This is a genomic window from Dubosiella muris, assembly GCF_004793885.1.
Classification (GTDB): Bacteria; Bacillota_I; Bacilli_A; order Erysipelotrichales; family Erysipelotrichaceae; genus Dubosiella; species Dubosiella muris.
The window spans coordinates 1-57,671 of sequence record NZ_SRYG01000008.1 but is presented as its reverse complement, the minus strand read 5'-3'; the positions used below and the strand labels follow the sequence as shown (position 1 = coordinate 57,671).

Genomic DNA, 57,671 nt, shown 5'->3' with positions numbered 1-57,671 from the left:
TACATCACATAGTCCAGTCCGTGGTCGGCTACCGAGCAGCCGTTGGCCGCGAAGTAGTCCATGCGTTTGGCCAGCGCCGCTTTCAAATCGGCAAACGAGTCGATCTTCATATCGGCCGCCGCTTCCAGCTTTGCCACATACGCCATGAAATCCGGCTTGTTGATGTTGACCGCCTTGTCCGGACGCCATGCCGGCAGCACTTGCACGTCAAAGCTTTCGTCTTCCTTGATGAGCTTGTGCCATTTCAAATCGTCGATTGGATCGTCCGTCGTGCAAATGAGTGTGACGTTCGCCTTTTTAATCAGGCTGCGCACGCGCATATCGTCCTGCTGGAGCATCGCGTTAGCTTTGTCCCAGATTTCCTTGGCCGTCTTCGTGCTCAGCGGCGTGTCGATGCCAAAGAAGCGCTGCAGCTCCAAATGCGACCAGTGGTACAGCGGGTTGCCAATCGCTTTTTCCAGCGTCAGCGCGTATTTCTCGAACTTTTCCCAGTCCGACGCCTCGCCGGTAATGTAGTATTCGTCAATGCCGTTCGAGCGCATCTGGCGCCACTTGTAGTGGTCGCCCCCCAGCCATACCTGGGCAATGTTTTCAAACTGGCGGTTTTCGTAAATTTCCTGCGGGTCGATGTGGCAGTGGTAGTCGAGCACCGGCACGACAGCCGCGTAATCGTGAAACAGTTCCTTCGCCGTTTCGGTTTCGAGAAGGAAGTCCTTGTCCATAAACTTTTTCATAATGGTTCTCCTGTCTTTTATTTTATAATCATTTTTATTGTACAAATCGACTGAATCCGCTTCCATGGCGAAACCAGTCGATTACATTGCGTTTGTTGTTGGGTTTTCTACATGACGCCCAGCACAGTCGGCAGCCACAAGCTGATTTGCGGAATGTACGTGACGAGCATGAGCACGACGAAGATCGCGCCAAAGTACAGCAGCAGCTGCTTGATGACCGACTCGATCGTGACCCCGCCGACCTTGACGCCAACAAAGAGCGTCGTGCCCACCGGCGGCGTGATCGTGCCGATACACAAGTTGAAGATGAGCATGATCCCGAAGTGGATGACATCCATACCCAGCGCCGTGCAAACCGGCAGGAAGATCGGCGTGAAGATCAGGCACGCCGGCGTCATATCCATAAACGTGCCAACAACGAGCAAAATCACGTTGATCAGCAGCAGGATGATGACTTTGTTGTCGGTCAAGCCAAGCAGCCCTTCACTCACCAGCTGCGGGATGCCCGTGAACGCCATGACCCACGACATGATCGAGGACACGCCAATCAAAAAGATGATGATGCCCGTCATTTGCGCGCTTTCCTTGAAGATGGCCGGCAAGTCGCTCCATTTGATCGACTTGTAGCCAAAGAGCGAAAGAACAAGCGAGTACACCACGGCCACGACCGAGCCTTCTGTCGCGGTAAAGATACCGCCGATAATACCGCCGATCACGACGACGATGAGCAGCAGGCAAGGCAGCGCCTGCAGCAGCACGTTCCACTTTTCCTTCCCGCTCATTTGCACGTTGGAGTAGAACTTGTTTTTCTTCGCCAGAAAGTACACGACGATCATGCACGCCAGACCCCACAGGATGCCCGGAATGTAGCCGGCCATAAACAAGGCGGATACGCTGGCGCCACCCGAAACGAGGGCGTACGTGATCATGACGTTGCTTGGCGGAATGAGCAATCCAGTCGGCGCGGTCGCGATGTTGACCGCCGCCGAGAAATTCGGATCGTAGCCGTCTTCCTTTTCAACCGGCCCGATAATCGAACCCATCGCGGAAGCGGCCGCCGTTCCCGACCCGGAAATCGAGCCAAACAGCATGTTGGCCAAAACGTTGGTCTGCGCCAGGGCGCCCGGCATTTTTCCCGTCAGCATTTTCGCCAGGTTGATCAAGCGGATGGCGATGCCACCGCGGTTCATGATGTTACCCGCCAAAATAAAGAACGGAATGGCCAGCAGCGAGAACACGGAAATTCCCGAGAAGATGCGCTGCGAGGCGGTGAGCACCGCGACGTCGAAAGGCATAATCGGCAAAATCGCGCACACCGAGGAAATCCCCAGGGCGATGGCGATTGGCACGCCCAAAAGCAGCATAACCACCAAAAGAACTAGAATAATCAAACCGGATAATAAAGAGATTGTCATCTTAGTACACGTCCCCTTTCTCTTCGACACCGCTGTGCATGTCTAAATTTTCGCCATGGCACATGTCGATGATGTTCAACACGCTGTATACGAGAATCGCCACGCCGGAAACGGGCAAAATCGTGTACACGTATCCCATCGGGATGCCAAGCGAAGCCGTCATTTGCTGCATGGACAACTGCATGATCGCGCTGCCGCCCCACACAAGCGCCAGCAACGCGAAGCCCAAAATCAGGATCTCGATGAAAATGTCGAGCGCCTGCTTCGCTTTTCCTTGCAGCTTGTCGGCCAGAAAGCCCATCCGCATATGGTCGCGGATGCCAAACACGTAGGCGCTGGCCAGCAGCGCCATCCAAACAAAGCTGTACGTGAGCAGCTCCTCGCTCACCGTGCTTGGCCGGTTGAAAAAGTAGCGCGTAATAATTTGATAGGAGCCGATCACGACCATGAACGCGAACAAGACGACGCAAGCGCCCATGATGATCTGATCCATCCGTTTCCGGATCGTTTTCGTAATTTTCAACATCGTTTCCTACTCCTTTTCTTCGTATTTGCGGTTGACTTCCTGGATATGCTCGTACATCTCCACGATATCCGGGTTGTTTTCGAGCATTTCCTTTTGCACGTCCGACACTTTGTCCTTGAACGCCTGGATGTCGACTTCGATGAACTCGACGCCCTGCTCGTCTTTCGCGATTTGTTTCGCTTTTTCTACCGCTTTGACCCATTCGGCCATTTCCACCTCGGTCGCCTTTTGCGCCGCTTCCATGAACACCGCGTATTCCTCGTCGCTCAGGCTTTCAAGAAATTTCGTGTTGCCAATGAGCACATCCGGCACCATCTGGTGCTGGTTGTACGAATAATACTTCGCTACTTCGCCGTGCTTGTTGTTGGTGAGGGCGAGCTCGTTGTTTTCCGCGCCGTTGATAACGCCCTGCTGGATAGCCGTGTACACCTCGCCAAACGACATCGGGCTGGCGGCCGCGCCAAACGCCTTCACCATGTTGACGGAAGCCGGCGACTGCTGCACGCGGATCTTCTGTCCTTTCAAGTCGTCCGGGGTGCGAATCGGCTTCGTGGAATAAAAGCTGCGCGTTCCCGCGTCGAACCATGTCAAAACCCGGAATCCCGACTTGTCTGTCGAATTGTACAACGCCTGCATGTAGTCGATATCGTTCATCACCTCATGGTACGCGTCGGTCGACGTGAACAAGTAAGGCATGGAAAAGATTTCGTACGATTTCGCGAACGTTTCCACGTTTGCCGTTCCGGCGACCACAAAGTCGATTGCGCCGGTCTGCGTCAGCTCGATCGCCTTCTGGGCCGAGCCAAGCAGCTCGTTGGGAAAGATTTCCACTTCGTATTTGTCGCCAAGGCGTTCCTCGATGATTTCTTTGAACGCCAGCATGCCGATATGCTCGGGATGCTCTTCGGATTGCGCGTGGGCGATCCGGATGATCCGCTTGCCGCCGGTCACGGAATCGAACGCCGCGCAACCGGCCAGGCTGCAAGTCATCGCCATCGCGGCGACACCTGCGAAAAGCCGTCTCCATAATTTCATAGATTGTTTCTCCTTCTATCGCTTCAATTTTATGTGTAAGCCTTTACAGCAAACCACTATACAGGATTGAAAAAAGAAAGGCAATCTATTATTTAAGTTTTGCTTATTCATTTGACAAAAATCTATATCTTCCCCAAATTATTGGTCTTTCTTACACGTTTCTTCCCCGATGAAAATAAAATGTCTGCCATTTTCAAGTCATTTTTTATTCCCTTCCGTTGACACCTCCCTACTTTTTATGATAAATAATATGTAAGCCTTTACACATAAACCGAAAAATGTGTATGCAAAACAGGAGGAAAATCAATGGATAAACAATGGATCCAAATCAATCCGCAAGACAACGTGGCGGTTGCCTTGACCCCCTTGAAACAAGGAGAGCGCATCGAAACGAAAAACGGTTCGTTCGAATTGATCGAAGACATCGCGCCCGGTCATAAGTTCGCCCTGCGCCCGATTGGCGAAGACGAAAACATTGTCAAGTACGGTCTGGCGATCGGCCACGCTACGACGCCGATCGAAGCCGGACAATGGGTGCACATCCACAACATCAAAACCAATTTAGGCGACGTGCTCGACTACACGTATACCCCAGACATCCCGGCGCTGGCGCCGCGGCCGGAAAAAACGTTTGCCGGCTACCGCCGTTCCAGCGGCAAGGCCGGCATCCGCAACGAAATCTGGATCATTCCGACCGTGGGCTGCGTCAACAACATCGCCCAGGCCATCGAGAAAGCGAGCGCGCATCTTGTCAAGGACGGCGTGGAAGCCGTGTGCGCCTTTCCGCATCCGTACGGCTGCTCGCAAATGGGCGGCGACCAGGACAACACCCGCCGCATTTTGGCGGATTTGATCGAGCACCCCAACGCCGGCGGCGTCCTCGTGCTCGGGCTGGGCTGCGAAAACTCGAACATCGACACGATCAAGCCATATTTGAACGACCCGGAAAGCGATCGCATCGAGTATCTCGTGTGCCAGGACGTCGAGGATGAAATCGCGGCCGGCATCGAACGCGTCGAACGCCTCGCCCGTCGCATGAAAAACGACAAGCGCGAGCCGATTGGCGCCAGCGAGCTCGTCATTGGTTTGAAGTGCGGCGGATCGGACGGGTTGTCCGGCATCACCGCCAACCCGACCGTCGGCGCGTTTTCCGACAAGCTCATCGCCCAGGGCGGCACGACGATCCTGACCGAGGTGCCGGAAATGTTCGGCGCGGAAACACTGCTCATGAACCGCTGCGAAAACGAGCGGCTGTTCGAGCAAACCGTCGATCTCATCAACGGCTTCAAGACGTATTTCCAGTCCCACAACCAGACGATTTACGAAAACCCGTCGCCCGGCAATAAAAAAGGCGGCATTTCCACGCTGGAGGACAAGTCGATGGGCTGCACGCAAAAAGCGGGCTCGGCTCCAGTCGAAGGCGTGCTTTCCTATGGGGAAAGAGTGCAGCACAAAGGATTGAACCTGCTTTCGGCCCCGGGCAACGATTTAGTCGCCAGCACGGCGCTGGCCGCCAGCGGCGCGCACATGGTGCTCTTCACGACCGGACGCGGCACGCCGTTCGCCTCCCCGGTGCCGACGATGAAGATTTCCAGCAACTCCTTGCTGGCCAAGCACAAGTCGAAATGGATCGACTTCAACTGCGGCCAGCTGCTCGAGTCCAAAAACCTCGACGAGCTCTCCGACGAGCTTTTGGACTTCGTGCTCGCCGTCGCCAGCGGCGAGCTTGTCGCCAGCGAAAAAGCGGGCTTCCACGACATGGCGATTTTCAAGCAGGGCGTCACCCTGTAAATTCGAGAGGAACAAACATATGAAAACATTAAATTACGAAACTTTGAAACAATCGAACTACGAAGGCTACCTTTTGGAAGACGCGCCGGTTCGCGTATTGCAGTTTGGCGAAGGAAACTTTATGCGCGGATTCGTCGACTACTTCATCGACCAAATGAACGAGAAAGCCGGCTTCGACACGAAAGTCACGCTCGTGCAGCCAATCAGCCAGGGCGCATTCCGCCTCAAGGACATCATCAACGAGCAGGAAGGCTTGTACACCTTGTATTTGCAAGGATTCCAGGATGGCCAGGAAGTCCGCGAAAAGCGCGTCATCTCGGCGGTCAAAAACTGCCTGAACGCCTACGAGGACTGGAACGAGGTGCTCGACATGGCGAAAAAACCGGATTTGCGCTTCATCACGTGCAACACGACCGAAGCCGGCATCGCCTACGATCCAACGTGCCAGTTCGCCGACGCGCCAGCCGCCAGCTACCCGGCCAAACTGACGCAGTTTTTGTTCGCCCGCTTCCAGCAGCAGCTGCCGGGCTTCATCATCCTGGCGTGCGAGCTCATCGACAACAACGGCAAGGAACTCGAAAAATGCGTCCTTCAGCACGCCAAAGACTGGAACCTGGGCGAAGACTTCATTCAGTGGATCCAAAAAGAAAACGTGTTCTGCTCGACGCTGGTCGACCGCATCGTCACCGGCTATCCGCGCGCGGAAGCTGACGCAATGAACGCGGAAAACGGCTACGTGGACAATACGCTGGACACCGGCGAGATTTTCGGTGTCTGGGTCATTGAAGGTCCGCAGTCGCTGCGCGACGAGCTGCCGTTTGAAAAAGCCGGTCTGCCAATCATCGTGACCGACGACCACAAGCCATACAAGGAGCAGAAAGTGCGCATTTTGAACGGCGCGCACACGTCGATGGTGCTGGGTGCCTTTCTGGCCGGCCAGACGATCGTGCGCGACTGCATGTACGATCCGACGATCAGCGCGTACATGAACGAAGCCATTTACAACGAGATCATCCCGACGCTTTCGCTTTCGAAGGAAGACTGCGAGCAATTCGCCAAAGCCGTGACGGAACGTTTCAAAAATCCGTTCATCGACCACGAGCTGCTCGCAATCTCGCTCAACTCGACGGCGAAGTGGAAGGCGCGCGTCCTCCCTTCCCTGCTTGGTTACGTGGACAAGTTCCACAAGCTCCCGAAAGCGCTCACGACGTCGCTGGCCAGCTACATCGCCTTCTACCGCGGCAAGGAACTGGACGCCGATGGATTAAAAGCCGTAAATCCGGTCACGAAACAGCCGTACACGATCAAGGACGACGCCGACGTGCTCGAATTCTTTGCCGCCAACAGCGACAAGCCAAACGCGCAGCTCGTTTCCCTCGTTCTGGGCAACACGAGCTTCTGGGGACAGGATTTGAACGCGATCGAAGGCCTTCACGACGCGGTAACAAGCGCGCTGGACACGATAGACAACGAAGGCGCCATGGCCGCCATGCAGGCGTGCCTGAACAAGGGAGAATAAGCATGAATAAAACTTTACAGCGATTCCACGAGATCGGGATCATCCCGGTCGTCGTTCTCGACCATAAGGAAGACGCCGCGCCACTGGCCAACGCCCTTTGCGAAGGCGGTCTTCCCGCCGCGGAAGTGACATTCCGCACCCGCGAAGCCGCCGCCTGCATCGAGGCGATGAAAGCCGCCCGTCCCGACATGCTCGTCGGTGCGGGTACGGTTTTGACGACAAAACAAGTCGACGAAGCCATCAACGCGGGCGCGCAGTTCATCGTTTCCCCCGGATTCGATGAGGAAGTCGTCAAATACTGCATCGAAAAAGACATTCCGGTCACACCGGGAACGTGCACGCCAACCGATGTCCAAAGAGCGTACCGCCTTGGACTCGATGTCGTGAAGTTCTTCCCGGCCGAGCCGGCAGGCGGTCTGGCGATGATCAAAGCGATCGCGGCGCCTTACAATATGATGAAATTCATGCCGACCGGCGGCATTTCCGAAAAGAACATGGATGCCTATTTGAAAGAGGACATCATTCTTTGCATCGGCGGCAGCTGGATGGTAAAGAAAGACTTGATCGAGGCGAAAGCGTTCGACCAGATCGAGGAAATGACGCGGCAGGCAGTCAAAAAATTGAATGAGGTAAGAGGATAAAATGAAAAAAGTCATTACATTCGGAGAATTGATGCTCCGGCTCGCGCCGGCAGGCTACACGCGTTTCGTGCAGGCCGACAGCTTTGGCGCGACCTACGGCGGCGGCGAAGCCAACGTCGCGGTATCGCTGGCCAACTACGGCCACGACGCGCATTTCGTCAGCAAACTGCCAGCCCATGAAATCGGGCAGGCGGCGCTGAACTCACTGCGCAAATACGGCGTGAACACAAGCGACATCGTGCGCGGCGGCGAGCGGGTCGGCATTTACTACTTGGAAAAAGGCGCCAGCCAGCGTCCAAGCAAGGTCATTTACGACCGCAAAGACAGCGCGATCGCGAAAGCGAGCCCGGAAGACTTCGACTGGGATCAGATTTTGGACGGGGCTGAGTGGTTCCATACGACGGGCATCACGCCGGCGCTCAACGACGAGGTGGCGGCCATCACGTTGGAAGCGATGAAGAAATGCCATGAAAAAGGCATTCCGGTATCGTGCGACTTGAACTACCGCAACAAGCTGTGGAGCAAGGAAAAAGCCAACAAAGTGATGAGCGAGCTGGCGAAGTACATCGACGTGTGCATCGCCAACGAAGAGGACGCCAAAGACGTGTTTGGCATCGAAGCGACGAACACGGACATCCATGGCGGCCAAATCAACCACGAAGGCTACAAAGACGTAGCTAAACAGCTAATGGACACGTTCGGCTTCCAGAAAGTGGCGATCACGCTGCGGGAAAGCATTAGCGCGAACCGCAACTTATGGAGCGCAATGCTGTATGATGGCAACGAGTACTGCTTCTCGAAAAAATACGATTTGAACATCGTGGACCGCGTAGGCGGCGGGGACTCGTTTGGCGGCGGATTGATCCACGCCTTGATGGAAGGCAAAAACAGCCACGACGCGATCGAGTTCGCGGTGGCGGCCAGCGCGCTGAAGCACTCGGTGGAAGGCGACTACAACCTGGTGTCGGTGGACGAGGTCGAAAAGCTCGCCCAGGGCGATGGTTCGGGACGCGTTCAACGATAATTTGTTCTCGTAACGAGAACCAAAACAGTTTATAGTAAAACAGTAGAATTGGAAACAGGCTGCGCGACCTTTTGCGTTTGGATGGACAAGCCAGCCTTCGAATTGAAGGAGTGAAACGATGAATATCTACGATATTTCTGAACAATCCGGCGTGTCGATCGCCACGGTGAGTCGCGTCATCAACAACTCGGGTTACGTTTCAGAAAAAACAAGAAAAAAAGTGATGGCTGTCATTGAGAAAAACAGCTACTCCCCCAACGCGTTCGCCCGCGGGATGTCGACGTCCAGCATGAAGACGATCGGCATCCTTTCGACGAACATTCGGGATTTGTATCAGGCGCAATGCGTCTACTATTTAGAGCAGGATTTAAAAAAACATGGCTATACGGCGATGCTTTGCTGTACGGGAGACGAATTGGAAGCAAAGAAAGAACACGTGGAGCTGCTCGCCTCCCGCCATGTGGACGCCCTGATTTTTATCGGCTCGCATTTTATTGAAAAAAACGAGCGCGACAACGGCTATATTTACGCCGCCAGCAACCACGTGCCCGTGTTCATCTTGAACGGCCGGCTCACCCACGACAACATTTACAGCATTTTATGCGACGACGAGGGCGGCTGCCAGGCGCTGACGGCAAGCTGCCTGGAAAGCGGCGCGACGAAGCCTTGTTTTTTGGCCACGCGCGACACGTATAGCGTGCGTCAAAAGTTCAAAGGCTTTCAAAACGCGTGCCGCGAAGCCGGCATTCCAGTGGACGAACAGACGCTTTTCATTTTGAGCGACCAGACAGAAGAGCTTGGCCGGCAAGTGTTCGACCTGCTGCAAAACGGCGCGTTCGACGCGGCCGTTTGCGCCGACGACGAGCTGGCCGCCATCGTCGAGCGGGTCGCGCAATACCGGGGTCTGGACGTGCCGGACGACATCCGCGTGACCGGCTACAACGATTCGATCTTTTCCCGGCTCGCGTCTCCGGCGATCACGTCTTTTGACAACCGGGCGGCGTACATGTGCGGCCAGGCGGTCATGGGCCTGACGCAAATTCTTGGCGGTAGCGAGTTTCCGGAACAAACCATGTATACAGGTAAGGTGGTGGCGCGCGCTTCCACCAAGTCCAGCCGCGGTGTTTGACCGCGGTTTTTCTTTTGGCGCCAAATGCGTTAAAATAGCCGTTGAAAGGATGAACTTATGCCATTAATTGAACAATTATCGAAACAGCTCGGCTTATCGTCTTCTCAAGTCGAAGCCGTGCTCGCGCTGCTTGAGGAAGGCGCGACGATTCCATTCATCGCCCGTTACCGCAAGGAAAAAACCGGAAATCTCGACGAAGACGCGATTCGCGCGATCGAGGAGCAATACGCGTATCAGGTCAATTTACGCAAGCGCAAAGACGATGTGCTGCGGCTTGTCGAAGAAAAAGGATTGCTGACGGACGCCTTGCGCGGCCAGCTTGCGCAGTGTACCCGTTTGAGCGAAGTCGAGGACTTGTACCGGCCGTATAAAGAAAAGAAAAAAACGAAGGCGTCCGCGGCGATCGCGGCCGGATTCGAGCCTTTGGCGCAGGCGATTCTCGACGCCCCTAACAAAGATCCGCGCTCGCTTGTCCAATCGGGTGACGTGGACACGGCGCTTGAGCAGGCCGGCTACATCATAGCGGAGCGTATCGCGGACGATCCCAAGGTCCGCCAAACGCTTCGCCAGCACATGCTGCGTTCGGGAACGCTGGAAACGAAAAAGAAAAAGGACGCGGTCGACGAAAAAGGCCAGTTCGAAACGTATTTTTGTTTTTGCGAGCGAATCGACCGGATCAAGCACTACCAGACGCTCGCCATCGACCGGGCCGAGGCGGAAAAAGTGATTTCGGTTTCCCTTTCGATGGACGAGGAGCCAGCCCGGCAGCGCATCGCCCGCCAGTGGATCCGTTTTTCCAACGCGAAAAACGCGCCGTTTTTACAGATGTGCATCCAGGACGCGATGAAACGGCTGCTGATGCCTGCCATCAAACGCGAGATTCGAAGCGCGCTCAAGGAAACGGCGGATCAAAAAGCCATCGCGACGTTCGCGATCAATTTGGAGCACTTGCTCATGACGCGTCCAATCAAACAAAAGCGCGTGCTCGGGTTCGATCCGGCGTTTCGGACCGGTTGCAAGCTGGCGGTGCTCGACGAAAACGGAACGATGCTGGAAACGGCTGTCATTTACCCGACCGCGCCGCACAACGATTTCAACAACGCGAGAAAAACCCTTGGTCGCCTGATCGACCAATACGGTATCGAGCTGATCGCGATTGGCAACGGAACGGCGTCGCGGGAATCGGAGCAGTTTGTCGCCCGCGTCCTGAAAGACTTTCCGCATGTGCAATACCTACTCGTCTCGGAAGCGGGCGCGAGCGTTTATTCCGCATCCAAGCTGGCGCAAGAGGAATTCCCGGATTTGACGGTCGAAAAGCGTTCCGCGATTTCCATTGGCCGCCGCGTGCAGGATCCGTTGAGCGAGCTTGTCAAAATCGACCCGAAGTCGATTGGGATTGGCGAATACCAGCACGATGTCAATCAAAAGCTGCTTTCGAATTCGCTGGATTTCACGACGGAAAAAATCGTCAATCAAGTTGGCGTGAACGTCAACACGGCTTCCAAAAGCATTTTGAAATACGTGTCCGGCTTGAATAAGCGCTCCATCGAGGCGTTGTACGAGGCCAAAACAAAACACCCGATCACCTCGCGCGCGCAAATCGCGCAAATCAAAGGAATTTCCACGAAAACGTATGAGCAATGCGTCGGCTTTCTCCGGATTCCGGAAAGCGCCGATCCGCTCGACAACACGGGAATCCACCCGGAGAGCTATCCGATTGCGCGCCATTTGCTTGAAAAGCTGCATTTGGATTTGGCGGATCTTGGCTCGCGCGCGTTCCAGCGCAAGCTGGCGGTGGCCGACACGGAAAAGCTGGCGGCCGCGTTGCGTACCGACGTCTTTACCCTCAAGGATATCGTTAAAGAGCTTTCGACGCCCGGACTCGATCCGCGGGACGCCCTGGACGCCCCGCTGCTCAAGCACGATGTTTTGACGATGAAGGATTTGCGCCGGGGAATGAAGCTGGAAGGAACGGTTCGCAATGTCGTCAGCTTTGGCGCCTTTGTCGATATCGGTTTGCATGAAGACGGTCTGGTGCACATTTCCAAGCTGTCCAGAAGCTTTGTCAAAGATCCAAACGATGTCGTCCATGTCGGGGATATCGTCACGTGTTATGTGGAGAGCGTGGATGAGAAAAAGGCCCGCATCGCGTTGTCGATGGTCGAGCTTTCTTCCTGAACATGAAAAAAAAGCCGTTTTCGCTTTCGAATTCGGCTTTTTTCGTGTTTATTTATTTTTTAATTTTGTTCAGCGTTTTGTTCAGCTCGATGATTTCCTCTTTTGTCAGCGCGCCGCTCATACGCAGGGCGGTTTCAACCGGGAACGCCATCATCATCGTGTTCATGTCCATGGCCGGGATTTCCCCTTCGTCATCGCGCTTGCCAAGCATATTTTGCAAGCCTTCCAGAACCGGGCGCAGGACTTCCATGGCTTCCGGTACGGCCATCACGTCGCCAATCGAATCCATGATGGACAAGTAGCCGTCTTTTTCCACGCCGTCGTCGAACCAGTTGTGGACGCTGCCGCCCTTGACGATGTAGTCCTCGTTTTTCTCGTCGACTTTGCGGATCGTCATCGTGTCGTTGATCGTTTCATCGCTTCCTACGACTTTGATGGCGTGCTCTTTGCTGATTTCCACGTTCCAGCGGCAAATGTGGTCCACCGCTTTTTGCGTGCCCATGTTTTGTCCGTCGACATACAACGTTGCTTCCGGCTCGTTGGTGTACACTTTCACTTCCGTCACCGGCTGCTCGCGGTCGATGTAACGTTTTTTCGTCAAATGCACGAACGGTGTTTTAGAAAGATACGCCTGGTAAATGTAGTACGAGTCTTTCTTCGTCTTCCGGTCGAACGTGACCAAACCTTTCTGGTTGCGTCCTGGCACACCGCCTTCGTCGCGGGCGTCGGCCGCGAAGTCGAATCCGTTCCATACGTGCATCGCCCAGATCCAAGGCCGGTCGGTTACCATTTTGAGCATGTGCTCGTGGTAAAGCGCCTGATAGTCCTCGGTATAGTCGCCACGTCCTGGCTTTTCCGCGTGGTATTGCGGGTTGGCGTCGGCGCCAAATTCAGAAATACCGATGGCTACGTTTGGATATTGGGCGTGGAAGTCATCGAACCATTTGTCGTTGTCTTCGATTTTTCCTACGTACCATCCAAAATACTGGTTGTAGCTTGTCGCGTCCGGCAAAGTCACGAGCGGACTTGTCGTCGGAAGCATGCTCACGTGCGCCATGACCGTCTTTCTTGTCGGGTCAAGCGTGTGCGCTAAATCGTTGAGTTTGCGGTGGTTTTCCAGCAAGTCTTCGCTTTCGCCACCAATCGTGATCTCGTTGGACAATCCCCATACGAAAATCGAAGGGTGGTTGTAGTTTTGAATGATCATTTCGCGCATTTGCTCTTGGGTGTTTTCGTTGGCCGCCTCGTTAGCCATGTGCGTGGAAATGTACGGGATTTCCGCCCACATGATCAATCCGTTTTCATCGGCCAGATCGTACCATGCCTGGTCGTGCTGGTAGTGGGCGCCGCGAATCGTTCTCGCGCCCATTTCTTTCAAGAGCGCCATGTCGATTTCGTGGTTTTCACGCGTCAGGGCGTTGCCGATGCCTTCCCAGTCCTGATGGCGCGCGGTTCCGATGAGCTGGTATGGCCGTCCGTTCAAAATAAATCCTTTTTCCGGGTCGATTTCGAATGTACGGAAACCAATCCGGATGGATTGCGCGTCGATGGCGCGGCCGTCCTGGGCCAGCTGCACGTTGGCTGTGTACAAGTATGGATCTTCCACGCCATCCCACAAGTGAATGTTTTCCATCGCGATGACGAACGAAGCGTGGTTGTCTTCAATGACACCCTCGCCTTGCGCGACCATCTCGCCTTCGACGTTTTGGATTTGAACGGAAACAACGTCCCCGTTTTTCGCGTTTTCAGTGTACGCTTCCACTTTGACTTGCCCTTTTCCGTCGGCAAGCACTTCCGGCGTGAGCGCCACGCCGCATCCGCCATAGTATCCCAGGGCGAAGTGCGCCTTGTTGACGCGGATCAAATTGACGTCGCGGTACAATCCGCCATAAAACGTAAAGTCGGCTTGTTGCGGATAGACTTCGCTGTTTGGCGCGTTGTCGACGATGATTTCCAGCGTGTTGTTTTCGGCCAGCGCCGGCGTCAAATCAACGCGGTATGTGGAGTAGCCTCCTTTGTGCTCGGCCAGCGGCTGTCCGTTGAATACGACTTTGGAAGTCGAGTTGGCGCCGTTGATTTCCAGCCAGAGCTGCTCGTCTTCGGCTAAAGCCGGTTTCGCGAACGTTTTGGTGTACACGGCGGTTCCGCGCCAGTAGTCGTTGCCACCATCGGTTCCGTCAACGGCGTTCCAAGTATGTGGAACATGAACGGCTTCGACATGATCGTTGCCATCTTGCTTTTTAAATTCCCAATCTTTGTTAATATTTAAGATTTCCCTCATTTATTTTCCTTCTTTCTTTCTTCAAGGATTTCCTCAAAATATTATAGATTTATTATAACATTCAAAATCGAAAAATAAACAGGAAGCCCTTACATTCTATTTTTTAACATAATTCATCGAAAAAATACCGTTTTTATTTTATCGGGGCCAGCAATCCCGCTTCCTGAATCCGCCGGGCCGCTTCTTCCACCTCGGCGTCGCCACGCACCAGCGCGAACCGGACGTAACGCGTCCCTTCCTGGCCGAAGCTCGTTCCCGCGTTGGTCAAAACGCCGGCTTGCTCCAGCAGCGCGCGATGAAAGCTGGCGCTGTCCTCGTAGTGGTCCGGAATTTTCGCCCAGACAAACATCGTCGCTTCCGGGGGCTCGATCGACCAGCCGGCTTCCTGGAATTTTTGAATGAGCCAATCGCGCCGGCGGCGGTATTCCTGCCGGAGGGCGGGCACGAAGCGGTCGTGGTGGGCCAGAGCGGCAATTCCGGCGCGCTGTACGGCGCCAAACGCCTGGAAGTCGATCATGTTCATCATCCTTTTATATATGGCGATCAATTCCCGGTTGCCTACCATGACGGCGAGCCGGGCGCCGCCCATGGAATACGACTTGGAAAACGAGTTCAGCTCGATTCCGACGTCTTTCGCTCCCTCGAACGACAAAAAGCTTTTGCCGGGTTCTTTGTCGAATACGAGCTCGCTGTAGGCGTTGTCGTGCAAAACGACAATGTCGTATCGTTTCGCGAAGCGAATCAGGCGCTCGTAAAACGAGTCGGGCGCCGTCTTTCCGGTCGGATTGTTGGGGTACGACACGTACATCAGCTTCGCTTTTCTGGCTACGTCCTCCTGGATCGCGTCAAAGTCGATCAAATAGTCGTTTTCTTCTTTGAGCGGCAGAAAAACGATGTCGGCCCCGGCCAGTCTTGGCGCCACGCCGTAAATCGGATAATACGGGTCTGGAATGAGCACGAGATCGCCTGGATCGCAAAACGCCAGCGGAATGTGGCTGAGCGCTTCCTGGCTTCCTTTAACGGTGACGATTTCGTCTTCTGCCAGATCGACGCCATACCGGGTATGGTACCAGCGCGCAATAGCGGCGACCATTTCGGAAAGAGGCGCTAGAGAATACTGGTAGCTTTCATCGTTGAGCGCTTGTCTGGCGAGTTCCTCCTTGATCGCGTGGTGGGGCGGAATGTCGCTGGAACCGATGGAAAAGTCGATGACTTCCTTTCCGGTTTTGGCGGTGTATCTTTTTTTGGCTTCAAACAGCTCGGTAAACGACGGGCTGTCGATGGCTTGAATGCGGGTTGCGGCTTTTGTTTTCATAGGCGTTTCCTTTCATTGTTTTTTCATCTTGTTTCATACGGGTTTCATTATAACATAAAAAGACCCGGTCGGGTCTTTGGATTTAGCGGGCGGCTTCGATTGTCCGCTCGATTTTTCGCTGGATGTCTTCAAGCGCCAGCAGCTCGCTCAGCTGGGCCGGGCGTTTAATTGTCGTGTCGGCGTACATGGCTTGCAGCCACAAAAAGGCGGGGCCTTCCAATGGCGGACGGTTCGTGATTTCCCGGTACAGCCAGGTGGCCAGTTCGACGCGAAGCGTCATGAGCATTGTCGTTTCGTCACCGATCACGAGTTCCGTCTTTTTGAGCTCTTTTTGTTTTTTCTTCCAGTCAAAATAGCGCTGGATCTTTTCTTCGTTTTCGTTGTCGACGATCAGCACCGTGTCGTACTGCCCGTCCTGGATGTCACGCCCATCCAGTTTTTTCGCTTCGCCCCGGTAGCTGGCGTGGTTGGAAGACAATCCCGGAACGAGCACTTCCTCCATGAAAGCCAAACCGTTGGTGTCTTCCGTATAAAACGTCACGGTTTCGACTTCCGGATTTTGCAGGAGCGTAAACAGCAAATACGGGCGTACATCGCCGGCCACGAGAATGTTTCCTTTTCGGCCGCGGGCGAGCTGCCGGTCTTTTTCGATCAAATCCGGGAAGGCGATCAACGTTTGGTCGCTTCCTTTTACTTCAAAGCCGGGAAGCCGGAACGTCGTGTCGGCGTAGCCGGCGGGAATGGCCAAATAGCCGTTTTCATCGAAATCGAGGTTGTCGTACAAAAACAATGTATAGGGTTCGATCGTTTGGGGAGCGCTTTGAAACCGCTCGCTTTGCTCGAACGCAAGAAACCGTTGAACGAATGGGTCGTTTTCAAACGTTTTGGCTTCGACGCGGCGCACGCGTGGAAACTGCCGCAGGCAATAGCGCAGCAAATTGGGATCGTTTTCGATTTCCTTCGGGCTGAACATGTTCAGAATGCCGAGTCCGCCAATCGCCTGGTCCTGGTCGAACACGTAACCGGCGCCGGCGCCGATTTTTTGAATATTCGGGATGAGCTTTTTTACTTCCTCCAAGTCGTTTGGCTCGCAAAACACGTAGCCTTTCTGAATGGTTTGCGCGACTTTGCTGCCTTTGGCGCGGTCAAATAAAAAAGCGTCAAGCTCCCGCTCCAATCGACTGATTGTCGGTTTGGTTGCTCTGATTTTCATATTGGATTCCTTTCCTTATTTTTTTATTGCATAATCGCATTCCATTATAGCACAAAAAAAGGCGCCTATTCACAGGGCCTTTATTGATATGTTTGGCTTACGCGTTGGCGATGGCTGCTTTCGCCTCGTCGCAAATCTTCGTGAACGTTTCCGCGTCGTGGATCGCGATTTCGGAAAGCATTTTCCGGTTGATCTCGATGTTGGCGAGTTTCAAACCATGCATCAGACGCGAGTAGGAAAGGTCGTTCATGCGGGCAGCGGCGTTGATACGCGTGATCCAGATCTTGCGCATGTTTCCTTTCAGTTTCCGACGGTCGTTGTATGCGTATTTGAACGAATGCATTACCTGCTCGTTCGCTGTTTTATATAATGTGTGTTTCGATCCGAAGTATCCTTTCGCGAGCTTCAATACTTTTTTTCTTCTTGCCCGGGATACCGTTCCACCTTTAACTCTTGCCATGCTTTATTCCTCCCTTTGATTCCTTATTTCAACATTTCCTTGATGCGTTTGTAGTCTGTGCTGCTGATCAAACCTGGTTTAGCGAGATGACGACGTTGTTTTTTCGTCTTCCCATGAAAACGGTGTGAAGTATATGCATGGGATCTCTTCAATTTTCCAGTACCCGTGACTTTTACACGTTTTGCTAATCCTCTATGACTTTTCATTTTAGGCATGTTACGTTCCTCCTACCCTTCTTACTTCTTTTTCGGTGCCAACACGGTTGACATCGTGTTTCCTTCCAAAGCCGGTTTCTTTTCGATTACCGCGATGTCTTTGACTTCATCCAGAAATTGATTCATGATTTGACGACCGACTTCCTGGCGTGTCATCATCCGTCCGCGGAACCTCATATCAATCTTCACTTTCATGCCCGACTCGATCCATTTTTTCGCCTGGCGAACTTTGGTTTCAAAATCGTGCGTGTCGATAATGGGCGACAGGCGCAGCGCTTTCAGCTCCACGACGTGTTGCTTGCGCTTTGCTTCCTTGGCTTTCTTTTGCTGCTCAAAATGGTAGCGGCCATAATCCAAAACTTTGCAGACGGCTGGACGAGCCTTGGGAGCGACGCACAGCAAATCGAGATTTTGACGATATGCGACATCCAGTGCCTCTCTTTTGGATAACACTCCCAACTGGTTTCCATTCGAGTCGATGACGAGCACTTCTCTAAATGGAATCTTTTCATTGAACAAATCTTCATTGACATTGTTCGGGGCAACTCTTCTGTTATTGATATACGATACCTACCTTTCACCAAAAGAAAATGGGTACACAAAGGCACCCATTATTAAAATCCATAACGTTGATGAATTGGCATTGACCCACGCATCCGTATGCGTCGGGTGAGAAGGGGTGCTTCTATCTTTCCATTTCTTTACTTGACTATAATAGCACTTCTGTCAACGAAACGCAACCCGTTTCGAAAAAAAACATCTATCTCGTTTTCCGAAACAGATGTTTGTTGTTCATAAATGGTGGATCCTTAGGGATTCGAACCCTAGACCCACTGATTAAGAGTCAGTTGCTCTGCCAGCTGAGCTAAGGATCCATCTAACTGCTTGAATATAATAGCACGAATCCCCTGCCCTGACAAGACAAAAGCGGAAAATACGAAAATCAAGCGAGATAAACCGGGCGATAACGTGAAGACTGTCTTAAGGTTGCGCCAAAAAGAGAAGGTTGCTATAATGAAGACGTAAAAAACCTGCTATCTGTTAAAGCGGCTAGCTCGGATTTATCATTTCATGAGCAACTCACGAAACACAACAATCTCGCCAAAGATCACTTTTCGTGGTTGCTTTTTTCATGCGCTTCAATCAACGCGATGAAAAGCGGAACGATGATCGCTAGAAATTCCAACACGATCGAAAGGATTTCGTATGCATTCATACTCCCACCTCCATTTCGGGAAACGGCAGATCCAGTTTCCATTTATCGAAACAGAGTTTTTTCCGGTTCTCTGGCTAAAGCCCGACCGAACCAACCACGCTCAAATAACAGGCGTTTTTATTTTATCAAATTGCCAATATAGTTTCATCTACTTTTGTATTTATTTCAAACTAAACTTCTCCTTCCAAAGCCAAGTCAACCCATAAATCAAAAAAAGAAAGGTAAACAAAAACGGAAGGCTGATGTCTTTCCTTCCGTTCCATATTTTCCGCTTTCTCATGGAAACATTTCCTGATACAGGCGCACGCTGTCCCTGGCGCTTCGCAAGCTTTGCAGGCCGCCCGGATTGCTCAAGCATGGAATGAGCTCCCGGTAAAACGTTTCCACCCGTCTTCGTTCGTCCTCGACATTCATGTTGAACGCCGCGAAAAAGATGAGATCGACCTTTTCCTGCTCGTCCCACAGCATTGGCCGCTTCAAGGTGACAAGCACGACGCGCGACTCGTGGACGTATTCGGGATCGCCATGCGGAAACGCGATACCGCTGCCAATCGAGGTCGACATCTTCCTTTCCCGTTCGATGGCCGACGAATACAAGCCATTGGCGCAAAAGCCTTTTTTCTGCAACAAATCCACGACGTTGGCGATGAGCGCCTCCTTATTCGGATAGTCGGCTTGCAGCAGCATCAGCTCGGGCGAAAACAACGAGGCGCAGTCGATGGAAAAGAGCCACGCGGGCTTCCGGTCTTTTTTCGACATTTTCTGAATTTTCTGACGCAGCTTGAGAATGCCTTCCTCGGTGAGCAGGTTTTCAACGACGATATTGCGCGGATCGTCCACGGCGGTCCGGGACAAAACGACATCCGCCTGCCGGTAGTGGGGATTGTCTTTTTCAAACCGGCTCAAAATATGGATTTCCCGGATTTCCGGGACATAGCTCATCAGCCGCTGGCTAATCAACTCGCCATAGCTGCGGGAAAAATCCGCGATCAGCACGACCATGTACTCCACGTCTTTGCGTTCGAGCGCCGTTTGGATCAGCAGGACGATATACCCCAGTTCGTCGTCGGTAATCATCAAATCGAAATACTTCTCAAACAACATGCTAATCATCCAGCTGGCGGCATACACCTGGGAAAACTCCTTTTTAATGTAGCCGAGTAGCTCGTTGGTCCGCGACTGGCCATGACGTAGCCGGAAAACGGTGGAGCGCAAATGCAGGATCAAGCTTTGCCGCAGCTGGCAATCCGTCGAAAAGTCATGATTGAGAATCGTGCCCATCGAGTGGATGACTTCGTCGACAAACTGGATCAAGTGCTCGTCATAGCTGTGAATCGGTTCGCTTTCCCCGCCGCTGCGCGCAAACCCCGCGCAAATCATTTGCATCGTCAAGTAAAACTCGTCGTCTTCCGAAAGCGTGACGTTTTCGATCCGCTCGATTTCCGTGCAAATCGCCTTCGCGAACAAATACTCGTTGTAGTGTTCCAAAAGCCGCACGTCTTCCTGACGCAAGTGGACAGGCGTGTCCTGCCTGGAAATGGCCAGCGCCAAAAAGATGAGCATTTTCGTAAACACCTGGTTGGAAAAATGCAAATGCCACTCGTGCTCGAGCCGGACGATGATGTGCTTAAGACCCGTTAAATCGACACCGTAAAAATACTCGTTTAGCACGTGATCCCGGTGCGCGTCGTCGACTTGCTCCAAAAGAAATGTCGCCAGCGCGCCGCGAAAGTCGTTTTCCTCGTATTGCAGCAAGTATCCCGAGCGCCGGTCGTTGAGCACGGAAATGTTCCATGGCTCCAAATCGCGCTGAATGGAGCGAATGAGCTTGTTGAGCGTCGGCCCGGAAATGTACAGCCGATCCAGCAACGTCCGGGCTTGCAGTCCTTCCTTTCGCCCCAAGCTAAACAAACGGTACAAAACATAGCTCTCGCGATCGTCAATCAAAATGGCGCCCGCCGCCTCGGTGGCGTGGACATAGGCGGCGATTTGCGCCTTTTGCGCTTCGTCGGCCTCCAGCCAAATGCCGACACGCGGCTTTTTTTGAATCGTTCCCCAGTCGTTTTCCCGCAACAGCTCCTCCACCTGCTCAAGCCGGCTTCGGACTTGTTTTTCGGTTCTATGCAGATCGTGCGCGATTTGGCTAACCGTCATGGCGTCGTGAGCGAGCAGTTTGGCCAAAATCTCCGAACCCGCTTTCCTTTTCGCTTGCTGCATCTGCATACTCTCCTTTCCCTACCGCTGACCGTACGTCGCGTGTTCTCCGTGTTTTCTCTGATAGTGCCGATCCAGCAAATACGCGGGCACCGGCATGACCTCCGGATCCATCAAGCGGTCGAACACCGCCATCCAGGCGCATTGTTCAAGCACCAACGCGTTTTCAACCGCCTGCTTCGCGTCGTGTCCCCAGGCAAACGGCCCGTGGCTGGCGACAAGCACCGCCGGGACCTGGTCTGGCGCGATGCCTCGCTCCTGAAACGTTTCAAGAATGACACGACCGGTTTCCAGCTCGTAGTCGCCATCGACTTCGTTTCGCGCCAGCGGACGCGTGCAAGGAACCGGGCCGTAAAATGTGTCGGCGTGGGTGGTGCCGAATGGTTTTAAGTCGATCCCGGCTTGCGCGAGCATCGTCGCCCATGGCGAATGGGTGTGGACAATGGCCTCGACTTGCGGCCACGCCGCGTACAGCGCGACGTGGGTCGGCAAATCGGAGCTGGGGCGCAGGTGCCCGTCGACGACGCGCCCTTGCAAATCGCACACGACGATGTCTTCCGGCTTCATCATATCATACGGCACCCCGCTTGGCTTAATGGCGATGACCTCGTTTTTTCGGTCGACGCGCGACACGTTGCCCCATGTCAAAATCGCCAGTCCCGTTCGGGGAAGCATTTGGCACGCGTCAAACACTTCCTGGCGTAGCCGCTCATACATGATCGCTTGGACGGGCGGCGATTTCCACGAAACGACGGGTTCGTTTTTCGATTTCCTTAAAGTCGCCCGACGCGATGAGCTTCTGGTTGTTGACAGCACGGCTGATGCCGGCGCCAATGTAGCCGATCTTCAAGCACTCTTTAAACATTTTCTCGTCCATCTTGCATACCGCGAAATACGGCAGCACCGGAATGACGCCCATGAGCGTTTCGGCGTAGTCAAGCGTGATCTCGCATCCCGGGAACAGCTTCAAAACATCGGCGCCCCACTTCCACGCGTTGACGACTTCCGTGCCGGTGAAGACACCTGGCATGTACATCAAATCCTTTTCCTGGCACAACTTGCTTACTTCCTTGGATAAATTCGGCGCGACGATGTATTCGCTGCCCGCGTCGATGGCTTTTTGCGCCTGCTGCTCGTCTAAAATCGTTCCAGTTCCTAAAATGATCTGGTCGCCGAATTTCTCTTTGAGCAAGCCAAGCGCGTGGGCGCACGCGTCCCCGGTCGGCTGGTCGTACGTCAGCTCAATGAACTTTCCGCCGCCCTGGACGACGGCCTGGACCGCCTGGACCAAATCATCGTCCTGAATGCGCTGGGTCTTGAAAATAAAGATTAGTTTTTTCTCCTTCAATAAATCGAGAGTTTGTTTTTTATTCATATGCGTTCTCCTATTCAAATTCAATGTGGATATCCAAGTCGTCGCTCGTGTCGATCGCTTCGGCGCTGGCGACTGGCGCGGTTTGCAGCGCGGGCTTGCTTTCCGGCATCGCCTCGGCGCTTGCGGTTTGCGCCTTGACTGGCTCTTCGGTTACGTTTTTACGACAGAGCGCCAGCACGACGATTGTGACAAGCGTTCCAATGGCGACGGATAGAACCGCGCCCGGCCAGACATTTTTCATGACCGGGAAGGCGAAGAGCCCACCCATCATGACAGGCGACTGCACGTTGAAGTACATCGCGATCGCGCCGGTCACCATATTGCCAAGGATCGTGGCCGGCCAAACGCGCAGCGGATCGGCGAGCAGGATTGGCAGACCGCCTTCGGCGATTTGGCAGCAGCCCAAAATGATGGCGGATTTTCCAGTCGCGCGTTGCGCGGCCGTGTATTTGCGCTTGTTGATGATCGTCGACAAGCCGATACCGAGTGTCGCGGTGACGCCGATGCACACTTTGGCGCCTTCCGGACCGAGAATGCCGTCGGCGACGAGTCCATTGACGACAGTCGTTCCGACTTTCGTGACCGGACCGCCTAAGTCAACACCCATCAGGGCGCCGAGCACCATACCGAAGACGATGCGCGAACCGGATTGCATTTCGGCGAACAGCGAGGACAAATAGCTTTGCAGACCGCCAAGGACAGGCCCTAAAATGTAGTCCATAGACAATACGACGAACAAGCCGCCCAAAATTGGCAAAATGAGCATTGGCAGCAAAGAAGCCAAATCCTTGCTCAGCGGAAGCTTGTCTTTGACGAGCTTGCAAAAGTAGCCCACGGCGATACCGCCGATGATGCCGCCGACAAACCCGATTTTGTATTCAACGGACAACAGGCCGACCAGGAAGCCTGGCGCCAGACCCGGCCGGTCGCAAATCGCGTAGGCGATGTAGGCCGCCAGCACGGGAACAACCATTCCCATTGTGAGGGCGCCGCCCTGGTACAAATAGTAGGCGAACGTGCCCGTGGCTTCTTCGACACCGGTGCCGCCTAAAATCGTTCCAAACGACTGTAGCAAGCCACCCATGCAAATGACGGGAATAAAGTAGGAGATGCCGGTCAGGACGGGCTGCACGACGAGCGCTTTTAACTTTTCTTTCATGATGCGCACCCCTGACTGAGTTTGTGTTCAATGGTGACAATGAGTTTTTCCGGCTGCTTGATGGCGACAGCGGAGCTGACGCGGACGATTGGCTTGCCGGCGAACCGTTCTTGTTTGGCGACGGAAATATCGGCCGCTAAAATGATGACATCGGCGTTTTGGATCGCTTGCGGCGAGAGTTCCTCTTCGATTCCGATGTTGCCCTGTGTTTCCACATGGATCGTATGGCCGCGGTTTTGAGCGGCTTCGATCAGTTTTTCTTTTGCGATATACGTATGCGCGACGCCGATGGTGCACGCAGTAACTGCCGCGATATTCATGGTTTCCTCCTGTTGGTTTATAAGATTTCGTACAGTTGTTGAGGGGATTGGATTTCGTTCAACGCCTCTCTGGCTTCTTTTCGGATCAGCATCATCGCCAGCTCCGAAAGCATTTTGATGTGGGTCTTGTCGCCATTGGCCGGGATCGCCATCAAGAAGATGTGCTGGATCGGCTTTCCGTCCATGGATTCCCATTCGATTGGCTCCTTTAACCGGATATATGAGATGGCTGCCCGATTGACGCATTCGTCCACGCCATGGGGAATGGCGACGCCATCTTCCAAACCGGTTTCGGATAAGGTTTCCCGGTATTCGACTGCCTGGCGGAATTGATTTTCGTTTTGAATGATGCCCGCCTCGTATAAGTGATGGATCATGGTGTCGAACACTTCGGCTTTGGATTTCAGTGGAAGATTCATGTCGATACACGATTCATCGAGCAGATCTTTTAAGTTCATATTCTCACCTCCTCGTGTTTGGTAAGCGCTTCCTTTGACGGTTTCAGTATAGCATGCGGCCTACCAGCTAAAATTTCCGTTTCGGTCAAATTGCGAATTTTGTTTTTTGCGCGCGAGGCGTTCGGGAAGACTTTGTCGTTCCCAAATCTTTTTTCCAAAAAAAAGGTCATAAAAAAATCTGCCTTTTCTTTACACTTGAAAATTACGTAAAAAAAAGACCAATGAACGGTTGGTTCATTGATCTTTCATTTGATAAGATGGTGGATCCTTAGGGATTCGAACCCTAGACCCACTGATTAAGAGTCAGTTGCTCTGCCAGCTGAGCTAAGGATCCATCTCACTGCTTGAACATCATAGCATGGATCGTTAGCGTCCGCAAGATTGTTTTTCCATTTTTAAGAAAAAAGCCCGGATACGGGCTTTCGTTGTTGGATTTTACGAACCGGCGCGCAACACCGCGTCGATCTTTTGTTCGACTCGCTGGAGAGTTTGATCGTCCAAAACGAGAACGTTCGCTTTTTCGCCTAGCGGCTCAATATCTTTTTCTTCCAAACGGCCTTCCACGCTAACGATTTCAAGCGTCCATGGCGCGCGCTGGAGCATTTGCATTTTGACCAGATCGCCAATTTGCTCCTTGCTCATGCTCGTCTGGATCGACTCGCCGAGCACACTTTGAATCGTTTCGAAGTGGGCCAGCGCCTTCGAGGATAAAATTTTCTCGATCATCGCGCTGAGAACGACCATTTCGCCCTGGTTTGGATTCGATGGATCGTTCGGGCATTCCTGGACATACGTCAACGCTTGCTTGGCGTCCAGCCACAGCTTTCCTTGTTCGAATTTTTGCTTCGACTTCGTTTCAAACGCTTGTTTGTTGTCGATTTCAATGCCGCCAAGCTGGTCGACGATGCCCGTCATTGTCGTCAAGTTGACACGGACCGTGTAGTCGATTGGCACGTCGAGTTCCTGCTCGAGCGCCTGTCGCACGACGTGCGTGCCCTGGATGCCAAGATATCCGAGCTTGTTGTTCCACACATACGTTTCTTTTGGCAGCGAAACGAGCAGTTTTTTTTTATCCTGCGGATTGACGACGGCCAAAATATTGACGGTGTTGGCGCTGTTTTCATTGACGCTGCCATACTCGTTGGTGCCCATGATCAGCACCGTGAACGGCGTCTTCGTCACATCAAGCGTCGCGGATCGGCCCCGATCCAGTTCGACTTTGACTTTTTTCGTGGCAATCGCGCGAAGCGGCTGGTTTTCCTGGAGTCCGTCTTCTTGCGTCAGCGCTTCGATGAGCGGCCGCTGCGCGATGATCGCTTCCACTTTTTTCGCTTTCAACGCGTCAAGGAGCGGCGTCAACGAAGGATAGGCGCTGGATTCGATCGAAACGCCTTCCTTTTTGAACTGCTTGAGCATTTCCACGCTCGTTTGATCCTCGTCGGTTTCATAATAGCCGATTCGTTTGCCTTGGAGCTCTTGCAGCGACTGGATGGCACTGTTTTGCGGTACGTAGACGCAAACTTCGCTGATATATGTTCTCTCTTTCATCGAAAGGCTCCAGAGCAGCTCGTTTGTTTTGGCGACATACCACGAACCGCCAAGCATCGCGATGGTCAGCGGCGTGATGATCATCCAGGCGAACACGTTTTTCCAAATCGTGTGCGGTCTTTTAAAGAACAGGCGGCACGCCACGCCAAAGAGCAGCAGCGCGATGAACCGCAAAGGAATGGCATCGAGGCGAATGAGCAGGCCGATGAGTGTCGCAATAGAGCAAAACGAGAGAATCGCACCGTAAAATCCGGGTCTTTTGAGGTTTTCTTTCATGTGGGGTTTGTCCTCCTTCCCTGATTACATGGCGCCTTCATCGTCGCCGAGCACTTGTTTGACGGTTCGAATCAGTAAGGTGATGTCGAGCCATAAACTCCAGTTGCGGTAATAATATTCGTCCAGCTCCAGCCTTTGTTCAAAATTGACTTCGCTGCGTCCGTGCGTCTGCCACATGCCGGTAATGCCCGGCTTCGAGCTGACGACGTCCTGATAATACGGACCCATGTCGACTTTTTCGCGAGGCAAGTAAGGTCTTGGCCCGATGAGCGACATTTCCCCTTTCAGCACGTTGATGAACTGCGGAAACTCGTCGAGGCTCGTCTTTCTTAAAAAGGAGCCTGCCTTCGTGATGCGTGGATCGTCGCGAAGCTTTTTGTTTTCCTGGTACTCTTTTCGAATGGCTTCGTCTTTTTCCATGAGCTCATCCAAAATTTTTTCCGCGTTCGGTACCATGGTCCGGTATTTGTAAATCGTGAATTCCCGCCCGTTTTCTCCAATTCGGACTTGCTTGAAAAAAATCGGGTCGTAGTCGCCTTGCTTGTGGTTGAGATGCCGGACGTACAGCGTCAAAGGCGCGAGCACGCACAAGCCCGCCAGGCCGGCTAAAATATCCATGCCGCGCTTGAAGATCTTTTCCGTGTTCGTAATCGTTCCTTCGGCGGTTGAAATCATAAGCTGCCCGTCAAAGTCGTCGATTTTCGTGTTGAAGGTGACCAGTCCTTCCATCCGCGGCAAATACTTGATCGTTTCCACCTGGTTGATCAGGCGTTCCACCAGCTTGCGCTGGTCTTTGCGGCTCATTTCCGGAATGGCGATCAGCACGGTTTCAATGTCTTGTTCGGCAATGACTTTTTCCAAATCTTTGAGTGGATAAATCGGCTTTTCCTGCTCCACGATCGTCTGGTCGACGTGGTGGAAAAACGGATCGTCGTTGCAGTTGATGAATCCTTTGACATTGAGCAAGGAATACCGGTTGGTGCGGCACGTTCCATAGAGCTGGCTGGCGGTCGTTCCCGCGCCAATGATGAGCACGTTTTTTTTCAACTTGTCCCAAAACACGACGTGGGTGTAACGGGCGATGAGCAAGTTGCAAAATCCGTGACACAGCAAATAGAGCACGAGCCACCCGAACTGCCCCCACGAAAACGGGTCGTAGTCGAGCAGCAGCAGCGAGGCGCCAATGTAGCCCATATAGCCGAGTAGCAGCAGCTTCAGCTCGTCCCAAATCAAGATGGCCCGGCCCCGGTACCGGCCGGCCAAATGCATGATGATAAAATACAAGAGCACGAGCTTGATTTTAAATACAAAAGAAAAAGGGAAAACAAAAACGAGTCCGATCGTCATGATCCCTTCTATGATATTTTTATAAACGCCAAGTTTTGTCATAGTCCCCCACCTTCATTCCTGTTAAATAAAGATCGAGCTGATGACTTCTCCGGTTTCCGCGTTGACGGTGACTTGGTTGCGCGCGTCCCCGTACACAAACTCCACTGTGTATTCGGTTTTCTTTTTATTCAGCTTCACGCTCAGTTCGCTGACATCGGCTTCTTCCAGTCCCGCGTTGGCCAGCGCGGCGTTCACGGCGTCCTGTTCGGAAACGACGCCTTCCTCCGTTGGATTTTCGGCTTCTTTCGGTTGTTGTTCATTGGTGTTTTCCGCCGGAGCCGCCGGCTGCTGCTCAGCTGGCGCGTGGGCCGTCGATGTTCCCTGGTCGCGATCGAACACGCAGTCGCGGATGATGCCGTCTTTGCCAAGGGTGTACGTATATTGTCCGTTGTCGACATTGAATTGGACGACATACTCGCCATCTTGTTCCTTGGCGTCGATATTGGACGCGGTTTCCGTTGTGTTGTTTGAATCGTCGAGGGCGACTTCGGTCGCGTCTTCCAGCGACACGTCGTCCGCTTTGGAGCAGCCGGCCAGCACGCACGAGAAAGCGAGCAGCGAAGCGCCGGAGATTTGAAGGATTTGTTTTTTCATTATTTCTTCTCCTCGTTTCCATAGCCGTAGCCATAACCGTAGCCATAGCCGTATTTTTTCGATTTCAGCTCTTCCACCTTGGTCAGCACGATGCCGAAAATGTTCGCGCCGCTGCGCACCATGTCGTCGAGCGCGGCTTTAGCCGCCCGCTTGTCGGTTTCTTTGGACGAAACGACGTACAGCGTGCCGTCGGCCGCGTTCGATACCGGAATTCCGTCACTGACGCGGTTGACCGGCGGACAGTCGATAATAATATAGTCGAATTCTTCTCTGGCCGAGGCGAGGAATTCTTCGAACTTGTGCGAGGAAAGCACTTCGGTCGGGTTTGGCACCCGGCTTCCTGTCGGCAGGAAGTAAAGCAGCGAATCGTTGGAAAACTGCAACTGGACGATTTCCTCGTAGCCAAGCACGCTGGAGCCCGGCACATAGCGGCTCAGCAAGTTGGACAGTCCTCTCGCGTTGGACACTTTGTACATTTTGTGGTCGCTTGGATTTCGCAAGTCGGCGTCAATGAGCAGCACACGCGCGTACTTGTCCGCGAAAATCCGGGCCAGATTGGTGGATACGGTCGATTTTCCCTCGTTTGGATTCGTGGATACGACGTTGATCACTTTGATCGCGTCATCCATTTGGGAAAACTCAATGTTGGTTCTTAAATGACGAAAAATTTCGTCCAGGTTGAATTGGTTTATCTTTTTAGCCATATTGATCCTTTCTTAAACGCAGCAAAATCAAATTGCTTTCTGAGTAATGACCCTATATTTAAATAACATGTGATTGGATTTTACACATATATTAAGTTTCCGTGAAATCCTCGCTTTTGTCAAGCTGAAATCCACTTGGAACATGCCGTGTTTTTGCCTTTTTACTCGAGCACGACTTCCACCCCGTCCGGATGGCCGACGACCGACTGCACATACTCTTTGGCGAAGGCTTTGGTGACGGGCGTTCCGCTTTGCGCGCTCACCCAGCGCGTCGTCATAGTCATGGATCGTATGGGTGGAATACGTTTGCAAGTCGCTGGAAACGTAGGTGATAGTTGGAATCAGCCGCACATTGGCGAACGTGGCTTTTTTTGTCGCGAAATCGTAGCGCAGATCGAACGCGGCCATGCCGCCCACCATGCATTCGGGCCGGTCCTGCGCGCTTAGGAAATTGCCAAGCGAGTAGTAGACTAGCGTGTCCTGCTGCTCTCCTTTGAGAATTTCCACCGGTCCAATGACGTGCGGATGCGTTCCGATGACGACTTCGGCGCCCAGCTCGTGGAGAAGTCTGGCGTAACGCGCCTGTTCCTCGGTGATTTGGGTGTTGTACTCCTCGCCCCAGTGCATGCTCACGAGCTGCACGTCGCTGATTTTTGAGAGTTGTTCCATGTCGTGGCGAATTTTGGCTTCGTCGATACGATCCACGCGGTATTCCTCACCTTCGGGCAGTTCCATGCCGTTAAGTCCATACGTGTAGCCTAACAAACCGACGCGGATGCCGTTGATGTCGCGTACGATGTATGGCTCGTCCGCCGTCCGGTGCGATCCGGTCACGCTGATGTGGGGAAACCGGGTCGCCAAGTCGTCGAGCTGGGCTTGCAAGCCTTCGACGCCGCGGTCGAGGGTGTGGTTGGAAGAGAGCGCCAGCCAGTCGAATCCGGTGCGGTCCAAGGCGTCGACGAGCTCTTTGGGCCCGTTGAACATCGGATAGCCGCCAAGTCCGAACGATTCGCCGGCCATGAGCGTTTCCGCGTTGATGAACGCCAGATCCGCGTCTTGGATGGCTGGCTTGGTCGCTTCGTAAATCGAATCAAAATGGTATGGCTGCGTCTGGTAATAGTAAACGGGTTCGTGGATCAAGTGGTCGCCCACGCCGACAAACGAAAAGGCGCTGCTTTCATTTTTCTCGGTTTGCGTGGTTTCCTGCTTGGGGCGCGGCGTTTTGGCGTGGTTTGTGATCAGGATGGCGTTGACGGCGATTCCGACAACGAGAAAGACCGCCATGGCGATCGTGTCTTTTTTCATGTGCACTTTGTTTTTCCCTTTTTTGTAGGATATGCTGCGCTTTGAGTAAGGCCGCGGAGGAGCTGTTGCAGCAAATTTCGTTGCGCATCACCATGTCGATGGCTTGCGCGAACGGAACGAGCAGCGTTTCGACGTCCTCGGTCGCGTCGAGTTCGGGCGTTCCGGCTTTCGTGCACAACAGTGCGAGAAACAAATGCATCGTGTTGGTCAGCTTGGCGGAACAGTCGACGGTCGCGCCAAGCTCGATCCAGTGCGAGGACACGTAGCCGGTTTCTTCGCGAAGCTCTCGTTTCGCGACGGCAAGCGGATCGGTTTCCCGGTCGTCGAACGCGCCGGCCGGAATCTCGATAAGTTCCTTTTGCTGGGCGTAGCGGTACTCTCGCTTCAGGATCACGTTTTCGTTTTCATCGAGCGCGACCACGGCGGACGCGTCCGGAATCGTGACGGTGTAAAAGTCCGGGATTCGCATTTGGCTGGCTAGCTCGACCTCGTTTTTTTGAACCTTGAGCCACGGATTGTCGACGATTGTTTTTGTGTTCACGGTTTTCCATGGCTGGAGCGGCTTTGCGTTCATATCCTTGTTTCCTTTCTTTGTTTGATGGATTCATTGTATCGCACTTGAAGGAATCGTTAAATATTTATTTTTTGTCTAAGAGGAAAAGAGGCCGTTATCCTTTACGCTGGATATGGCCTTGAGAAAAGAAATAGCCAAGGCGGTGCTGTTCGAACCGGCGGTTGAGCTCCTGCACGGCATCGTTCCAATCCGCGGGTTCCAGCGTCTCGGTGATTTGATGAAAGAGTCCGTCGATTAAATCGAGAAATTCAAAATCGTCGAGTTGTTCCAGACGGTATTCGAGCTTTTCGCGCTGCGGATGGCTCGATTCCTGAATAAAATAAATTTTGGGCGTCCATCCTTTTTCCCGTTCGAACCATTGGTTGAAGCGCTGCCAAAACGGTTCTTTGACCGGCAGATCGCGGACGATGTATACGAGCTGGGTTCGAAACGTGGCGGGAAATCGGTCATAGATCCAGCCATCGTGCTTTTTGTACGCGTCCAAACGTTGCGAGTAGAGTGTATAGTTCATTGGATTCTCCTTTCTTTTTACGAACCTATTTTACCATTTATTCTGTGTTTTATAAAGATTAAATTCAGTTTATTTATGTTTTATTCAAAAAAAACTCTGGTTGTTGTTCCAGAGTTTCTTTCCTACATCGTTTTCTGTTTGTGCTTTTTATAGGCGATCAAACCACCACCACCGATTGTGGTGAGCAGCACGCTCAACGCGCCGGCGAAAAACATGTTGTCTTCCTCCTGCTTTTTCTCCTCGCCTTTTCTGTATCCTTGAAGGTACGCCGACTGGAGGTCGTTGTAAATTTTGTACTTTTTGTATTTCGAGAAGGTCGTGTCCTCTTTCTCTTTCCCTTCCAAGCCGTCTTGATAGCCTTGTTCCTGGATGCTCGCTTTTTCGGCTTTCAATTTTTTTCTATTTCCTGTACGGACGCGGCGAATTGCGTTTGATACTTCGCCTTTCCTTTTTCGGAGATCGCTTGTTTGGATTGTGGATCGGATTGCTGGTCTTGGTTCCAAACTTTTTCCTGCGCGTTTTGGCGCGCCTCGTTGGCGATTTTCTCAAAGTAATCGGCTTCGGCTTCTTGGTAGGCCGTTTGATACGCTTGCGTATACGTCGCGTGGATCACGCCGTCCGGGAAGTTTTCATCCAGATGGTCGAGATGGATTCCGTCGTGGCTGGCGTGTTCTTTCGCCACTTTTTGCGTAAAGGCGGTTAGTTCCTTTTCGGCGGTATCATAGCCGCTGCGGAACGCCTTTTTATAGTTTTCGGATTGATCCGCGGGTTCTTGAAACGACAGGTTTGGATCGTTTTTCTTTTGGTCGTATCCGAACTGGTACGCTTTTTCTTTTTCCTCGTTTAACTGTTTTTGCGCTTCCGCAAAGCCTTTTTCGTAGCCTTCCTGGTACTTCGCGCTTTTTTGGTCTTCTTTCAGCTGTTCGATGGACAAATCATCGTGGATGTTTTTCCATTTGTAGTCGAAGCCTTCCTGATAGCCTTGGTCGTATTCTTTTTGTTCCTGGATTCGTTTTTCTTCGGCCAGCCGCAGCTCTTCCTGGTGCTTCGCCTCTTCTTCCTGTCTTTTTTGTTCCGCGATGCGGGCTTCTTCGGCGATGCGCGCCTGCTCGTCTTGCGCGTCGTAGGCTGGCGTCGTCGCCTGACTTCCGCTTGACGAGCCGCCTCCGTTGTGGCAGTGGTATTCGCCATACGACAATCCCCACTTTTCGCAGTTTGTTCGGCAAGTGTGGCATCCGCTGCCATCGGTGCGTCCGGGATGGGCCTGGCAGGCCGTGATCATCGGGGCGTTGACTTTTTGTTCTTCTTGTTTAAACGAAATCGCGGTGATCGCGGAAACGGCTAGCGTGCAGCCGCCGATCATGATCAAACCTTTCTTTGCAATCATATTCCTCTCTCCTCTCTGTATAGTATTATATCGCATGATTGGAGGATTTTGATTGTTTATTTGAGAAAATTTTTATTTTATCAACTCTTTAAATGAACTGGTCATGTTTTTATTACGGCACAATTAATGAATATGATTAGCATAGTCTTGCTAGGCTGAATTCCTTTATTTTTTATAGATTTGAAATATTCAAACTAATTATTTCCTGTTCCAGCTTCACATTGTGGTCCAGCATATAATGAATACACTCACCATAAATAAGATCCTCTTTTAAAGTACATAGCCTCTTTTGATCTTGTTCAGTCAAAGGCTGTAAACAATTAGAATAAGTCGGATTTCTCAAATCATTTTTATTCATATGGAAAAGCTGAAAATTTATTCCAGTTTGTTCGCACAATTTTTTATGAATCCAGAAACCACCTGCATCAATATCACCAAAGTGACTATATATTTTATCTGGATTATCTTTGAAAAGTTTTTTAATGAATGCGATTTGCGCTTTTGTAGCAAATCCTCCCAAATACATATAACAATATGGATGGTTCATTCGCAAAAAGGACGTTTTATTTTCAATGGTCATAACCTCTTCACACCTTACTGAAATAAAGCTTACTTTTTCTATATCTTGAATAGAAAACGAAACACCACCTGAAAAACACTCAACATCAATTTCTTTACCGTACATTTCGATCGTCATCGGCCCTTTCAAACAAATTTCCTGCTCTGTGTCATATATGTTAAAACGTTTTAATAAATTTTCATCGTCAAATCTTTCTTCATCGATAAAGGACAAATATTGGGAGAGTACTCCATTCACTTGGAATTTTCTTTTATTTTCAAAATATTTTGAATCTCCAAAAATCAGCATTGACGCTTCTCTTAAATACAAAAATTTTTCATTCGTCTCCAAAAAAGATAAGATTTTTAAAATATCCTCCTCTTTTTCAAGATCAATTTGCATCAAGGTGTTTTTCAATGCCTCAGTAAGTTCAGAAATATAAAAATCAACGATTTTTCCTCTATTTTTATATTTTTTTAAAATATTTTGCAGTTCATTGATTATAAAAGATCTAGGGATAATTCCATATTTTTCCGTACCATATTCTTCCAATAAAGGCACTGACTCTTCGACTAAATAAATCTTTTCATAGTCATCACTATGCTCTATTTTACTCACAGTGATAAATCCTTTTGATTCCAAGGCGAAAATAGCTTGATTAACAAAATTTTTCTCTTCAAGATCCACATTGTACTTTGAATAATTCTTTAATATTCTATTCGTTGAGATACTAATTCTCTGTTTTATTTTCCGGTTTTTATACTTCTTTAACCGTCCATATTGTTTTTTCAATAACTGTTCGATGATATTTTTTTCATATTTATTCATTAAATTCAACCCATCCGACCGTCATATTGCTTTTACTAATTTTCTTGATTGGAATCACAGCGGCGCATTCTTTCCCAATCGAATCCAGTTTATTAGGTGGAGCGCAAAAAATAACCTGGAAACTTTGGGATTTAAAGAAATTAAGCATAATCTTTATATTTTTATCACTCATCTTCTCGAATGGCTCATCAATAAAAACCATTCGAGTCGAATTTTGGCGTGCATTATAAATCATAGCCAACGCAGCCGAAAGAATGATTGTATACGGAATCTGGGTCCCGGCACCCGAATTATACCCTGCCAGTTTTGACAATCGCCCGTTTTTGATTTCTTCATTGTTGACGATTACTTCATATTCCATATAATTTCGATAGTCGGAAAAATCAACCAGTTCATTGTTGTGCTCTTTCGCAACAATTTTATTAATGATTTTTTTTATTTCCTCTTCCTGCTTTATTGCCTCCTTTTCGTCAAAGTCATTCATCCCTTCAAGTGTTCCCTGTAAATTGCCAATTTGATTGTTTTTTTTCAAATATTCCGCATAATCAAGAATTTTTGCATAGTCCGTCGTTCCTGAAACGTTTCGCACATCAAATTGATAAGTAGTAGAAAACTGCAATTTTCTTAACTGTCTATTAATTTCTTTTATATCAGCATGGGCATCTTCGATATTTGTCTTTATTTTTAAAACAAATTCGTTTTTAAAAATATTTTCATATTGTTTGGTTCGAATTGCTAATTTTTGTTTGATGTCTTCGAAATCATCTACTTGCAGTCTATTTTTCCTTTTTCGATAAACCTCTTCGCTTTGAAAATCAACCGGTAACTCCTCTTCCTGATATTTTCCCATATTATAGTTCGACTGCTTTTGGATAATATCTTTTTCACAACTGCTTTTTTCTCTTTCGGCTCTCTCTCGAGAACTCGGAACTAACACATCGCCGGATTCCCGTTCTTTTGCTAAAAATAAATCATACTCTTTTTTTGCCTCGCGAAATTCACTTAAATAATCTATTGAAAACGCATCAATTCGCCCGTTCTTTTCTTCAATTGATTTTGTGAGTTGCTCAATTCCTATTTTTAATGAGTCATTTTTTTGTTCTAACTGAATTTTTCTTTTTTTGTTTTTCTCAATGCTCTGGTTCAATATAACGAGACTCGATTCAATTTCCGCTATTCGTTCAACCAGCGCCATATATTCATTGTTGTTCTTTAACGCATCTTCAAGTTTTTGAATACTCGCTTTGCATATCTCGATTTGCTCCTGTTTCTCTTTCATTTTCACTGGCGCTTCAAAATCATATTGTTTATTTAAAGCTTGAAACATATTGTCAATCGCCATTTTTCTTCTTTGCTGTAAATAAATATTTTCCCTAATTCGCACTTCTTCCTCTTCTAATTCTTTCTTTTCCTTTAACGCTCTTTCTTTATTAAGAAGCACTGCATCTTCTCCAAGACAATATGAACCAATCTTATTAAAATTTAAAAAAGAAACTGCCATATTTCGGCTAATCTTTCCTTCTTTGGAAATCGCATTTTCATGCACAGAAACTTTTTTCTTTTCTACGGCATGGATTCTTCCTAACCAGTAAGCAAAATATGTATGTGCAATTTTGTTTTTGATCACCAATTTGTTCAGCAAAGAGTCTTCGACAATTTTTGGTTCCTTTCGGCTTAACAATTTCGTATTCACTAATTCGACATATTTATAGCGTGAACGATCCATCACTTGATCCGCAATATCGAAATATTCCGGTTCCACCAATACGCTATAGCGATGCCAGCCCAAAAACGTTTCGATTGAATTTCGCCATTCTTCATCCTTTAATTCCACTACATACGCACTGGAAAACTTTGCTTCACTCTGGATTCCCAGAGATTTGAATTTATTATTAATTTCATTAAGCAATCCATATTGATTAGGTACTTTTGAATAATCCGGAAGATTTCGTTCGCATGTTTTGATTACTTGATCAACCACAATTTTTTCCTCTTCCATCTGCTTTAAAGACCCTTTTAAACGATTTATTTCTACTGCATTCTGCTCAAATAAATGTTTAACAGTCTCCCTCAAAGAGTCCACTTCTTTTCTTGCCGCAGAAGGATCATCCAGGTCGGATACATTCAATGGCTTCATTGCAAGTTTGATTGTTTCCATAAATTGTTTTATTTGTTTGAATAAAATCTTTATCTCTTTTTCTTTTTCAGATAATTCTTTCATTTCATTACCAAGTATATCCAATTTTTCCTTTTCTTCCCGAATCGCTTTTGTCGCATCCATTTGATCATAATGCTGCAACGCTTTCCTCAACTCCTTATCTTTTTTCTCTTTCTCCAATAATTCTTGGTCTATACGTTTTGCTAACATTTCAATTTCGCGACAATGCTCTTTCATCTCTTTGATACTATTCTCTTTTTCTTTCTGGTTCGCCAAAAGATCTTTGTAAACCCTTTTAATGTCATCTTTTGTTAATCGAGAGCAGATTCGTTTATAGTCATCAAACGCTTTTAAAATCGCATCCAATTCTCTAATTTCTTTTTCAAGGATAGTAAAGGACTTCGTGATTTCTTCAATGCTTTCTTTCGCTTCTTTTAATTTGTTTATATTAATCTTTTTCTCTTCAAGCACGGATTCCTTAATGAACTGCTGAATCTTGGCTTCCGGATTGTATGTCATAATGTTTTTCAATTTTCGCCGGTATTTCATAATGCCATCATTTTGCAGTTTTAATCCGGTCATAGCCATGAATTTCTCAATGCCATCTTTCTTGTTGTTCATTATTTTTGCTTGATTTTTAATGCCGAATTCTTTTGCATTTAAAACAAATTTTTTTCCTTCCGATTCACGAAAAAATGAAAGATCTTCTAGTCTTTTTCCATCTTGTGCATACCAAAAATTATTTACATTATCACTTGAATCTGTTTCAAGTATCACACCCAAGACAAAATATGTATCATAAAGGGTATTATGATATTCTAATGCAATATGGGTATATACGCTTGGGTGAGAATCACTTGATCGCGCGTATTTTTTATTGTCTGGATCAATTAGGCATCTGGTATAAGAAGACAATGTTCTTCGCCCAGTTCCGACTCTAGTCGCCGACGTTGCTTTATTAAATTCTGTGTCACCTGTAAATGCGTATTTGATCGCATCAAGAATCGTTGATTTTCCGCATTCATTTTCGCCGGTAATCAGGGATAAACTTCTTCCAATAGGAATCGTTTTATCAACAAACCCATACCAGTTTATTAAATATACTTTTTTCAAAAGAATCTCATTCATTGCCTCTCCTCCTGCGAATCAAAAGTTTCTTCATTATGGTTTAACTGTGGTGCCATTTCATTTACTATTTGAATAAACTGGTTCTTATCCATAGCAAACTGCAAAGTTGGATACAAATGAATAATGGTATTTTCTTTAAAATCCGTATCCGTATAATATATTAAACTAAAACGTTTAAATCTCTGGAGTGCAGTTTTCAATTCAGTTAAAGACCCCATAATTATTCCATACTGTTTTTGCCGGTCGATAATATCCCCGAACTCGACGTATACTTTCTCGAATTTTCCAAATCTTTCCAAAAACAACATCCATAAAATAATTAAAACCAGCACTTCTTTGTTCGAAAAATTCACATGATTGATTTTCTTTAATCCCGCTGTCTCCATATCCTCTTCGTTTTGGATAAGCATCGCATACTTTAATTCTTCATCAACAACAAGATCATACCCGATTATTTTTAAATAATTCGACATATCGATCCTGTTTGAAGAATAAGTTAAATAATCATAAAGTACAGGGTCTTTTTCAGAAACAATAAACGTAGAGTCCAAAAGTTTTCTGATGCATTTTTTAAAATTCAATAAATTTTCATCCTTTAGATGATCCAAAAAATCAAAATTTCCCATTATTTTTTCCTCTTTACTTTCATATTTGTAATTATTCCTACAGGAGTTTTATGCATTCCATCTTCAGTTTCAACAATAAAGCCAAAATCCTCGTCGCCTGAATAGATAAAAGCAGAAACAAACATCAATGCTTCTTCTTTGCTTTTAGTCATTCCGCTTTTTACATATGGCATGCCACTGACTTTGAATAAATTATCAAAATAACGCTCTGTTCTTTCCACAGAATAAGGATTAATCGAAGACTTCATCAATTCATTTGTAATTCCCATTTTTTCCTCCTCACTCAAATCCTTCGTTTCAACAACAGCAGATCCCTCATTCAACCGACGATGTTTTTTGTGTTGATACGATTTTCGGGATATATATTTTTGAGATTCGATTTGGATGCATCCATTCAGTTTTTCTAAAATTATCTGTTGTTCTTCCTTATTCGACTCTTTGATAACCATAAGAATCTGATCCATTAAAGATTGGATATTTTGCCCATTGCTCGTAACCAGACGTAATCGAAGATTGGCTAATCGAAAATACTTGTTTATACTTTCGTCAATTTTTTCCATATACTCAGGATATTCAACTGTAATATAGAAATATATTTCATCAATATATTTTGTAAGCTGGTCCTCTGCTTCCTCTTCTTCCACGTCCATTCGTACGCTATATTCCTGAATCGCTTTTTTGAACAACGTATCATGTTTAAACCCGCTTAATTGCTGGGCAACATCTCTTAATATTGCTGGAATAAGGCCATTGTTTTTCATATAAAAATAATCTTTAAAAAATTTTTCGAGAAACTGGTCACTGAGTAAGTAGTGACCTATTCCCGACAAATCATTAATTTCTGTGATTCGGCTCATAATGATGGAAATGCTGTCTTTTAAATCCAGAACTTCATTTTTCAATTCAGCTTCGTTTTCCATTAATGGAACAAGGATAGAAGAATATGGCCTGTCTTTTCTCACCGAGTTAGTACTGTATACACTTTTTAAAATTTCATCCATGGAAAGAATCCGATTCGAAATGGCTGCATCATTTTTTCGATTCATGAGACTGTTCAGAAAATCAATCAATCTTCTACAGTTCGCAGCAATATTTGTTATATATTCTCCATTTCTTCCAAGTTCCGGTTCTGTTAGCCAGCTACATTCCTGAAACTTTCGAATAATTTTATCCGCATCCCCTTCATCAAAGTTACTATCTAAATCCTCGTTTTCGACGCGATATGTTTTATTTCTTAAAAAAATTTCTAGTGTATCCTTTACGTTGTCTTTATATAAAACAGGCATTTTTTTTGAATATTCAATAAGTTCTGTAATACATTCGAAATATACTTTCTTATTTGGTCCAATTAAAGGATTAAAAAACTTCTCATTACCCAGCGTTTCAAATAAATCCATTATATTTGATCTCCCTCTCTATCGGTTTCATTCCTATTAATTTCATTTTATAAAAAAAACGCATGAAATTAAATATAAAATTTCTTTAATTTCTATCTTATTGGAAAAAAATTTGAAATATTTAATACCTTAATATCCATGAGTTTTACAACATATCTTCTATACAATATTTTTATACGATGCCTAATTAAAAACGATAACTTAAACTGTTTGATTCATAAATGCTTTGTTTTTCAAGAGGAAATAAAAAAGGCAGACAACTTCATTCCGTCATCTGACCGTTTCTTAGAACCATAAAATTTCTTGGGAAACCCCTAAAGATTTTGGTTACCCAAAAACCACCAGTTTAGCCAGTGGATATTTAGTATGGATTTCTCTTTGTATTTATTTTTTCGAGATAGTCTTGCATGGCGGATTGAGAGGACTCTTTCAGCGTACCGGGTGGACCTAGTTAATGGAATGCTCAATCCGTAGCATCGCAATCTCGACTTCTTATATGCTATTATTCAGTTCGTCTATCAACCACGATAAAGGAAATAACTCTATTTCTATTTTGTTTTCCGACATTTTAAAACCCTTTCCATCGACCTTTTGAAGTCCCTGTTCGTGCGCACAGGATAAGGGTTAGGAATTCGTTCAGCCGGTGTACTGATGATTTTTTGAATTCGTATCGCATCTTCAAAATTCTTCAAAACAAATCTTTCCTCAAAACTCGTTGTCTTCATAATTGATTCCTCCTTTCAATTAAACTAGAGCTTAATCAAATAGTTTATTCATGAACTCTTCTAAACTTGCCGGCTTTTGTTCTGTTTCCACAGTTTTTCTCGACATTCAAGATGCACAAGGGCCAGCGCATAGCTCAAAAATCTTTCCAATCTGCACAAAAGAATGGCAGTCCATTTATTTAATTTGCATAGCATTTCCATACATTTGAACTTCCTTAGTGCTCTTTAACAAATTATATTTAACCTTTACCATTCCATATCCTTCTTGATTTTCTTCGCTCCTCATTGATTGTGTCAAATATACTTCGGCCGAGATATTTTCATAACAATCAATAATTTCTTTTTCCGGTAATTTTGAATTACCACATATATAAGACGTACAAACCGAAATATCTATATCAGAAAATAAATCCAGCGCTTTATTCGCAGTTTTCGATCCATGGTGAGGAATCTTCAATAAATCAATATCTTTTATGAAAATAGGCGGAAGTTGTGACCAGGCATTATTCTCTATATCTCCCGTAAAAACAAGATATTTGTTTCCGAGAACAAGCACAAAACCAATAGAATTGAGATTATTATCAATTCTATTCAAAAACTGATTAGCCCTTAAAGAATGAGATGGAGGAGCGAATGAATTAATTTTTAATTGAAATTCTTGAGTTTGATAAATGAATTTCGGTTTAGGCCAGTGATAAAATAAAACATTTTTACCATCAGAAACACTCATGACTCTATATTTTTCTGCGGATTGCACCACTTGTTCTCGAAGATAGCTAAATAGTTTTATTACTTCCTTTGAAAACTTCTGCGGTGAAAGTTCCACTCCTTCAGGAATCAAAATAAGAGTATCTTCATTTGAATAATTTTTAATTATATCTTTCATTCCCTTGGAATGATCACCGTGAGGATGAGACCAGCAAATAATATCTATCCATTGAATACGCTTTTTCACAAGAATTTCTTGAATGAGATTTTTATCTTTACAATGGTAACTGTCAATCAACACACAAAAGACTGCCCTTCCATCTACTTCAACAACAATCAAAATGGCCTCACCCTGATTTTTATATCCAATAATATATACCTCTAAATAAAATTCATTTTGGATAAAGTATGGAAATGACTGCATTATTTTCCTTTATATACTTCAATAATTCTTGAATAAACAGGCTTCTCTACTTTTACATACGGATCTTTCACAACCATTTTTGGAGACGAACGCTTGAAACTATGCACTGCTCCTTCTCCAGAAGAATGGGTTTTACCATGAACACGCAATGGTTTAAAATTTTCATTTTTTTTATACATTCTTATTCACCCCTAATATATCCTCATCTTTGAATTCCTCTTCAGAAAGTTTTCTAATAAAATTATCACTTAAAGATTGGGTATAGATATTAAAAATCAACGAATTCATAATTTTTAAGTATGACTTATCGACTTTTGATTTATCAAACTCTTCCGCCTCTTTAAATACGTCAATATCCAATAAATATTGATTCCATGGTTCCAACATATCGTTATTTGTGATTGTTCCCTTTACAAGGGAAGCAGTATATTGAACTTGAAATTCATTTTTAAATAATTTACTGCTGTTTTGAATTTCCTGAAAATCATCATCAAAGATACTTAAAATAGATGGATTGATATACTCTTTTAAATCAGTCCCCTCTTTAATAAGACAGATATTCGTTTTTCTCAATCCTATTCTGTGAAATTTAACGAATCTTTCCTCACTTAACTTACAAATAACAGAAGTAATTAAATCAATATAATGTTCAAACGTTGTTTCATTCGCGGAAATATCTATATCAAAAATAATATAATTTTTTGAAATTTTAAAAACCTTATTATTCGGACTAGAAAATTCATATACTGTAGTATTTTTCACTTCTGTTTTATTATCTACTCCATTGAACATATTGACATTAACAGAAATATCTTGTTCGATTTTTTCTTTTAACGTTGTATACCCTCGGTTATATAAATTGTTTTTTAAATCAGTGATTTTCTTTTCCACATCCATATCCAATAAGCCAGAATAATCCAGTCTGAAGATCAATTCTTTCAAAAAATTATTCTTTAAATTTAGTCCCTTATCCATTATGATTCACCCATCTCTTATATTTGGTATATTATAGCATATCGGAACGCTTAAATTAAAGGCATAGATTGGCTCCATTTCCTCTTGCAACAAATTCAACGACAATATATTTTCTTCTTCGTTCTTTTTTATTCGTCATTTTTAAACGAATCACCTCGCCTAAACTTACGTTCTGCCGAGGTTTTCAGTCCGAAACTACCGTGCCTATCCATAAGATATCTTTACTGGCTTATCTCCTTCGATTATCACAAAGAATGTCTTATTTCATTAAATCCAAGAAAAGAAGGCACAATCAAAACAATTTCATTTGTAAAGTATCCTCTTCTACCATTCCAGAAACCAATTCATCCGCAATTCTCGAATCCACGATTCGCATCACTCGACCTTCTTCCGCATCTTCTCCAATCAAATTGATGTTCCCGTACCAAACGATTTTTCGATCGATGACCGCGAATTGTTCATACAAATTTTTTCTAAAAATCAGCTTGCCGTTTTCCCGTTCCAAATTAGAATTATCGTTGCTTTCATTTGTAAAAATATAAATTCGAGATCCATGATTTTCCATTTCTTCAAATAATAATTTATATTCCTTGAATGTTTTCCATGATATGTTTGAACAACAAACCACAACTTCTCGTCTTGCCTGGTTCAAGTCTTTCTGAAACACCTCTTTGTAGTTTTTCTCATCGTAAATGCATTGTGTGGCATGCGTGAGACAATCACGTTTTCTTTCCCCGCATAATCACGATTCAGTCTCCCTACATATTGCTCCACATTCACATCGTTTTTGAAAGGGGTTGTTAAAAACAAAGCATCCAGTCGAGGATAATTGAATCCTTCGCCAATATATTTGTCAATCGCAATCAAAATCAACGATTCATTTTCACGAACTTCCTTCATCTTCCTTCGGATTTCACTTCTTTCTCGCGGTGTTTTGCCCCCTTGTAAGAGAAACATTTGATCCGATACGCCTTCCAATCGCCGATATAAATATTGAGCATGCCTTCTGGACCGTGAAAGAACCAATGGCGTCCGCCCTTTTTTAACTGCTTCCTGAATATCCTTGACAATCAAATCGTTTCGTCTAACGTTTTCGATTGCCATTTGATACGCTTCCTGGATCTTTATCTCTTTCTCATTCACCAAACGAAGCGATGTAAATCTTGGGACAACCAGGTGCTGGATCCCTTGTTGCATGGCGCGATCTCTGGCACTGAAACGATAACGAATCGGTCCAAAATACATAAATATTTTCGGCTCCTGCCCATCTTCCCGTTTTGGCGTAGCGCTAAAACCATAACGATAACGTGCCGGAACTTTCTGAATGACTTGCTCATAGGTTTTTGACGGAATATGATGGCATTCATCCATAATGACCATTCCATATTGATGTAAAAATGGGTGCTCACTTTCCTTTTTTGAAACCGATGAAATCAAAGCCACGTCTATTTTTCCGGCGCATGTATCCTTTCCCGCATAAAGAACCCCAATATGACTTTTTCGAACCTTTTTTCGACCCGTAGGCGTCTTATATTCAGGGAGCGGCTCGTCCCAGGAAAGAAATCGTTCCAGCTCTTCAACCCATCCATTCAATATTTCTGTTGTATGGACCAAAATCAAAGTGCTTTTCTTGATTTGCGCAATCAGACTGGCGCCAACCACGGTCTTCCCGAAAGCTGTCGATGCCGATAAAATTCCATAGTTATGTTTTCGCAAAGAATCCACTGCCTGTTGCTGCCGGGGATATAAGTTCCCTTTCCATTGAACTCGTAATGGATATCCTATTGCCGTCTGATCTTCAATTTCATATTCAATCGAAGCCTGGTTCAATTTTCCAATAAGATTTTCTTCCAGTCCGCGAGGAATCGCGATATACCGTTCAAAATTGTCATAGCAAGCGATAATTCGCGAAAGTCCATGTGTCGAATATCCCATTCGCTGTGTTTTATAAAATTCAGAATTGGAAAACGAAGCAAGACGGCGAATTTGATTAAGGAGTCTTGGTTTTAAATTTGTGGTTTCCACATACAATTGATTCGCACGGACCAGTTTGACCGTTCCGCTTACATCTTCTTGAGCAAAAATCAAAGATGATGTATTCCACGGTTTCTCTTCTTCCAACGCACAGATAGAACCATCAAATAACGGTCCTAGCAGATCGTTATAATCCCATTTCTGAATGCAGTCATCTATCAATTCTTCTGAGATTTTTTGCGTATGTTTTAACGCTCGCCATTGATTCGGATATGGATTCCAATGTTCATCCACGAAAGCGCTGTTTCCGTTTTCAACGCTCGTCCCTGAAGCGGCAACGCGACTAAATTACCGATCTTCCCTTTTTCCAGCCAATCCTGAGCAGAAATCATCCGATCATACGAGGCAAATGATTTCAGCTCGATCGATTCCGAGCCATTTGTCAATAAAAGCGTTCCGAATTTTCTGGCTTTACTCGCTTGAATCGGTTGCTTGAAAAACAGCCAGACATGCGCTCCATTCCCGGAACGGGATCGTTCCACAAGGCATGGAACATGCAACACTTGACACATCTTTCGCAGCGCATCCACTTCCACCATCCACTGATTTCCAAGCATTTCGTGATCATCAAAATCAAAAACCAGGAAATTGCACCGTCCGTCCGGGAGCAATGGATAAACTCCAATCACGTCGGAACCGTCTTCCTTTTCCCTCCTTTAAATGCGCCATAAGAACCGGTCCTGTTATCGAAAGATATTGCCTGTTATCGCATTTCTGGCATGAAATCGACATTCCATGTTTACGCGGACAATACCCATCTTTCCAAAAATTCGCGCATTGCGGATAATAGCCAGCCATGCCCGTCTTTGAATTCGGCTTTCCAGACCGTTTTGCGTACACATCACTTCTTCCACGAAACATGGAATAGAAAAAACGCACATGCACTTCTGTGATTTTTTCGTCATGAATAAAAGGCAATGGATCAAATTCAATTTGATGTTTTTCCAAAAGCGATTTCAAATACTCGTTCTCTTTTTCCAGTCGTTCAACCTTTTCTTCCAAACCTTCTTGATACAATGAACCATTCATATTTTTATTATAGCGTAAAGAATGAATCCAATCAGTACCATAAGGATGTCTTTTCTTTTTCACTCGCTTTGACCACGATCTTTTCATGCGAAAAGGAATCCAGATCACCTGTTCGGTTTAGATAGTGACAGCAATGTCTTTATTTATACGAAGCAGAAAATCATCAAAAGAGTACGAACATTCAAAAAGCAAGTAAATTAGAGATCTAGTTTAGATTGCAGACCGGCTTTATTTGATTGATTAAAGGTAATCTATATTATTAGAGTTCTCTTTTCATCACAAACATACAAATAGCCTTTCTTGAATCTTTTAGCATGGCCTCTGGAAAAGCATTAATCTTTGGCATATTGAATTCTCGTATCACCGTATAACACGATATCTCTTTTTTGTTTGGCCAGATAATTTCTATATCATTTTTAATCCTTTGTGATTTGCTTAATATTTCATGTCTATAACTAATCTTGCAATTTTTCAAATTATTTTCTTCCAAAAAACTTTCAATTTTCTTCTTCCCCTCGCTTGTTCCGTAAAAACTATGGATTTCAATACTACAATTATTTTTACTAATAATATCTGATATTTTAATTTCGCATTCTCTTTTTCCAAGAACATAATATTTTTGACATTTTTGCTTAGCTCTTTCTAACTTACTCTTATCCCTAACATCTTCAATATCCAAGTACGCTTTCAACATACGAATAGTTGCTGAACCATTTTCAAAATTATCACAAAGAAAAACGATTTTATTAATACGATTTTCATTATGAAAATAAGTGCCATCTTTTAATTCGATATTTTCATCATATAAATCATTTGTTTCTCGACAACGCTTTGACTTTAAATACTTTTCATATACCCTTACCAAAACACTATCGCAATCTCTTTTGTCTTTTGGAATATAAAGAGTATTCGAATCAGTACGCATAAATTTTTCATCGTGATTTATATTTTCAAATGATAAACATTGGTGACCCAAAAAAATATTTAAATAATTATCTATTTTTGCAAAGTTTACTTTTGACCATAACATATTATGAATCAATCGATAGTACACTTGAGAATCAAAATCACAAAAAAATTTTTCATTTCCCTCTGCTAATGCTTCTTGATGAAGACTCATCATTTTTTTAATTTCACTATACATTTGTTTAGTTATTTTTGATACCGTTTCTAATGTTAGCTCGTTTTTCTGTTGAATATCTATAAAAGCTGAAAGTACTTTTAAAAATTTTTGGTCATATGTGGCGTATTTTTTATTTTTCGAATCATATAATACAAAATAAGTTTCACTATATTGATCTTCTAGTATTTGATCACAATCTTCTATATCCTCAAATTTAATTTCTAATACTTCTTTATTAATTATTTTTAGCAGTTGTTTCGTATATACGCTTCGTCCTAAATTGATTTTTAGAAAATACATTCCCTCATCTTTTTCTTCTACATCTCCTTTTAAAACATAAATATCCTTTTGATTTTCATACCCAAGAATTTCAAATACCCAGTCTACTCCACTTTTTAATGGATAAAAATCTAATACATCAATTTCATGATCCTGCAAATTAACATGATTACGATTGGATAAAATATTCTTACAATATTCATTTTCTCTATACCATTCTGTTATGATAAATTTTAAAGAATCTAAAGGATTGCTACTTGCCATTACCCAATTTTTGATCAATTGTATTTGAAACCAGTCATCTTCTGAAAAGCTATCAATTTTCAATGCATTTATGTCTATCTTTTCTCTTTCTAATAAAAGAAATCCCAATCCAAGAGAGACTCTATTCATTATATTAGAGGTACTAATTTTTAGTGCTGAGCACCTATAATTAGATAATGCATCTAATAATTCATTTTTTTGATAACATTTACCGAATTTTTCCCTTAATCTTCCTTTAATTATAAATTCATCATTGAAACAAAAAGGATTCGTTAGCCTATATTTACCTTCATTACCCTTTACTATCATTTTATCTAACAAGACATTATATGAAGAATTATTATAAATTAAATTTAAAAAAATCTTTCTTCCTTCTTCATCTTTAAGGATATCCGAATAATCTGTCAATTGATCGTTTTTATTTAATTGATATTCATAAAAATATCCTATTATACTTCCGGCATGATCTTTTTCTACAAAAATATTTTTTTCAGTTGAATAATCCGCTATAAAATAATTTTTGTCCCTATGTCTAATCAGAATATTTCCATTATTTTTATCATAAAAGGTCATGACACCATTTTTTTGATAATTTAGCAAATCAGAAGTATCGATAATTTCACAATTCACTGATAGATATTGGATGAATTTAAGATTGCATTTTTCTTTTAGAGCTTTTAATGCCTTTTGCTCATCTATATTATCTTTAAATAATTTTACGGCAAGTTGAAGAATTCGAATTTGATAAAGACCAATAGAATTATCGATAAATTTAAAATTTTCAACTACATTTACTATCATTTTATGAAGTGGAAAAATATATTCTGAGTCTTTTTTTATTTCAAACACAAAATATATACTGTCTAATTCTTTTAAAAGAAGTTCAAGATACTGAATAGGATATTTATCTTGGTTTATCGAGAAAATTTTTTCTCCCTTGTTATACATTTTTAATTCATGCAGAAACCGCATGATCATCATATTACTATTATCTTCTTCTTCTGTTATTTCACTAACCATATTTTCTATATTTATAAAAACTCTTAATATCTCTTCAATCGTTTCGTTAGGAACATTCCCGTTATACATTTTCTGGCAATATTGTAATAGTTTAAAAAAAGCTTTTGCCACTAAAACTCTTTTTTCTGATATTTTTATAACCGAATATGAACTTAATTCTTCTAATAATTCTGCAACAAGATTTATTTGATTACTACTAGCCTCTAAAGCTTGTATATATGCTTCAATATTCGACACACTTTTCCTCCATTTTACATTTCAATTAAAATCAAAGCCTGAATAATTGTTTTATCATCCTCTTTTACATAATCTAGAGGGATTTTTTTTAAGTATTCTTTTTTTATTCTATTAAACAATCTCCTACTAATACTCTCGTTCTGAGTAGAATAATATAATTCATGAATAAAATTACTAAAGTTTAAAGATTTAATTGGTATTAAATTAAATTTCTCATTGTCTAAAAAATCAACCAGATATCTTTCCTGGCTAAATAAAAAATTATAAAAAGTTCTAAAATTATTTCCTCTGCCTTCTAAACTTTTCAAAATATCCTCGCTGTAATATTTCATACACCAATCTTGTACTTCCGGAAAAACATACCTTCCAAAAAAATAATTTATTTTTTCAATCCCAAAATCATTTTCATGCAAATACTTATTTAGCTTTAATCGCCTTTCATTTTCTAACAAGATTCCCGTATAAATATTTTCATTTAATTCATAATTAAAACTATCTTCATGCAATAAAGTTCTTCTTTCTTCTACTGTTAAATCTTTTAATCTTCCAAAATATTTTGTTTTTTTTGAGTTAATTGGTAATCCCGAAAAAATTAAATATTCCTTAATGCCCTCGTATAATTTCAAACTATCAATATTGGGCTCACAGAAAAAAATTATGTCATCCACATATCGATACATATAAAAATGTTTCTTGCCCCATTTTGCTAAAGCGCGTTCAAGCAATTTGTCTAAATACATTTCTGAAATTATCCTTGCGTAAGCAGGACCTTGAGGGACACCAATTCTATTTCCATTCTGAATACTTTTCATCAGACTATCATTAAAGTTCATCAAAAAAACAAAAATGTTTTTTGCTTCACCCTCTAAAAATTTCTCAAATGTCCTAAATACCGAGAGAAAATCAATATTTTTATAAAAATCCTTCAAATCTATATAAAACGCTCGATAATCTTCCATGAAAGGAATTTCTGTAAATATACGAATATGATTAATATAATTGCTCCATGAAGAATACCAATTAAAGAAAATAGAATCTTGTGATGTATAAGAAATTTGATAACTGAAAGATTTCCACTTCTTTTTCATTAAATAGCTTAATTGAATAGCTAAATGCGTTGTAATGACGCGATCCTTCGCTGAGAGAGATACTAATATTCGTTTTTTTTCCGGCGATTCTATTCTTTCAAAAACCTTAAAATCTTTAGGAATATAATCATTTTCTTTATTTAACTTTATTTTCTCTATTATCTCTTCATAAATCCATAAATCTAATTGTTTCAATCCACAAAGATCATTCCATATCAAAACATCTGCTACTTCATCATTAGTTCTAAGATATTTTTTTTCTTTATTTAGAATCGAGTTTAAATCGCAAAAAGATTTTCTTTCATTTATATTTTGGAACTTCTTCAAAATATTTTTGTTTAAATTGCACCGTCTTAATAAATAGCAAAAACCAGTTTCATTTTCATCTAGATTATCTTCCATCTCGATATTATATATTTGATATAAATATCCGAACGTAGCCGGATAATATTTATCTTTTAACCTAAAAATATTAATTTGCGTCTTCGATTCATCATAATTCGGAAATTTTTTCAATATATTTTTAAGTAACTGTGTACTAGAATCACATTGGGAAAGAGTTCCAAAGAGAACCATCCAATCTTGATGTAAACCACGTCCACTTTCCATTCTTTTAAAAATTTGTCTAAAAACATCTGTTTCTGATAAAACTTCTATTACCTTATCTGGTGTTACCTCTACATCTTCTGTCAAAACAAATTTATAATAAATCGGTTTTTTAGATTCCTCATCTGATTTTTCTAGTTCCAATACTTTGATAACTTCATCAACATCATTCTGCTCATATGAGCTTAAAATATTTAATTGTTCTTTATAAAAATCTAACGAATCGATATCATCTTTTCTATAAAAATTTCCATAAAAAAAATAAGATTTATCTCCTGATTTATGCGATGATAAAGGAAATTTAACTTGTTTTCCAACTATATTATTATAACTACTTTCAGTAGCTGGGAACTTATCTAGACTCCATTTTTCACTATTTTTAATCTCACGTAATTCAAAGCATCTCTTTTCTATTTCGTTTAAAATCCGATATCCTGTTTTTTTCGATAATAACGCATTAAAGATAATCCATACATGGACTCCCCTCCGTCCAGAAAATTCTGTTAAATAACGAATTCCTAGCTTTTTAAGAGTTATAGTTAATGGCTTGATGAAGTTTTTATACATATCCGCAATTTCTGGATTCTCTTTATCTTTGCAATCAAAATCATAACATATCCATCGAATCCGATTAGTTTTATACCCTTGCTGATAGCATCCCATTGAACCGTTCCGTAAAATCATCTGCTCTAAAATAAAAGACGATAAAGGAAAGTATTTTGTTATATATCTTCCATCTCTTTGTTGTATTCCTGCTGCATGTGTGTTAACAACAAATAAATTATATTCTCGTTCTGCAATTTTTTTTATAACTTGCTCTTTTTCTGCTTTGCTATCCATTAAATTCCTCCTTCTTTTTTTCAGAGCTAAAAAACAATTATCGATATTAACTTAAATTGCCTTAAAAAATATCAAATTTATTAAAGATTAATTTATATTTTGAAAAGTAATTAATCTTCTAAAAGATTTACCATATAATTTCCAGTAGAATATATAATAACAGGTACATTTTTATATTCAATATCATTTTCGAAAAACTCTTTATCAATATTTTCTAGATTAAACTCCATTGCTCCAAGGACAATTTCACATACAGCTAACATATCATCAACTGTAACAAATCCATTAAATTTCCCTTTAAAAATCAAAGGATTCCTTCTAGAATCAGATGTTAACGCCCATCCATTTTCGATTTTTACTAAAGGGGATTGCCCCTCTTCAAATAACTTTTGATCTTTAGAATCAATAATAATCGATTCAATAAAAAAATCTTGATTTTCACGAGATAAAATTCCCATCTCAAAAGTTTTTGAAATCTTATTAAGTGCATTCGGGCTAAGTATCATTGATTTAACTTCCAAATTCCCTTTTCTGGACTCCAATTCCCCATACACTTTCCGATTCCTTAATGTTTTTAAATTTATCATATTTTTCTTTATCATAAATCCCTCTCCTTTTAATTTAACTTAATTGTATCAATTTTCAGCTTTCTTTCCCATGTTATTCTTTCTTTTTCCGACTTTATTTTTGAAACTTGGCTTCGATATGGAAGATCTTCGCCATTTGCACCAGCAGCCGGTACGTGATGGAATCGCCTGTTTCTTCTTCTATCCCTTAGCGCGTCCACGAAATACCTTCGCGCATGCGCCCAGCCTAGCTCTCTCCGGTCGTGATCCACCGGATTGTATCCCGCGTAATCGTCGGTGAACAGGGCGCCCGCCGCTTTCATTTTATAAAGAACGCCTTCCCCGTCGTTCATACACGCAGGGCAGGCGTAGTAGCTTTCCGTATAAATATCCTGGATGATGATTTGCAGCGGCAGGATCTTTACGATCATCCGCACTTTCTCCTCGCCGATCTTTACCATTCGTCTTCTGCACCAGGGACATTTTTTTTCTTCTTCTCTTGTATGGATAGATTCCAATATAAGGACATATAAGAATCAAAAACTAATATTTATATCTCACTCAAATATTCCACTTTTTGGAGAAACTCTATCTTTCTGCTTATGATTCACGTGCACATTATTGTATATTTTATAATTATAAACTGATTTAGCTTTCTCTTCCTCTGTGTTTATTGGAAATAAACATACAAGACAAAGAAAAATAATAATTAAAACAAATGCAATAAAATTTTTCATTTTTTATCCCCTACCTTAATAAAATTAACATTACAGATTATCAATTATTATAAGTTTGAATTTTTGAAAATATTATTTAGAGCAAAAACAATACTAGAATCAGTAAAGTGGAACATTTCCTGCCCTTCTAGTAAGAAATGCGCCATAAGAAAAAATCCACCTTCTTTTATATAATTGGAATAAAAATTATTTCCATATACTATTCGTTTTCTTATTTCTTCTTCATACATTTTCTTATCCGTTTCCTTTAAAAGAGACAAGAGATTCTCACATAACCCATCCATCCCTTCATTAAAATCATCTTGAAAAATTCTATTAAATCTCTTTGAATTTTTTACACGATCTAGCTCATTTAAATAAAATATATAAAATGGGAAAGAATAAAAAGTATTATTATTTCTCTCGATTATTTCCAATATTTTCTTTAAAAAAGTAATCATGAATTCATAACTTCTATATCTGTAAGCACATTGAACTAGATTTAATATTATCCATTCACCGATATTCCCACCTTGCCCATACTTTTTATGAAATTCAGTAATTTTATAATCCAATTTATTATAAACTATATTAAATGAAAAAAGATTATATAAAGATATAAATTTATCAACCACATCTTTAATTGAATCTCTTCCTGAAGAAAAGTAGTAAACAAAATAAAAGTTAAGTATCTCTTTCATACAATTCGTAAAATATTCATTTTCTTCATTTGGATATATGCATTTATAAAACTCTAAATTATCATTTACTTTTTCCAATACAGCAGGTTCCCAATGCTTATAACTTAATAGTCGATCTCTCCTTGATTTTCTTTCTTTTGAATCAAAACAAAAAGGATTTTCTTTCATTATAGTTATGTTATATAAAAATATCGATAGCTTTTCTAAAATATTTAATCGAATAAAATCATCATTATCGGTTGCATTAATAAACAAAGTTAAATTTCTCGAGTTGATTTTAACTTCGTACTCATTTGTAAAAACCTCGATGTTTTCATCCATCAAAGAGGAATCACTTATGTTCTTTTTTTCTATCGACACCAGTAAAAGAACAAATGCAAATAAATTATCATCTATTTCATTTTCTTCTCGCAAACTTCTCAAAATTTTCTCTTTATTCATCAATGATATTAAACCAAATATTGCACAACACTCTAATAAAATCACCGATAAAATTAATATATTTCCACATAATAGAGCAAGATAATAATCATCATAGAAAAAGCTTAATGAAATAACCCCAAAAATAACTAAAAGCAATAAAATGAAATTGTTCTCAATTTTTTTTGTAAACTGATATACCCTGTTTTCTCTACATTTGATCAACGTTATAAGAAAATTAAATAGAGAAATTCCCAAAATAGATTGATTAAGTTGGATGAATATAGTAAGAATCAAAGTTAAGCATCCTGCAAATAGACTTAAAAATAAAGATTCCATTGGACTAGTCCCCAATTCCTGCAAAGCACGAAGAATTGGATTTTGACTAACATCAATTACTATAGGGTTATATAAGTAAATCATTATAAAAGAATTTCTAATTATACCCATCTTCTCACTTCCCCACTAATTAAACTTCCATTTCCTTGATTTTTATTTTATCATAGAATATATAAAAGAGCATTAAGAAGTTAAGAGCGAGGAGAGACTATGATTTATAAAGTTGTTTTATCCGAAAAAGAGTTTTCTGATAATGAAGCCGAAATTATAAAGTTGTATTCATTTGATACTCTTCATTATGTTGCAATCTATGAAGAAAATTGGTGTTGCTTACCAGACCATTCCGTTAATACTAAAAATTACAAACAGAATAAATCAGAATTTTATTTTTTTGGAAAATTGTTTCCAGATGATTTTTTCAAAAAGCACCCATATTATGTAATCAGTTTTATAGTAGATAAATTCACCGGTGAATATTTACCTCACCCCAAAGGTTTTCCAGATGATTTTCTGTGTTTTTACAGTTTAAACGACTATGGGTATGTGGCTTTTTCCAGAGGAAACAATCTAGAATCACTATGTAAAAAGGTAGCGGAATCAATTAGCAAAAAAATTAATACAAACCAAATAACAAGAGCATATAGCATTATCTGTGTAGATATCCCAAAAATCACCACCTCTAATGTTACAGAAAAACCAATTTGTCTAAATTTCGAATTATAAAATAATTATAACATTACAAAGACACTTTCAAATATTTTTGGATCGAAGTTATATAGTATTTATCATTTCGGACAAATTGATAAAACTTTTAAATTGAAAAAACTACGAAAAGAAGAATTAGCGAAATTATTTGATAATATTGATAACCTTCCTAACTTTAAAATTGACTATCAGATTAGTTTAAATAATTTTGTAAAACCAAATATTCCTAAGAGCGAAGACAATAGTGAATTAAATAAAATTGCTGATTCTATAAGAGTTTCGATTGAAAAACTTGATAACATAAAAATATATTTTGAAGTTTTATCTAACTATATTTTAGAAACATTAGAAAAAAACGAAATCAACTCTAACTATTTAAGTATTTTAAACGCTTACTTTCATGTTTATGATTTTTTAAATAAAAGCCAAAAGAATAATTCATTGAATATCATATATTATACGAAACCACTCTACGAAGCTTTTATCAACAATAATCAGTCATTATTAAGAAACAATTACATAAATTTTCCAAAATCATCATATATACCAACTAAAATAGTACTATTTTATACGATATTTGGAGAGCTTTTTTCTCATATAATTTTAAATTATAATCTAGAAATGTCAGAAGAGAAAGCCATACTAACGAGTTTGGAAAAAAGTACTATTCGATCTTATAAAAGCTCTTATCAATTTATTAGTCAAAATGAAATTAGCAGCTTTTTCATCACAGCAAACGATTTACCAACACAATTAATAACTTGGCCTAATAAAGATAATCGTAAAGAAATATACAACAATTATATGTACTATAATCTTTCTCTCTCCAATTGGAAAAGAATAAAAGAAAATCTATTTTTTATTGCTCATGAGCTTTCACATAACGTTGGTCAAATATATCGTTTGCGCGAAATTCGTTATGGATTGCTCAAAGAATTTATTATTAATTTTTCAACTATAAATCTATTTAGAATGAGTTTTGCTCTTTCGCAAAAACCTATTAAAATGGAAGATTCTCCACTTTCTATGGAAGACTATAATGATTTTTTTGAAGCAATTGCCTTACCTTGGGAAGAGGGATTAAGAGAGTTTATCGAAATAAATCAGCAAAATTATTTCAGACAATCAAATTTAGAAAACAATAATATATTTTTATTGAAAAATTGCATTGATTTTTTTTCAATTAAATTGAAAGATTATAGCCAAATTGCAAGTCGGAGTATAAAGAAAAGGGTTGAAAATTTAAAAAATAACTATCCATTATATTCAAATTTTCTCAGTGATATAAATCCAGAATTTATTTTATACTCTTTTTCATCTTTTGATGAATTTGGTCAAGATATTGAATATCTTTTCCATGAATGCTTTGCGGATTTTATAGCTTTTCTTCTTATCAAGCCTTCGTTAAACGAATATATCCATTTCTATTCAAAAACAAATGATATAAATAAAAAAAACAATTTTGATAAATCATTGGATTTTTATCGAATCGCTATTGTTTGTATTGTTTTAATAAACACAAAAAATATAAACATTCAACATGAGAAAAGTAAAATAACATGTCCTATTGATAAAATAATCTTTGAGGAAATACTTAATCTTAAAGAAAAAATAGAGACTACAGATTTTTCTAAAATTAAATTTATTGATTTTTATCAAAAAGATGATATATATCCTTATTTAATGCTGTATGATAAATTAATCATTTATCTTTATGAAGTAAATAGAAACATGAGTTTTTATTTATCAAAACTAAATGATAAATTATATCTACTAAGAGCTATTTTTAAAACTGACACGGCTGAAGAAGCCATACAACTCTTATTTAAGAAAGCTTCCTCTTTATCTTTTGTTTACGAAGATTACCATAATGCTTTTATAAAGGGAAGTAGGAAATAAAACGGCGTCTTTTCGACCTCCACATCACCCGGTATCCTAGGTGATGTGGAGGTCTTTTTTTATGTAACTTATTCCTTATTTTTTGTAAAAAAAGCGCATAAAAACCCTATTTTGAAAAACAGTGTTAATTTGTATCTCTTCCATCAAGACATTTGAAGTGCCTGATTCCTATACTCCTCTGGAATCTCTATGCCCAGATTTTCTAGTTTTGTCAAATAACTTTTGATCTTACTTTCCTTTGTCTTTGTTTGATAATAATTGCTTCCCAATTCCTTGTATGATTCTCCGTTTTTCAGCATATGATATGCAATCTTCAAAATGGAATGTCCCACTGCCACGATCGCTCTCTTTTTTCCGCGATGTGCCGCGATCCGGTTGTATAGAGAGGAAAAATAGCTTTCTTTTTTCATTACGGCAGAATGCGCGCAAACCACCAGAGTACTCCTTAGCAGTTTGTTTCCTTTTGTCGTTCGAGCGCTCAGTTTTTTCTTTGCCGATTCTTTGTTTCCCGGGCTGATTCCCGCCCATGAACAAATGTGGCGATCCGTGGGAAACCGACTCATATCGACACCAATCACAGATATGATGATTTTCGCGCTGTCTTCTCCGATTCCCGGAATCTGCGTTAATCGTTTGGCCGCTTCTTTCTCCGGATCGCTCATGGCGTCGTTGATATCCTGATCCAGTTCTCGAATATGCTTTTCCAATTCATCAATATGCTTGCGCAGTTCCCGGATCATTTTGATTTGAACCGGACTCAGCACGCCATTCATATCCTCGATCAACTTTGTTTTGCTCGCTTTTAATCTTCTTGAAATCTTTCTGTCTTTGATCATCTGGTCATAAACAGCTTCATCGAATTTTTCTCCTTTCAAAATGAGATCCAAAAGATTTCTCGCGCTTTTTCCATTGATATTGGATACAGTGCCGGACAACTTGATATTTCCACCTTCCAGCATTTTTTGGAGCCGGTTCAATTCGGCGGATTGGGTTTTTACCAGACTTTTCCTGTAGCTGACAAGCTCGCGAAGTTCGCGTTGGGAGCGATTGGGAATAAAGCTGGGAATCAATAAGCCATGACAAAGAAGATCGGAAATCCATTCCGCGTCTTTGATATCCGTCTTTCGACCGGGAACATTGCGCATATGCTGAGCATTGACAACAATCGGGTTCAAGTCGAAAGATTCAAGGACATTGTATAAAGGTTTCCAGTAAGAACCGGTGCTTTCCATAGCGACGGCTTGACAATGATTTTCCAAGAGCCAATCCGCCAAAGAGAGAAGTTCACGAGTGGAAGCACCGAATTCCTTGATCTGGGTGTTCTGCTCCTGACGAAGACAGGCGACGATCAATTTCTTGTGAACATCAATACCACAACAAACCGCATAAAGATTTTCCATAAACAAAACTCCTTTTCAAATAAAGCGGTCGGAACGGCTGCGTAGATCATTTTTTTATACGTTTTTTCGACGAAGCGATCAACAGATGGTGGTGCGTTCAACCGTCCCTCAATCAATTTTTTTTACGAGTTCGGAGCTCAAAAAAGAGACGACCTCTTCCGCTAATTCCAGTATAAAGAAAAAAGGAATGAAACAATAGATTTTTGTCTAAAGTTACATTCCGTGTGGTACACCTCGGAGTATGGAGATTTTTTATGTAACTTATTCCTTAATTTTTGTAAAAAAAGCGCATAAAAACCCTATTTTGAAAAATAGCGTTAATTTGTATCTCTTCCATCAAGACATTTGAAGTGCCTGATTCCTATACTCCT

Annotated in this window: 50 protein-coding genes, 2 tRNA genes and 1 pseudogene (1 of these 53 running past the window's edge); 8 read left to right on the top strand and 45 right to left on the bottom strand. The window is 43.7% G+C overall.

Annotated features, from left to right (window positions below; translation table 11 throughout):
- The 4 genes from uxaC to E5336_RS05145 all read right to left on the bottom strand — a co-directional run.
- Positions 1-734: the 5' portion of a glucuronate isomerase gene (gene uxaC, locus E5336_RS05160; RefSeq protein WP_135980008.1), read on the bottom strand. The gene continues 682 nt to the left of window position 1, outside the view; the window shows 734 of its 1,416 coding nt (coding positions 1-734); its start codon is at positions 732-734; its stop codon lies off the left edge, out of view.
- 107 nt (positions 735-841) lie between these two features.
- Positions 842-2,149: a TRAP transporter large permease gene (locus E5336_RS05155; protein WP_135980007.1), complete on the bottom strand. Its 1,308-nt coding sequence runs from the start codon at positions 2,147-2,149 to the stop codon at positions 842-844.
- Between the two features lies 1 nt (position 2,150).
- On the bottom strand, positions 2,151-2,675 hold the full coding sequence (locus E5336_RS05150; RefSeq protein WP_135980006.1) for a TRAP transporter small permease: 525 nt from the start codon (positions 2,673-2,675) through the stop codon (positions 2,151-2,153).
- 6 nt (positions 2,676-2,681) lie between these two features.
- Positions 2,682-3,710: a TRAP transporter substrate-binding protein gene (locus E5336_RS05145; protein WP_135980005.1), complete on the bottom strand. Its 1,029-nt coding sequence runs from the start codon at positions 3,708-3,710 to the stop codon at positions 2,682-2,684.
- A 306-nt stretch (positions 3,711-4,016) separates the two neighbouring features.
- Between E5336_RS05145 and E5336_RS05140 the strand changes: the two genes are divergently transcribed.
- From E5336_RS05140 to E5336_RS05115, 6 genes are all read left to right on the top strand, one after another.
- Positions 4,017-5,501 carry a UxaA family hydrolase gene (locus E5336_RS05140; RefSeq protein ID WP_135980004.1) on the top strand — a complete coding sequence of 495 codons (1,485 nt, stop codon included), beginning with the start codon at positions 4,017-4,019 and terminating at the stop codon, positions 5,499-5,501.
- Positions 5,502-5,520: 19 nt separating this feature from the next.
- On the top strand, positions 5,521-7,020 hold the full coding sequence (locus E5336_RS05135) for a tagaturonate reductase (RefSeq protein WP_135980003.1): 1,500 nt from the start codon (positions 5,521-5,523) through the stop codon (positions 7,018-7,020).
- A gap of 2 nt (positions 7,021-7,022) precedes the next feature.
- The gene (locus E5336_RS05130) at positions 7,023-7,661 is read left to right on the top strand and encodes a bifunctional 4-hydroxy-2-oxoglutarate aldolase/2-dehydro-3-deoxy-phosphogluconate aldolase (RefSeq protein ID WP_135980002.1); all 639 of its coding nucleotides are present in this window, start codon (positions 7,023-7,025) and stop codon (positions 7,659-7,661) included.
- 1 nt (position 7,662) lies between these two features.
- Positions 7,663-8,685, top strand: coding sequence for a sugar kinase (locus E5336_RS05125; RefSeq protein ID WP_135980001.1), 1,023 nt, complete (start codon positions 7,663-7,665; stop codon positions 8,683-8,685).
- A gap of 118 nt (positions 8,686-8,803) precedes the next feature.
- A complete protein-coding gene (locus E5336_RS05120; RefSeq protein ID WP_135980000.1) occupies positions 8,804-9,814 on the top strand; it encodes a LacI family DNA-binding transcriptional regulator in 1,011 nt (336 codons plus the stop codon).
- Positions 9,815-9,871: 57 nt separating this feature from the next.
- Entirely contained in the window at positions 9,872-11,992 is a 2,121-nt protein-coding gene (locus E5336_RS05115) for a Tex family protein (protein WP_135979999.1), read from the top strand.
- 52 nt (positions 11,993-12,044) lie between these two features.
- Here the strand turns inward: E5336_RS05115 and E5336_RS05110 are convergent, their stop codons facing one another.
- The 40 genes and pseudogenes from E5336_RS05110 to E5336_RS04920 all read right to left on the bottom strand — a co-directional run bounded on the left by E5336_RS05110 (position 12,045) and on the right by E5336_RS04920 (position 53,407).
- Positions 12,045-14,273 carry a glycoside hydrolase family 2 protein gene (locus E5336_RS05110; RefSeq protein ID WP_135979998.1) on the bottom strand — a complete coding sequence of 743 codons (2,229 nt, stop codon included), beginning with the start codon at positions 14,271-14,273 and terminating at the stop codon, positions 12,045-12,047.
- Positions 14,274-14,406: 133 nt separating this feature from the next.
- Entirely contained in the window at positions 14,407-15,588 is a 1,182-nt protein-coding gene (locus E5336_RS05105) for an aminotransferase class I/II-fold pyridoxal phosphate-dependent enzyme (RefSeq protein WP_135979997.1), read from the bottom strand.
- Positions 15,589-15,670: 82 nt separating this feature from the next.
- Positions 15,671-16,801 carry a hypothetical protein gene (locus E5336_RS05100; protein ID WP_135979996.1) on the bottom strand — a complete coding sequence of 377 codons (1,131 nt, stop codon included), beginning with the start codon at positions 16,799-16,801 and terminating at the stop codon, positions 15,671-15,673.
- A 97-nt stretch (positions 16,802-16,898) separates the two neighbouring features.
- Positions 16,899-17,261 carry a 50S ribosomal protein L20 gene (gene rplT / locus E5336_RS05095; RefSeq protein WP_135979995.1) on the bottom strand — a complete coding sequence of 121 codons (363 nt, stop codon included), beginning with the start codon at positions 17,259-17,261 and terminating at the stop codon, positions 16,899-16,901.
- A gap of 23 nt (positions 17,262-17,284) precedes the next feature.
- Positions 17,285-17,476: a 50S ribosomal protein L35 gene (gene rpmI / locus E5336_RS05090; protein ID WP_135979994.1), complete on the bottom strand. Its 192-nt coding sequence runs from the start codon at positions 17,474-17,476 to the stop codon at positions 17,285-17,287.
- A gap of 21 nt (positions 17,477-17,497) precedes the next feature.
- Positions 17,498-17,995, bottom strand: coding sequence for a translation initiation factor IF-3 (gene infC / locus E5336_RS05085; protein ID WP_277820790.1), 498 nt, complete (start codon positions 17,993-17,995; stop codon positions 17,498-17,500).
- A 280-nt stretch (positions 17,996-18,275) separates the two neighbouring features.
- Positions 18,276-18,351 (bottom strand) — tRNA-Lys (locus tag E5336_RS05080).
- A gap of 617 nt (positions 18,352-18,968) precedes the next feature.
- Positions 18,969-20,909, bottom strand: coding sequence for a BglG family transcription antiterminator (locus E5336_RS05075; RefSeq protein ID WP_168353558.1), 1,941 nt, complete (start codon positions 20,907-20,909; stop codon positions 18,969-18,971).
- Between the two features lie 18 nt (positions 20,910-20,927).
- Positions 20,928-21,623: an L-ribulose-5-phosphate 4-epimerase AraD gene (gene araD / locus E5336_RS05070; protein WP_135979991.1), complete on the bottom strand. Its 696-nt coding sequence runs from the start codon at positions 21,621-21,623 to the stop codon at positions 20,928-20,930.
- Positions 21,616-22,281, bottom strand: coding sequence for a bifunctional 4-hydroxy-2-oxoglutarate aldolase/2-dehydro-3-deoxy-phosphogluconate aldolase (locus E5336_RS05065; RefSeq protein ID WP_135979990.1), 666 nt, complete (start codon positions 22,279-22,281; stop codon positions 21,616-21,618). Before E5336_RS05065 ends, araD begins: the two co-directional genes overlap by 8 nt.
- A 10-nt stretch (positions 22,282-22,291) precedes the next feature.
- Complete coding sequence (locus E5336_RS05060; RefSeq protein ID WP_135979989.1) at positions 22,292-23,440, bottom strand: PTS fructose transporter subunit IIC; 1,149 nt, start codon at positions 23,438-23,440, stop codon at positions 22,292-22,294.
- Entirely contained in the window at positions 23,437-23,760 is a 324-nt protein-coding gene (locus tag E5336_RS05055) for a PTS fructose transporter subunit IIB (protein ID WP_135979988.1), read from the bottom strand. The genes E5336_RS05060 and E5336_RS05055 overlap by 4 nt, the downstream gene beginning before the upstream one ends.
- A gap of 17 nt (positions 23,761-23,777) precedes the next feature.
- Entirely contained in the window at positions 23,778-24,218 is a 441-nt protein-coding gene (locus tag E5336_RS05050; protein WP_135979987.1) for a PTS sugar transporter subunit IIA, read from the bottom strand.
- Positions 24,219-24,476: 258 nt separating this feature from the next.
- Positions 24,477-24,552, bottom strand: a tRNA-Lys gene (locus E5336_RS05045).
- A gap of 101 nt (positions 24,553-24,653) precedes the next feature.
- The gene (locus E5336_RS05040; protein WP_135979986.1) at positions 24,654-26,042 is read right to left on the bottom strand and encodes an LCP family protein; all 1,389 of its coding nucleotides are present in this window, start codon (positions 26,040-26,042) and stop codon (positions 24,654-24,656) included.
- A gap of 24 nt (positions 26,043-26,066) precedes the next feature.
- Complete coding sequence (locus E5336_RS05035; protein WP_135979985.1) at positions 26,067-27,431, bottom strand: exopolysaccharide biosynthesis polyprenyl glycosylphosphotransferase; 1,365 nt, start codon at positions 27,429-27,431, stop codon at positions 26,067-26,069.
- 21 nt (positions 27,432-27,452) lie between these two features.
- Entirely contained in the window at positions 27,453-28,025 is a 573-nt protein-coding gene (locus tag E5336_RS05030; protein ID WP_135979984.1) for a PepSY domain-containing protein, read from the bottom strand.
- Positions 28,025-28,729 carry a CpsD/CapB family tyrosine-protein kinase gene (locus E5336_RS05025; RefSeq protein WP_135979983.1) on the bottom strand — a complete coding sequence of 235 codons (705 nt, stop codon included), beginning with the start codon at positions 28,727-28,729 and terminating at the stop codon, positions 28,025-28,027. The genes E5336_RS05030 and E5336_RS05025 overlap by 1 nt, the downstream gene beginning before the upstream one ends.
- Before the next feature lie 27 nt (positions 28,730-28,756).
- Entirely contained in the window at positions 28,757-30,013 is a 1,257-nt protein-coding gene (locus tag E5336_RS12575) for a CapA family protein (protein WP_277820791.1), read from the bottom strand.
- A complete protein-coding gene (locus E5336_RS05015) occupies positions 29,907-30,608 on the bottom strand; it encodes an NUDIX hydrolase (protein ID WP_135979981.1) in 702 nt (233 codons plus the stop codon). Before E5336_RS05015 ends, E5336_RS12575 begins: the two co-directional genes overlap by 107 nt.
- A 94-nt stretch (positions 30,609-30,702) precedes the next feature.
- Positions 30,703-31,119, bottom strand: a complete 417-nt coding sequence (locus E5336_RS05010; RefSeq protein ID WP_135979980.1) for an AbiJ-NTD4 domain-containing protein — start codon at positions 31,117-31,119, stop codon at positions 30,703-30,705.
- Positions 31,120-31,241: 122 nt separating this feature from the next.
- Positions 31,242-31,511 (bottom strand): DUF2799 domain-containing protein, encoded by a 270-nt coding sequence (locus E5336_RS05005; RefSeq protein WP_135979979.1) that lies wholly within the window; start codon positions 31,509-31,511, stop codon positions 31,242-31,244.
- A complete protein-coding gene (locus E5336_RS05000; protein WP_277820789.1) occupies positions 31,508-32,506 on the bottom strand; it encodes a YHYH domain-containing protein in 999 nt (332 codons plus the stop codon). Before E5336_RS05000 ends, E5336_RS05005 begins: the two co-directional genes overlap by 4 nt.
- A 172-nt stretch (positions 32,507-32,678) precedes the next feature.
- Positions 32,679-33,893 carry a Wadjet anti-phage system protein JetD domain-containing protein gene (locus E5336_RS04995; RefSeq protein ID WP_135979978.1) on the bottom strand — a complete coding sequence of 405 codons (1,215 nt, stop codon included), beginning with the start codon at positions 33,891-33,893 and terminating at the stop codon, positions 32,679-32,681.
- The gene (locus E5336_RS04990; protein ID WP_135979977.1) at positions 33,886-37,179 is read right to left on the bottom strand and encodes an SbcC/MukB-like Walker B domain-containing protein; all 3,294 of its coding nucleotides are present in this window, start codon (positions 37,177-37,179) and stop codon (positions 33,886-33,888) included. Before E5336_RS04990 ends, E5336_RS04995 begins: the two co-directional genes overlap by 8 nt.
- Entirely contained in the window at positions 37,176-37,805 is a 630-nt protein-coding gene (locus E5336_RS04985) for a DUF4194 domain-containing protein (RefSeq protein WP_135979976.1), read from the bottom strand. Before E5336_RS04985 ends, E5336_RS04990 begins: the two co-directional genes overlap by 4 nt.
- Complete coding sequence (locus E5336_RS04980) at positions 37,805-39,202, bottom strand: Wadjet anti-phage system protein JetA family protein (RefSeq protein ID WP_135979975.1); 1,398 nt, start codon at positions 39,200-39,202, stop codon at positions 37,805-37,807. Before E5336_RS04980 ends, E5336_RS04985 begins: the two co-directional genes overlap by 1 nt.
- 548 nt (positions 39,203-39,750) lie before the next feature.
- A complete protein-coding gene (locus tag E5336_RS12375) occupies positions 39,751-39,927 on the bottom strand; it encodes a hypothetical protein (protein WP_168353557.1) in 177 nt (58 codons plus the stop codon).
- Positions 39,928-40,102: 175 nt separating this feature from the next.
- Positions 40,103-41,059 (bottom strand): ComEC/Rec2 family competence protein, encoded by a 957-nt coding sequence (locus E5336_RS04975; protein WP_135979974.1) that lies wholly within the window; start codon positions 41,057-41,059, stop codon positions 40,103-40,105.
- Positions 41,059-41,238: a hypothetical protein gene (locus E5336_RS04970; protein ID WP_135979973.1), complete on the bottom strand. Its 180-nt coding sequence runs from the start codon at positions 41,236-41,238 to the stop codon at positions 41,059-41,061. Before E5336_RS04970 ends, E5336_RS04975 begins: the two co-directional genes overlap by 1 nt.
- Positions 41,231-42,034 (bottom strand): TIGR04255 family protein, encoded by an 804-nt coding sequence (locus E5336_RS04965; protein ID WP_135979972.1) that lies wholly within the window; start codon positions 42,032-42,034, stop codon positions 41,231-41,233. Before E5336_RS04965 ends, E5336_RS04970 begins: the two co-directional genes overlap by 8 nt.
- 292 nt (positions 42,035-42,326) lie before the next feature.
- Positions 42,327-42,686: a phospholipase D-like domain-containing protein gene (locus E5336_RS04960; protein ID WP_135979971.1), complete on the bottom strand. Its 360-nt coding sequence runs from the start codon at positions 42,684-42,686 to the stop codon at positions 42,327-42,329.
- Positions 42,683-43,138: a helicase-related protein gene (locus tag E5336_RS12715; protein WP_422110298.1), complete on the bottom strand. Its 456-nt coding sequence runs from the start codon at positions 43,136-43,138 to the stop codon at positions 42,683-42,685. Before E5336_RS12715 ends, E5336_RS04960 begins: the two co-directional genes overlap by 4 nt.
- A 165-nt stretch (positions 43,139-43,303) precedes the next feature.
- Positions 43,304-44,697, bottom strand: a pseudogene (locus E5336_RS12710) (TOTE conflict system archaeo-eukaryotic primase domain-containing protein); the annotation flags it as partial.
- The gene (locus E5336_RS04945) at positions 44,642-45,097 is read right to left on the bottom strand and encodes a TOTE conflict system archaeo-eukaryotic primase domain-containing protein (protein ID WP_135979968.1); all 456 of its coding nucleotides are present in this window, start codon (positions 45,095-45,097) and stop codon (positions 44,642-44,644) included. The gene E5336_RS04945 and the pseudogene E5336_RS12710, both read right to left, overlap by 56 nt.
- A 259-nt stretch (positions 45,098-45,356) precedes the next feature.
- A complete protein-coding gene (locus tag E5336_RS04940) occupies positions 45,357-48,020 on the bottom strand; it encodes a hypothetical protein (RefSeq protein WP_135979967.1) in 2,664 nt (887 codons plus the stop codon).
- Positions 48,021-48,034: 14 nt separating this feature from the next.
- Positions 48,035-50,554: a reverse transcriptase domain-containing protein gene (locus tag E5336_RS04935; protein WP_135979966.1), complete on the bottom strand. Its 2,520-nt coding sequence runs from the start codon at positions 50,552-50,554 to the stop codon at positions 48,035-48,037.
- A gap of 110 nt (positions 50,555-50,664) precedes the next feature.
- The gene (locus E5336_RS04930) at positions 50,665-51,156 is read right to left on the bottom strand and encodes a hypothetical protein (protein WP_135979965.1); all 492 of its coding nucleotides are present in this window, start codon (positions 51,154-51,156) and stop codon (positions 50,665-50,667) included.
- Between the two features lie 14 nt (positions 51,157-51,170).
- Complete coding sequence (locus tag E5336_RS04925) at positions 51,171-51,638, bottom strand: IS66 family transposase zinc-finger binding domain-containing protein (RefSeq protein ID WP_277820788.1); 468 nt, start codon at positions 51,636-51,638, stop codon at positions 51,171-51,173.
- 266 nt (positions 51,639-51,904) lie between these two features.
- Positions 51,905-53,407: a hypothetical protein gene (locus E5336_RS04920; protein WP_135979964.1), complete on the bottom strand. Its 1,503-nt coding sequence runs from the start codon at positions 53,405-53,407 to the stop codon at positions 51,905-51,907.
- Positions 53,408-53,506: 99 nt separating this feature from the next.
- Between E5336_RS04920 and E5336_RS04915 the strand changes: the two genes are divergently transcribed.
- A complete protein-coding gene (locus E5336_RS04915) occupies positions 53,507-54,019 on the top strand; it encodes a hypothetical protein (RefSeq protein ID WP_135979963.1) in 513 nt (170 codons plus the stop codon).
- A 93-nt stretch (positions 54,020-54,112) separates the two neighbouring features.
- Complete coding sequence (locus tag E5336_RS04910; RefSeq protein ID WP_135979962.1) at positions 54,113-55,900, top strand: hypothetical protein; 1,788 nt, start codon at positions 54,113-54,115, stop codon at positions 55,898-55,900.
- 143 nt (positions 55,901-56,043) lie between these two features.
- Here the strand turns inward: E5336_RS04910 and E5336_RS04905 are convergent, their stop codons facing one another.
- The gene (locus E5336_RS04905) at positions 56,044-57,300 is read right to left on the bottom strand and encodes an IS110 family RNA-guided transposase (protein WP_135979961.1); all 1,257 of its coding nucleotides are present in this window, start codon (positions 57,298-57,300) and stop codon (positions 56,044-56,046) included.
- Positions 57,301-57,671: the final 371 nt, after the last annotated feature.

Bases quoted from the DNA above. Each gene is read 5' to 3' on its own strand.
- E5336_RS05155 (WP_135980007.1), bottom strand. From the start codon at position 2,149: ATGACAATCTCTTTATTATCCGGTTTGATTATTCTAGTTCTTTTGGTG.
- E5336_RS05150 (WP_135980006.1), bottom strand. From the start codon at position 2,675: ATGTTGAAAATTACGAAAACGATCCGGAAACGGATGGATCAGATCATC.
- E5336_RS05145 (WP_135980005.1), bottom strand. From the start codon at position 3,710: ATGAAATTATGGAGACGGCTTTTCGCAGGTGTCGCCGCGATGGCGATG.
- E5336_RS05140 (WP_135980004.1), top strand. From the start codon at position 4,017: ATGGATAAACAATGGATCCAAATCAATCCGCAAGACAACGTGGCGGTT.
- E5336_RS05135 (WP_135980003.1), top strand. From the start codon at position 5,521: ATGAAAACATTAAATTACGAAACTTTGAAACAATCGAACTACGAAGGC.
- E5336_RS05130 (WP_135980002.1), top strand. From the start codon at position 7,023: ATGAATAAAACTTTACAGCGATTCCACGAGATCGGGATCATCCCGGTC.
- E5336_RS05125 (WP_135980001.1), top strand. From the start codon at position 7,663: ATGAAAAAAGTCATTACATTCGGAGAATTGATGCTCCGGCTCGCGCCG.
- E5336_RS05120 (WP_135980000.1), top strand. From the start codon at position 8,804: ATGAATATCTACGATATTTCTGAACAATCCGGCGTGTCGATCGCCACG.
- E5336_RS05115 (WP_135979999.1), top strand. From the start codon at position 9,872: ATGCCATTAATTGAACAATTATCGAAACAGCTCGGCTTATCGTCTTCT.
- E5336_RS05110 (WP_135979998.1), bottom strand. From the start codon at position 14,273: ATGAGGGAAATCTTAAATATTAACAAAGATTGGGAATTTAAAAAGCAA.
- E5336_RS05105 (WP_135979997.1), bottom strand. From the start codon at position 15,588: ATGAAAACAAAAGCCGCAACCCGCATTCAAGCCATCGACAGCCCGTCG.
- E5336_RS05100 (WP_135979996.1), bottom strand. From the start codon at position 16,801: ATGAAAATCAGAGCAACCAAACCGACAATCAGTCGATTGGAGCGGGAG.
- rplT (WP_135979995.1), bottom strand. From the start codon at position 17,261: ATGGCAAGAGTTAAAGGTGGAACGGTATCCCGGGCAAGAAGAAAAAAA.
- rpmI (WP_135979994.1), bottom strand. From the start codon at position 17,476: ATGCCTAAAATGAAAAGTCATAGAGGATTAGCAAAACGTGTAAAAGTC.
- E5336_RS05075 (WP_168353558.1), bottom strand. From the start codon at position 20,909: ATGCAGCAAGCGAAAAGGAAAGCGGGTTCGGAGATTTTGGCCAAACTG.
- araD (WP_135979991.1), bottom strand. From the start codon at position 21,623: ATGTATGAGCGGCTACGCCAGGAAGTGTTTGACGCGTGCCAAATGCTT.
- E5336_RS05065 (WP_135979990.1), bottom strand. From the start codon at position 22,281: ATGAATAAAAAACAAACTCTCGATTTATTGAAGGAGAAAAAACTAATC.
- E5336_RS05060 (WP_135979989.1), bottom strand. From the start codon at position 23,440: ATGAAAGAAAAGTTAAAAGCGCTCGTCGTGCAGCCCGTCCTGACCGGC.
- E5336_RS05055 (WP_135979988.1), bottom strand. From the start codon at position 23,760: ATGAATATCGCGGCAGTTACTGCGTGCACCATCGGCGTCGCGCATACG.
- E5336_RS05050 (WP_135979987.1), bottom strand. From the start codon at position 24,218: ATGAACTTAAAAGATCTGCTCGATGAATCGTGTATCGACATGAATCTT.
- E5336_RS05040 (WP_135979986.1), bottom strand. From the start codon at position 26,042: ATGAAAGAAAACCTCAAAAGACCCGGATTTTACGGTGCGATTCTCTCG.
- E5336_RS05035 (WP_135979985.1), bottom strand. From the start codon at position 27,431: ATGACAAAACTTGGCGTTTATAAAAATATCATAGAAGGGATCATGACG.
- E5336_RS05030 (WP_135979984.1), bottom strand. From the start codon at position 28,025: ATGAAAAAACAAATCCTTCAAATCTCCGGCGCTTCGCTGCTCGCTTTC.
- E5336_RS05025 (WP_135979983.1), bottom strand. From the start codon at position 28,729: ATGGCTAAAAAGATAAACCAATTCAACCTGGACGAAATTTTTCGTCAT.
- E5336_RS12575 (WP_277820791.1), bottom strand. From the start codon at position 30,013: ATGGCGGTCTTTCTCGTTGTCGGAATCGCCGTCAACGCCATCCTGATC.
- E5336_RS05015 (WP_135979981.1), bottom strand. From the start codon at position 30,608: ATGAACGCAAAGCCGCTCCAGCCATGGAAAACCGTGAACACAAAAACA.
- E5336_RS05010 (WP_135979980.1), bottom strand. From the start codon at position 31,119: ATGAACTATACACTCTACTCGCAACGTTTGGACGCGTACAAAAAGCAC.
- E5336_RS05000 (WP_277820789.1), bottom strand. From the start codon at position 32,506: ATGATTGCAAAGAAAGGTTTGATCATGATCGGCGGCTGCACGCTAGCC.
- E5336_RS04995 (WP_135979978.1), bottom strand. From the start codon at position 33,893: ATGAATAAATATGAAAAAAATATCATCGAACAGTTATTGAAAAAACAA.
- E5336_RS04990 (WP_135979977.1), bottom strand. From the start codon at position 37,179: ATGAATGAGATTCTTTTGAAAAAAGTATATTTAATAAACTGGTATGGG.
- E5336_RS04985 (WP_135979976.1), bottom strand. From the start codon at position 37,805: ATGGGAAATTTTGATTTTTTGGATCATCTAAAGGATGAAAATTTATTG.
- E5336_RS04980 (WP_135979975.1), bottom strand. From the start codon at position 39,202: ATGGATTTATTTGAAACGCTGGGTAATGAGAAGTTTTTTAATCCTTTA.
- E5336_RS12375 (WP_168353557.1), bottom strand. From the start codon at position 39,927: ATGAAGACAACGAGTTTTGAGGAAAGATTTGTTTTGAAGAATTTTGAA.
- E5336_RS04975 (WP_135979974.1), bottom strand. From the start codon at position 41,059: ATGCAGTCATTTCCATACTTTATCCAAAATGAATTTTATTTAGAGGTA.
- E5336_RS04970 (WP_135979973.1), bottom strand. From the start codon at position 41,238: ATGTATAAAAAAAATGAAAATTTTAAACCATTGCGTGTTCATGGTAAA.
- E5336_RS04965 (WP_135979972.1), bottom strand. From the start codon at position 42,034: ATGGATAAGGGACTAAATTTAAAGAATAATTTTTTGAAAGAATTGATC.
- E5336_RS12715 (WP_422110298.1), bottom strand. From the start codon at position 43,138: ATGGCAATCGAAAACGTTAGACGAAACGATTTGATTGTCAAGGATATT.
- E5336_RS04945 (WP_135979968.1), bottom strand. From the start codon at position 45,097: ATGAATGGTTCATTGTATCAAGAAGGTTTGGAAGAAAAGGTTGAACGA.
- E5336_RS04935 (WP_135979966.1), bottom strand. From the start codon at position 50,554: ATGGATAGCAAAGCAGAAAAAGAGCAAGTTATAAAAAAAATTGCAGAA.
- E5336_RS04930 (WP_135979965.1), bottom strand. From the start codon at position 51,156: ATGATAAAGAAAAATATGATAAATTTAAAAACATTAAGGAATCGGAAA.
- E5336_RS04920 (WP_135979964.1), bottom strand. From the start codon at position 53,407: ATGGGTATAATTAGAAATTCTTTTATAATGATTTACTTATATAACCCT.
- E5336_RS04915 (WP_135979963.1), top strand. From the start codon at position 53,507: ATGATTTATAAAGTTGTTTTATCCGAAAAAGAGTTTTCTGATAATGAA.
- E5336_RS04905 (WP_135979961.1), bottom strand. From the start codon at position 57,300: ATGGAAAATCTTTATGCGGTTTGTTGTGGTATTGATGTTCACAAGAAA.